32 protein-coding genes and 2 pseudogenes (2 of these 34 cut by a window edge) are annotated in these 57,671 nt (G+C 37.4%); 21 read left to right on the top strand and 13 right to left on the bottom strand.

The window, feature by feature from the left end:
• Nucleotides 1-789, bottom strand: partial view of a flavin monoamine oxidase family protein gene (locus NDN11_RS04810; protein WP_101237565.1) — the 5' portion only. 570 nt of this gene lie to the left of the window's left edge; the window shows 789 of its 1,359 coding nt (coding positions 1-789); the start codon lies at nucleotides 787-789; the stop codon falls past the left edge of the window.
• Between the two features lie 371 nt (nucleotides 790-1,160).
• Between NDN11_RS04810 and NDN11_RS04815 the strand changes: the two are divergent.
• Together NDN11_RS04815 and NDN11_RS04820 are read left to right on the top strand one after the other, a co-directional pair.
• Nucleotides 1,161-8,783 (top strand): annotated as a pseudogene (locus NDN11_RS04815) (YadA-like family protein); the annotation flags it as partial.
• Nucleotides 8,784-8,887: 104 nt separating this feature from the next.
• Nucleotides 8,888-9,721, top strand: a complete 834-nt coding sequence (locus tag NDN11_RS04820) for an OmpA family protein (protein WP_251110923.1) — start codon at nucleotides 8,888-8,890, stop codon at nucleotides 9,719-9,721.
• A 63-nt stretch (nucleotides 9,722-9,784) separates the two neighbouring features.
• On the opposite strand, the gene NDN11_RS04825 is transcribed toward NDN11_RS04820, so the two are convergent.
• Both NDN11_RS04825 and NDN11_RS04830 read right to left on the bottom strand, forming a co-directional pair.
• Nucleotides 9,785-10,426: a TetR/AcrR family transcriptional regulator gene (locus NDN11_RS04825; protein WP_101237426.1), complete on the bottom strand. Its 642-nt coding sequence runs from the start codon at nucleotides 10,424-10,426 to the stop codon at nucleotides 9,785-9,787.
• Nucleotides 10,427-10,648: 222 nt separating this feature from the next.
• Nucleotides 10,649-12,112, bottom strand: a complete 1,464-nt coding sequence (locus NDN11_RS04830; protein WP_251110924.1) for a coniferyl aldehyde dehydrogenase — start codon at nucleotides 12,110-12,112, stop codon at nucleotides 10,649-10,651.
• Between the two features lie 323 nt (nucleotides 12,113-12,435).
• On the opposite strand from NDN11_RS04830, the gene NDN11_RS04835 reads away from it, so the two are divergent.
• The 3 genes from NDN11_RS04835 to NDN11_RS04845 all read left to right on the top strand — a co-directional run bounded on the left by NDN11_RS04835 (nucleotide 12,436) and on the right by NDN11_RS04845 (nucleotide 14,713).
• Nucleotides 12,436-12,927, top strand: a complete 492-nt coding sequence (locus tag NDN11_RS04835) for a hypothetical protein (RefSeq protein ID WP_101237424.1) — start codon at nucleotides 12,436-12,438, stop codon at nucleotides 12,925-12,927.
• A 37-nt stretch (nucleotides 12,928-12,964) separates the two neighbouring features.
• Nucleotides 12,965-14,203 (top strand): OmpP1/FadL family transporter, encoded by a 1,239-nt coding sequence (locus tag NDN11_RS04840; RefSeq protein WP_101237423.1) that lies wholly within the window; start codon nucleotides 12,965-12,967, stop codon nucleotides 14,201-14,203.
• 81 nt (nucleotides 14,204-14,284) lie between these two features.
• Entirely contained in the window at nucleotides 14,285-14,713 is a 429-nt protein-coding gene (locus NDN11_RS04845; RefSeq protein WP_251110925.1) for a DUF2147 domain-containing protein, read from the top strand.
• A 95-nt stretch (nucleotides 14,714-14,808) separates the two neighbouring features.
• Here the strand turns inward: NDN11_RS04845 and NDN11_RS04850 are convergent, their stop codons facing one another.
• Nucleotides 14,809-15,471, bottom strand: a complete 663-nt coding sequence (locus tag NDN11_RS04850) for a TetR/AcrR family transcriptional regulator (protein ID WP_251110926.1) — start codon at nucleotides 15,469-15,471, stop codon at nucleotides 14,809-14,811.
• A gap of 496 nt (nucleotides 15,472-15,967) precedes the next feature.
• Between NDN11_RS04850 and NDN11_RS04855 the strand changes: the two are divergent.
• Nucleotides 15,968-16,390: pseudogene (locus NDN11_RS04855) on the top strand (recombination directionality factor); the annotation flags it as partial.
• 780 nt (nucleotides 16,391-17,170) lie between these two features.
• On the opposite strand, the gene NDN11_RS04860 reads toward NDN11_RS04855, so the two are convergent.
• Genes NDN11_RS04860 through NDN11_RS04870 form a run of 3 tightly spaced genes read right to left on the bottom strand, consistent with a single transcriptional unit; the run spans nucleotide 17,171 to nucleotide 19,543 of the window.
• On the bottom strand, nucleotides 17,171-18,106 hold the full coding sequence (locus NDN11_RS04860; protein WP_101237422.1) for an alpha/beta hydrolase: 936 nt from the start codon (nucleotides 18,104-18,106) through the stop codon (nucleotides 17,171-17,173).
• Nucleotides 18,107-18,161: 55 nt separating this feature from the next.
• The gene (locus NDN11_RS04865) at nucleotides 18,162-18,956 is read right to left on the bottom strand and encodes an SDR family NAD(P)-dependent oxidoreductase (RefSeq protein ID WP_101237421.1); all 795 of its coding nucleotides are present in this window, start codon (nucleotides 18,954-18,956) and stop codon (nucleotides 18,162-18,164) included.
• 20 nt (nucleotides 18,957-18,976) lie between these two features.
• Nucleotides 18,977-19,543 carry a hypothetical protein gene (locus tag NDN11_RS04870; protein ID WP_251110927.1) on the bottom strand — a complete coding sequence of 189 codons (567 nt, stop codon included), beginning with the start codon at nucleotides 19,541-19,543 and terminating at the stop codon, nucleotides 18,977-18,979.
• Nucleotides 19,544-19,689: 146 nt separating this feature from the next.
• Between NDN11_RS04870 and NDN11_RS04875 the strand changes: the two genes are divergently transcribed.
• Entirely contained in the window at nucleotides 19,690-20,223 is a 534-nt protein-coding gene (locus NDN11_RS04875; protein ID WP_101237419.1) for a TetR/AcrR family transcriptional regulator, read from the top strand.
• Nucleotides 20,224-20,902: 679 nt separating this feature from the next.
• Nucleotides 20,903-21,460, top strand: coding sequence for a lipocalin family protein (locus NDN11_RS04880; protein ID WP_101237418.1), 558 nt, complete (start codon nucleotides 20,903-20,905; stop codon nucleotides 21,458-21,460).
• Between the two features lie 78 nt (nucleotides 21,461-21,538).
• On the opposite strand, the gene NDN11_RS04885 is transcribed toward NDN11_RS04880, so the two are convergent.
• Together NDN11_RS04885 and NDN11_RS04890 are read right to left on the bottom strand one after the other, a co-directional pair.
• Nucleotides 21,539-22,912, bottom strand: coding sequence for an NAD(P)/FAD-dependent oxidoreductase (locus NDN11_RS04885; protein WP_251110928.1), 1,374 nt, complete (start codon nucleotides 22,910-22,912; stop codon nucleotides 21,539-21,541).
• Nucleotides 22,913-22,978: 66 nt separating this feature from the next.
• Complete coding sequence (locus NDN11_RS04890; RefSeq protein WP_101237416.1) at nucleotides 22,979-23,731, bottom strand: thioredoxin domain-containing protein; 753 nt, start codon at nucleotides 23,729-23,731, stop codon at nucleotides 22,979-22,981.
• Between the two features lie 81 nt (nucleotides 23,732-23,812).
• Between NDN11_RS04890 and NDN11_RS04895 the strand changes: the two genes are divergently transcribed.
• Together NDN11_RS04895 and NDN11_RS04900 are read left to right on the top strand one after the other, a co-directional pair.
• Nucleotides 23,813-24,409 carry a TetR/AcrR family transcriptional regulator gene (locus NDN11_RS04895; protein ID WP_101237415.1) on the top strand — a complete coding sequence of 199 codons (597 nt, stop codon included), beginning with the start codon at nucleotides 23,813-23,815 and terminating at the stop codon, nucleotides 24,407-24,409.
• A gap of 296 nt (nucleotides 24,410-24,705) precedes the next feature.
• Nucleotides 24,706-25,113, top strand: a complete 408-nt coding sequence (locus NDN11_RS04900) for a hypothetical protein (protein WP_101237414.1) — start codon at nucleotides 24,706-24,708, stop codon at nucleotides 25,111-25,113.
• A gap of 42 nt (nucleotides 25,114-25,155) precedes the next feature.
• On the opposite strand, the gene NDN11_RS04905 is transcribed toward NDN11_RS04900, so the two are convergent.
• Complete coding sequence (locus NDN11_RS04905) at nucleotides 25,156-27,165, bottom strand: esterase/lipase family protein (RefSeq protein ID WP_251110929.1); 2,010 nt, start codon at nucleotides 27,163-27,165, stop codon at nucleotides 25,156-25,158.
• A 614-nt stretch (nucleotides 27,166-27,779) separates the two neighbouring features.
• On the opposite strand from NDN11_RS04905, the gene NDN11_RS04910 reads away from it, so the two are divergent.
• Both NDN11_RS04910 and NDN11_RS04915 read left to right on the top strand, forming a co-directional pair.
• On the top strand, nucleotides 27,780-28,652 hold the full coding sequence (locus tag NDN11_RS04910; protein ID WP_101237413.1) for a phytanoyl-CoA dioxygenase family protein: 873 nt from the start codon (nucleotides 27,780-27,782) through the stop codon (nucleotides 28,650-28,652).
• Between the two features lie 211 nt (nucleotides 28,653-28,863).
• Complete coding sequence (locus NDN11_RS04915) at nucleotides 28,864-29,496, top strand: TetR/AcrR family transcriptional regulator (RefSeq protein ID WP_251110930.1); 633 nt, start codon at nucleotides 28,864-28,866, stop codon at nucleotides 29,494-29,496.
• A gap of 191 nt (nucleotides 29,497-29,687) precedes the next feature.
• On the opposite strand, the gene NDN11_RS04920 is transcribed toward NDN11_RS04915, so the two are convergent.
• Entirely contained in the window at nucleotides 29,688-30,599 is a 912-nt protein-coding gene (locus tag NDN11_RS04920; RefSeq protein WP_171304529.1) for an alpha/beta hydrolase, read from the bottom strand.
• Nucleotides 30,600-30,670: 71 nt separating this feature from the next.
• Nucleotides 30,671-32,206 carry a flavin-containing monooxygenase gene (locus NDN11_RS04925; RefSeq protein WP_171304528.1) on the bottom strand — a complete coding sequence of 512 codons (1,536 nt, stop codon included), beginning with the start codon at nucleotides 32,204-32,206 and terminating at the stop codon, nucleotides 30,671-30,673.
• Between the two features lie 417 nt (nucleotides 32,207-32,623).
• Between NDN11_RS04925 and NDN11_RS04930 the strand changes: the two genes are divergently transcribed.
• The 8 genes from NDN11_RS04930 (at nucleotide 32,624) to NDN11_RS04965 (ending at nucleotide 42,295) form a co-directional block, all read left to right on the top strand.
• Nucleotides 32,624-33,229, top strand: coding sequence for a TetR/AcrR family transcriptional regulator (locus NDN11_RS04930; RefSeq protein ID WP_065342633.1), 606 nt, complete (start codon nucleotides 32,624-32,626; stop codon nucleotides 33,227-33,229).
• A 251-nt stretch (nucleotides 33,230-33,480) separates the two neighbouring features.
• Nucleotides 33,481-34,833 (top strand): transporter, encoded by a 1,353-nt coding sequence (locus NDN11_RS04935; protein WP_101237410.1) that lies wholly within the window; start codon nucleotides 33,481-33,483, stop codon nucleotides 34,831-34,833.
• Nucleotides 34,834-35,500: 667 nt separating this feature from the next.
• Nucleotides 35,501-35,773 (top strand): hypothetical protein, encoded by a 273-nt coding sequence (locus NDN11_RS04940; RefSeq protein WP_251110931.1) that lies wholly within the window; start codon nucleotides 35,501-35,503, stop codon nucleotides 35,771-35,773.
• Between the two features lie 200 nt (nucleotides 35,774-35,973).
• Nucleotides 35,974-36,492 carry a fimbrial protein gene (locus NDN11_RS04945; protein WP_251110932.1) on the top strand — a complete coding sequence of 173 codons (519 nt, stop codon included), beginning with the start codon at nucleotides 35,974-35,976 and terminating at the stop codon, nucleotides 36,490-36,492.
• An 85-nt stretch (nucleotides 36,493-36,577) separates the two neighbouring features.
• Entirely contained in the window at nucleotides 36,578-37,336 is a 759-nt protein-coding gene (locus NDN11_RS04950) for a fimbrial biogenesis chaperone (protein ID WP_251110933.1), read from the top strand.
• 18 nt (nucleotides 37,337-37,354) lie between these two features.
• Nucleotides 37,355-39,976, top strand: a complete 2,622-nt coding sequence (locus NDN11_RS04955) for a fimbria/pilus outer membrane usher protein (protein WP_251110934.1) — start codon at nucleotides 37,355-37,357, stop codon at nucleotides 39,974-39,976.
• Nucleotides 39,977-40,058: 82 nt separating this feature from the next.
• The gene (locus NDN11_RS04960) at nucleotides 40,059-41,549 is read left to right on the top strand and encodes a fimbrial protein (RefSeq protein WP_251110935.1); all 1,491 of its coding nucleotides are present in this window, start codon (nucleotides 40,059-40,061) and stop codon (nucleotides 41,547-41,549) included.
• Entirely contained in the window at nucleotides 41,546-42,295 is a 750-nt protein-coding gene (locus NDN11_RS04965) for a fimbrial biogenesis chaperone (protein WP_251110936.1), read from the top strand. The genes NDN11_RS04960 and NDN11_RS04965 overlap by 4 nt, the downstream gene beginning before the upstream one ends.
• Nucleotides 42,296-42,301: 6 nt before the next feature.
• Here NDN11_RS04965 and NDN11_RS04970 read toward each other — a convergent pair whose 3' ends face one another.
• On the bottom strand, nucleotides 42,302-43,309 hold the full coding sequence (locus tag NDN11_RS04970; RefSeq protein ID WP_251110937.1) for an AraC family transcriptional regulator: 1,008 nt from the start codon (nucleotides 43,307-43,309) through the stop codon (nucleotides 42,302-42,304).
• 1,535 nt (nucleotides 43,310-44,844) lie between these two features.
• Between NDN11_RS04970 and NDN11_RS04975 the strand changes: the two genes are divergently transcribed.
• Nucleotides 44,845-57,671, top strand: the 5' portion of a protein-coding gene (locus NDN11_RS04975; RefSeq protein WP_251110938.1) for a DUF3990 domain-containing protein. It continues 3,103 nt past the right edge of the window; only the first 12,827 of its 15,930 coding nucleotides appear in the window; its start codon is at nucleotides 44,845-44,847; the stop codon falls past the right edge of the window.

Consider the following 57,671-nt stretch of genomic DNA (forward strand, 5'->3'; position numbering starts at 1 on the left):
AGCAATAATAATATGCTTTGCTGTGTATTGATTATTGTCGGTGGTAACTCTAACATAAGAGTGATCTTGAATAACACTTAATACAGGCTCATTTAATAGAATATTATTGCCTAGATTATCGGACATGATTTTGGCAATTCTCCATGCTCCTCCTCGAAATTTATCTTGTTGAGCACCTCCTTTGACCCCAATCATTTTAAAAAAACCATGAGCTTTTTTAAGGCAATCTAAAAAAAATAAATATGAAATTTCTGAACTTTCACAGCAAAAAAAAGCACGCGTAGCTGTTCTAATAAATTCACCAGCGGCATTGGTGTAAACATGTTTTTCTATCCAGTTTTCAACTGATAGAGAATCTAGTTGCTCTATATATTTTAGTGATTTTTTATTCTCCTTATTCAGATAGCGCATATCTAGATTCCATTTCAAATTTATTATTAATAGCTCTATTAATGTCAAGATAGGAAGCTTGGGAATATCTGATTTGTATGTGGTTAAACTTTTTTTATAACTAAGTAGACTTTTTCCTTTTGTGTATTGAGGATATGTTTCAATACCGAGTTTTTTAGCCTCCTCTAATAATAGTTTTTGCTGAGGTCCTACCCATTGACCACCTAAGTCAATCGCCTGACTGCAAATCTCTCCAGGCATGGAACGTCCTCCAACTCTGTCTCTTGCTTCTAATAGTAAAACCTTCTTACCATTTTTTTTCAGTTCAGTTGCAGCCTTTAAGCCAGCTAAGCCTGCCCCTACAACAAGAGCATCCCATACTTGCTGATTTTTCTCCATTTTTCAGATTCCTTAATTTAATAAACGTGTTTATTTTATTGTATGCTACACATTTTCATCAATCAATCAAGATATTTTTAAAAAATTTAGGCATATAAAAAATATTTTTACATTATGTTACATATGTATTTGTAAAAAATATTTAATAAAATTAACGCGGTTTTTAAAAACAATTTTTTTTAGTGAATGCGTTCATTAAAATAATATTGTTTTTAGTGAATGCGTTCATTAAAATAAAAAAAGGACTTAACATCACTTAAATTTTTGATTGCGTGATCTAAGTCTCATATTTTTTACAGGAAGAGACGATTATGAATCATATTTATAGGTTGTTATGGAATAGTTCATTAGGGACTTGGATTGCTGTTTCAGAGTTAGCAAAATCTTCAGGAAAAAGAACTTCAAAATTAAATTCATCAGTGTGTACATTGATAACAAGTGGACTTGTTGTTTTCTCAGCTAACGCAAATGCATATTCAGTCGCTGGTGCGGATGTGTGTGCCGATACAAATAATAAAATTGGTATTGGTCAATCTGCACAAGCTTGTCAAGCTAATGCAATAGCAATAGGAGCTAATGCGAATTCTCAAGTAAATAATGCAATCGCTATTGGTTCAGCCACTACAGCACGTGGTGTAAACAATATTAGTTTTGGAACTGGGGCACAGACAGGCAATATTGCTTCAGTTACACCTGATGGTATTCCACTAAATGGGGGCTCACAGATTGCAATTGGTACGAATGCAAAAACTGATACGGCTGGATCTATTGCTATTGGACATAATGCCGCAACTGGAGTTTCTCAAAATTTTGGAATAGCTATTGGTGGATATGCGCAGGCTGTAGGTAATAGTTCGATTTCTATTGGCAGAAGGTCTCAATCATCAGGTTTTAATAGTACTGCCATAGGAGCTAGGCAAACAGTTGCTAATGCAGGTGGTGCTACAGCTGTTGGAAGTCATGCGGTTGCAAGTGGATTTGAATCTTTGGCTGTTGGTGCAGGTAGAGGGAATGATGCTTCTACTACAAGTACAATTGCTTCTGGTTGGCATTCGGTTGCTTTAGGAGCAAGCTCAAAAGCAACCAATACATCAACAATTGCAGTTGGTACAGAATCGATCGCTTCGGGTGAGAATGGTATAGCTATAGGTTCTGGGGCCCAAGCTAATGCCAAAGATACAATTAGTATTGGTACAGGAAATATTGTAACTGGACAAGGTTCTGGCGCTATTGGTGATCCAACAACTATTACAGGAACTGGTACTTACAGTATAGGTAATAATAATGGAACGATTGATGCTCATGATAGCGGGGTATTTGGTAATAATAATATTATTAATGGAGAAATTGTTGGTGCTCGCGTTATTGGAAATACAAATACGGTTAGTAATGATAATGCAATTGTTGTTGGTAATGAAAATACGGCTACATCACTAAATGCTGCAGTATTAGGAAATTATAATATTGTGAGCGAGGAAGGTGGTGTTGCCATCGGTAGAAACAATACTACGTCTGGAACTCGTGCTGTTTCTATAGGTACTAACTCGGAAGCTACAGCTGAGCAATCGATCTCTATAGGCCATTTAACTAAAGCTACTGGTTTAGGCGCAACTGCATTAGGTTGGTCTGCGACAGCATCAAATCTACAAAGTACAGCATTAGGTGTAGGGGCTAACTCATCAGGTCAAAATGCTTCGGCATTGGGTACATTTTCTACAGCTTCTGGTACTAGTTCTATTGCTGCTGGTAATTCATCTTTAGCATCAGGTGGTTTTTCAACAGCTCTGGGTAGTTTATCTCGTGCCACTGGTACTTTATCTGTGGCTTTAGGTGCTGCTTTAGCAAATAAGGATAATTCTGTCGCATTGGGTGCACTTTCAGATACCAACACTGACGCTACTCAACAAGCGTCAGCAACGTTAAATGGACTTACATACGGTGATTTTGCGGGGCAAGTTTCAGATGTTGGTATGCAGGTATCAATTGGAGCAGTAGGTAGAGAGCGCCAAATTAAAAATGTAGGTTCTGGTGAGATTTCAGCTCTTAGTACAGATGCAATTAATGGTAGCCAATTACATGCAACAAATTCCGTTTTAGGTAATCTTGGTAATAGTTTTGAAACAGCACTTGGGGGCAATGCTACTCTAAATCCGAATGGTTCTATTGCTGTGACTAATATTGGGAATACCGGTCAAAATACTGTTCATGATGCAATTTTAGCCTCTCAAGAAGAAGTAGCGGCTGGTACGAATGTAGCGAATGTAACATCTACAACAGGTGCAAATGGTCAGGCGATTTATACAGTTAATGCAGATGGAGCAAGTGTAAGTGCAGGCTCAAGTGCATTGAATGTTGTTGCTGGTGCGAAAGATGCCAATAACATCACTGACTATGCAGTTGATCTAAGCCAAACGACCAAAGACAGTTTAGTGAAGGCAGATACGGCATTACAAAGTGTGGTGACACAGATTGATGGTGTAGATGTTAAGACTGTAGATCAGAATGACAATAAGGTTAACTTTGTTAGTGGTGATAATGTTGAATTATCTGCGAATGCAGATGGCAGTATCACAGTAGGTACAGCAGCAGATGTTAATTTCAATACAGTCAACACGACGAATTTAACAACGACGGGCACTACACAGTTGGGTAACAGCTTCACTGTAAATAACGGTGGAAGTTACTACACAGGTCCGATTACAGATGGTGATCACATCACCAATAAAACCTATGTTGATCAAACTGCAGCAGCATCTAGAACAGAAGTAGCGGCTGGTACGAATGTAGCGAATGTAACATCTACAACAGGTGCAAATGGTCAGGCGATTTATACAGTTAATGCAGATGGAGCAAGTGTAAGTGCAGGCTCAAGTGCATTGAATGTTGTTGCTGGTGCGAAAGATGCCAATAACATCACTGACTATGCAGTTGATCTAAGCCAAACGACCAAAGACAGTTTAGTGAAGGCAGATACGGCATTACAAAGTGTGGTGACACAGATTGATGGTGTAGATGTTAAGACTGTAGATCAGAATGACAATAAGGTTAACTTTGTTAGTGGTGATAATGTTGAATTATCTGCGAATGCAGATGGCAGTATCACAGTAGGTACAGCAGCAGATGTTAATTTCAATACAGTCAACACGACGAATTTAACAACGACGGGCACTACACAGTTGGGTAACAGCTTCACTGTAAATAACGGTGGAAGTTACTACACAGGTCCGATTACAGATGGTGATCACATCACCAATAAAACCTATGTTGATCAAACTGCAGCAGCATCTAGAACAGAAGTAGCGGCTGGTACGAATGTAGCGAATGTAACATCTACAACAGGTGCAAATGGTCAGGCGATTTATACAGTTAATGCAGATGGAGCAAGTGTAAGTGCAGGCTCAAGTGCATTGAATGTTGTTGCTGGTGCGAAAGATGCCAATAACATCACTGACTATGCAGTTGATCTAAGCCAAACGACCAAAGACAGTTTAGTGAAGGCAGATACGGCATTACAAAGTGTGGTGACACAGATTGATGGTGTAGATGTTAAGACTGTAGATCAGAATGACAATAAGGTTAACTTTGTTAGTGGTGATAATGTTGAATTATCTGCGAATGCAGATGGCAGTATCACAGTAGGTACAGCAGCAGATGTTAATTTCAATACAGTCAACACGACGAATTTAACAACGACGGGCACTACACAGTTGGGTAACAGCTTCACTGTAAATAACGGTGGAAGTTACTACACAGGTCCGATTACAGATGGTGATCACATCACCAATAAAACCTATGTTGATCAAACTGCAGCAGCATCTAGAACAGAAGTAGCGGCTGGTACGAATGTAGCGAATGTAACATCTACAACAGGTGCAAATGGTCAGGCGATTTATACAGTTAATGCAGATGGAGCAAGTGTAAGTGCAGGCTCAAGTGCATTGAATGTTGTTGCTGGTGCGAAAGATGCCAATAACATCACTGACTATGCAGTTGATCTAAGCCAAACGACCAAAGACAGTTTAGTGAAGGCAGATACGGCATTACAAAGTGTGGTGACACAGATTGATGGTGTAGATGTTAAGACTGTAGATCAGAATGACAATAAGGTTAACTTTGTTAGTGGTGATAATGTTGAATTATCTGCGAATGCAGATGGCAGTATCACAGTAGGTACAGCAGCAGATGTTAATTTCAATACAGTCAACACGACGAATTTAACAACGACGGGCACTACACAGTTGGGTAACAGCTTCACTGTAAATAACGGTGGAAGTTACTACACAGGTCCGATTACAGATGGTGATCACATCACCAATAAAACCTATGTTGATCAAACTGCAGCAGCATCTAGAACAGAAGTAGCGGCTGGTACGAATGTAGCGAATGTAACATCTACAACAGGTGCAAATGGTCAGGCGATTTATACAGTTAATGCAGATGGAGCAAGTGTAAGTGCAGGCTCAAGTGCATTGAATGTTGTTGCTGGTGCGAAAGATGCCAATAACATCACTGACTATGCAGTTGATCTAAGCCAAACGACCAAAGACAGTTTAGTGAAGGCAGATACGGCATTACAAAGTGTGGTGACACAGATTGATGGTGTAGATGTTAAGACTGTAGATCAGAATGACAATAAGGTTAACTTTGTTAGTGGTGATAATGTTGAATTATCTGCGAATGCAGATGGCAGTATCACAGTAGGTACAGCAGCAGATGTTAATTTCAATACAGTCAACACGACGAATTTAACAACGACGGGCACTACACAGTTGGGTAACAGCTTCACTGTAAATAACGGTGGAAGTTACTACACAGGTCCGATTACAGATGGTGATCACATCACCAATAAAACCTATGTTGATCAAACTGCAGCAGCATCTAGAACAGAAGTAGCGGCTGGTACGAATGTAGCGAATGTAACATCTACAACAGGTGCAAATGGTCAGGCGATTTATACAGTTAATGCAGATGGAGCAAGTGTAAGTGCAGGCTCAAGTGCATTGAATGTTGTTGCTGGTGCGAAAGATGCCAATAACATCACTGACTATGCAGTTGATCTAAGCCAAACGACCAAAGACAGTTTAGTGAAGGCAGATACGGCATTACAAAGTGTGGTGACACAGATTGATGGTGTAGATGTTAAGACTGTAGATCAGAATGACAATAAGGTTAACTTTGTTAGTGGTGATAATGTTGAATTATCTGCGAATGCAGATGGCAGTATCACAGTAGGTACAGCAGCAGATGTTAATTTCAATACAGTCAACACGACGAATTTAACAACGACGGGCACTACACAGTTGGGTAACAGCTTCACTGTAAATAACGGTGGAAGTTACTACACAGGTCCGATTACAGATGGTGATCACATCACCAATAAAACCTATGTTGATCAAACTGCAGCAGCATCTAGAACAGAAGTAGCGGCTGGTACGAATGTAGCGAATGTAACATCTACAACAGGTGCAAATGGTCAGGCGATTTATACAGTTAATGCAGATGGAGCAAGTGTAAGTGCAGGCTCAAGTGCATTGAATGTTGTTGCTGGTGCGAAAGATGCCAATAACATCACTGACTATGCAGTTGATCTAAGCCAAACGACCAAAGACAGTTTAGTGAAGGCAGATACGGCATTACAAAGTGTGGTGACACAGATTGATGGTGTAGATGTTAAGACTGTAGATCAGAATGACAATAAGGTTAACTTTGTTAGTGGTGATAATGTTGAATTATCTGCGAATGCAGATGGCAGTATCACAGTAGGTACAGCAGCAGATGTTAATTTCAATACAGTCAACACGACGAATTTAACAACGACGGGCACTACACAGTTGGGTAACAGCTTCACTGTAAATAACGGTGGAAGTTACTACACAGGTCCGATTACAGATGGTGATCACATCACCAATAAAACCTATGTTGATCAAACTGCAGCAGCATCTAGAACAGAAGTAGCGGCTGGTACGAATGTAGCGAATGTAACATCTACAACAGGTGCAAATGGTCAGGCGATTTATACAGTTAATGCAGATGGAGCAAGTGTAAGTGCAGGCTCAAGTGCATTGAATGTTGTTGCTGGTGCGAAAGATGCCAATAACATCACTGACTATGCAGTTGATCTAAGCCAAACGACCAAAGACAGTTTAGTGAAGGCAGATACGGCATTACAAAGTGTGGTGACACAGATTGATGGTGTAGATGTTAAGACTGTAGATCAGAATGACAATAAGGTTAACTTTGTTAGTGGTGATAATGTTGAATTATCTGCGAATGCAGATGGCAGTATCACAGTAGGTACAGCAGCAGATGTTAATTTCAATACAGTCAACACGACGAATTTAACAACGACGGGCACTACACAGTTGGGTAACAGCTTCACTGTAAATAACGGTGGAAGTTACTACACAGGTCCGATTACAGATGGTGATCACATCACCAATAAAACCTATGTTGATCAAACTGCAGCAGCATCTAGAACAGAAGTCGAAGAGGGTAAAAACATAAAAGTAACTTCAACTACAGGAGCTGATGGTCAAACAGTATATACGGTGGCTACAGCTGATGAAGTTGATTTTGATAAAGTTACAGTTGGCGATACGTCGATTTCTACGGATGGTATTGTTATCTCAAATGGTCCAAGCATAACTAAAGATGGAATAAGTGCTGGAGGTAAAAAAGTAACAGATGTTGCTGATGGCTTGATTACTGCAGATTCTAAAGATGCAATCAATGGTAGTCAGCTTCATGCAATCGGGGACAATGTAACCCAGCTATTTGGTGGTAATGCAACCTTTGTAAATAACCAAATTACTTGGAATAACATTGGTGGAACTGGGCAAAATACTGTTGATGATGCTATTAAGCATGTAAATAATCAGGTAATTAATGCTAATCAAGGTTGGAATGTAAGTACTGACTCAGGTTCAAATGCAACAAGTACAGTCAAACCAGGACAAACTGTAAATATTAATGGTAATTCTGATAATGGCGTATTAGTAACCAACTCAGGTAATGACATTAAGGTGAGTTTGTCTGATCAAATCAGAATTGGTTCAGGTGATAATGCCGTATCCATAGATGGTAATACAGGAACAATTCAGGCAGGAAACGTTTTGATTGATGGATCAAAAGGTAATATTTCCGCTGGAAAAGTTAATGTTAATGGCGAGGTAGGTACTGTTAATGGCTTAACCAATACTACTTGGAATCCAAATAGTATTGTATCTGGACAGGCTGCAACAGAAGATCAACTTCAACAAGTTGCTCAAAATGCAGCTGCAGCTGCATCAGCTGCTAAAACAACAGTAAATGCTGGTGAAAATATTACTGTATCAAGCAGTAAAAATTCTGATGGAAGTACAAACTATCAAGTAGCAACTAGTAAGGATGTGAAGTTTGATACAGTCACTTCTGGTTCAGTTACTACAGATAAGGTTTCTGTAGGCAGCGTTACGATAGACCAAGTTGGTATTAATGCTGGTGGTAGTAAAGTTACAAATGTAGCGAACGGTACGATTAGTTCAACGTCAAAAGATGCAATTAATGGATCTCAATTGCATACGAGTAATACCACTATTTATAACTATTTAGGCGGTGGAGCAAATTATGAAACTAATACAGGACCAACTTATAACGTAGCTGGCGGTTCTTATAATAATGTTGGAGATGCTCTCAACTCTTTAGATCAAAAAGTTACAAATGTGAGCAATCAGCTTGAGGAAGCATTTTATACAACCAATAAACGTATAGATGATGTGGAAAACCGAGCAAATGCAGGTAACGCTCAAGCTCTAGCTACAGCAGGGTTGCCTCAAGCATATATTCCCGGTAAGAGCATGATGGCGATTAGTGGTGGTACCTATCGAGGTGAAAGTGGTTATGCCATAGGTATGTCATCAATTTCAGATAATGGAAAATGGGTTTTTAAAGTAAGTGGAAGTGGTAACTCCCGTGGCGATTTTGGAGGAACAGTAGGCGCAGGTATCCAATGGTAAATTAGTAAAAAATTTCAGACACATTGATTTTTAATGTGTCTGATTACTTCGCTGAATGATCTTAAATCGAATTATTTATCCAAAATTTATGCGGGAATTGCGATATGAAAAATTTTCTTATGATGTGTTTATTTGCTGGTGTTGTTAGTGGATGCTCAACTGGTACGCTAATTACTAAAGAAGGTACCACAGACAATCCAAAATGGCACAAAGCTGATGATGTAGTGTTTAATAAGGACCTAGGGACTTTTCCAAATTTACAAAGTCTGAGTCAGGTTCGTCAAGGTATGACCAAAGATCAATTATACGAGCTAATTGGCCGACCACAATATGATGATGGGTGGAGACCAAGAGAATGGAATTACTTATTTCATTTCACTACTCCTGGGCAAGGAGAAAACGATATAACGACTTGCCAATTTAAGGTGTTATTTGATCAAAAAATGTTTGCAAGTAGTTTTTACTGGAATCCAATACATCCTAAAGATGTTGTATGTCCACCAACTAGTAAATCTATTAAAGGGGTCGAGGAAAAGGTATCAGTTAAACATTATACTTTAGGAACAGATGCTTTATTTGTATTCGATAAAAGAGATCTACAAGGCTTGAATCCGAAAGGCAAAAAAGATTTAGATAATTTATTGTTTGAATTGAAAAAATTTAAAGAAATTAATTCAATTCGAATTCTGGGGTACACAGACCTTCTAGGTTCGTATGAATATAATCAAAAACTATCTAAGGATAGAGCTGAACTTATAAAAAAGTACTTCAGTTATCATGGAGTTAATAATCAACTTATTACTGCAATAGGCAAAGGGCCGGAAAACCCTATAGTTCAGTGTAATAGCAAACTTGCAAGAACTGAGCTAATTGCTTGTTTAGCACCTAACCGTCGTGTTGTTATTGAAGTAGATGGTTACATTGAGGAACATATATAGAATTTGAATTCACTTTTTAAGTCAATAAACATAGTAGGTCTGATCTATGTTTATTGACTTTTTTTAAGTCTTAAGTCCGTTTAACGTAATCCGTATAGATTCAGTTTTGAGACGGCTAGGTTCACCCCAAGGATATTCAGAAATAGTAATAAGATTAAAAGTAATTCCTTGAACACAGCAAAGTAAAATATTTTGAATTTCTTCAGGATCACGTAATACAATTTGACCTAAAGTTTGGGCTTCTATTATTGCTTTAAGAAAAATATCAAATCGCTCAGTTATATTAAAATTAACTACGAAGTTATCCTCATTATGATTGGGGATACGATCATTAATTGTAAAAATCGCAACGTAATCTTCTGGATGCTCAAGCCAAAAATCAACAAAACCAATACAAAGGTCATTTAAACAGTTTTCTTGAGTACTTTTTTGGGAGATAGAATATAGATAATCAAAAAATTTTATGAAAATTGTGTCCCACAAATGATAAAGGATTGCTCTTTTATTAGGAAATATTGCATATAAAGTTGCTGGTAAACAATTTGCTTTAGCAGCAATTTTCCTCATTGTCACACCTTGATAACCTTCTGACAAAAAAAGGTCTTTAGCCGATGTAACAATTAATTGTCGACTTTTTTCAAATTGTTCTGGAGTACGAGAGGGACGACCTCTGCTGCGTACTTTTTTTGGGTTCTCGGTATTCATAAGGCGAATACTATTTGAGATAATTCATAAAATCAACTTTTTAGTCATGTTCATTTTATTGTTAATTTTTATTTGTTAAATGATTGTTAATTGTATGTATTTAATAAAAAATAAATAAAAACATAATCTTACATGATGAAATTTTTGGAATGAGTAAAATTTTAATATGAATGCATTTATATAATTAATAAATGCATTTAAAAAATCAATCAATTTAATAGATTACTTTAAATTTGGATCTGCTTTCTTTAAAAAAAATCTAATGATAATTTTTTGCAACCATGTACCATATGGTGGATAGAATAATTGAGTAGGGAACAATCGATGACGTTTAAAAATTGTTTTTGCGTGTGATAATTCATGAAAACCTTCTATTCCATGGTATGACCCAATGCCTGAATTACCAATTCCACCAAATGGTGCATCATGGTTTATTGCATGCCACCCCCAGTCATTAATAGTTACACCGCCAGAATGTGTGTGTTTTAAGATCAAGTCACACTCTTCTTGGTTATGAGAGAAGCAATATAGAGCTAAAGGTCGCTCATTAGATTTGATGAAATTAATAGCTTCACTTAATGTTTCATATTCAACTACAGGAAGTATTGGTCCAAAAAGTTCTTCCTTCATAATTTTCATTTCTGTTGTGCAGTTTAAAATAATATGAGTTGGCATACGACGAGGAAACTCTAAAGATTTGTATTCTGCACAAGGAATTATTGTTGCACCTTTTTCCTCTGCATCTTTTAGCATATCTTGAATTCTTTTTAGATGTTTGTCGTTAATAATTGAGGTGTAATCTGAGTTTTCACTTATATCTTGACCAAACATATTACAAAAACTGCTTTTGCAATTTAAGACGAATTGATCAATTTTATTTTTAGGAACTAATGCATAATCTGGTGCTATACATATTTGACCACTATTAGCTGTTTTTCCATGTAAAATTCTTTTTGCTGCATCGCTAATTGGATAGTTTTCAGTTACGAGTGCAGGGGATTTACCACCTAATTCGAGAGTTACAGGCGTTAAATTTTCTGATGCTGAGCGCATTACTATTCGACCAACTGCAGGAGAACCAGTAAAAATTATGTGATTAAAAGGTAAATTAGTAAACTTAGAGGGATCACTTATTTCTTCACCGAAAACAGCTACTTCATTTTCATTGAAAACCTCAGATATCATCTTTTTAATTACACTATTAGTAATTGGTGTAAATTCAGAAAGTTTTATCATTACTCGATTACCTGCAGTAATAGAAGCAATTAATGGACCTAAAGCTAAATAGACTGGAAAATTCCATGGTACGATTATTCCAACCACTCCCTTAGGCTGATATAAAATTTCTAAACTATTTGATTTAAATAATAATTCTGTTTTACGTTTACTAGATCGTGCCCAGTGACGAATATTTTTAATCGCGTGATCGATTTCAAAGATAGAACTAAGTAAATCCATTAATTTAGATTCATCTAAAGATCTTGAGCTAAAATCCTTACTAATAGATAAAGATATAACATCTTGATATCTAATAATTTGTTTTTTAAGTAGGATTAATTTATTACGCCTATTTCTAATTTCAGGATAAGGTTGTTCTATGGCTGCTTCAACTTGTCTAAAAAAAATATTTTCCATATTTTTGATAGCAGAATTTCTAGCAGGAAGATCTTTATCTGTTAATTTCATTTTGTTAAATTCCAATAAAAATATAAATTTCAATGTATTACAAATTTTTTGTATCTTGTTTTATACATACATCCAGCATTTAAAGTTGTGTCAATAAATAAATATTTGAATATAAAAAACATGATCACTAAATTTAGATTGATTTTAATTAACGTGTTTATTAAAATCAATCTATCGAATAGTGTTTTTGCAAATTTTCACTAAATCTTGCAGATCAATGCTGTTTAAAAAATAGACACACTTTGGGGGAGGAGGGCTTGCTTGAGTTCTGACCCATTAGTTGTTTTGAAAATAAGTAGTTTTAAAAAGTAGGACGGAATGAAATGGCTTCTAGTAAATTTATGAAAGGCATGAAATATGAAATTGCAAATCGTGCTTTTGCATTAAATGCTATTGAGCGAATATCAAATAGGGTCAAAGGGCGACCAGAGTATATATTTTGGAATTCATATGTTGAGTTAGAAAAATTTAATGCTCCACAATATTTGAAATTTGCAAAAAAGTTGGGCGTAGATCCAACACCTTCATTTTATACAAGAACAAGAGCTTGGAGCACTAATCTCATTCCAACTTTTCTTTTTGGCCCTACCCTTAAACTAGTTTACGTGCTAACAAAAGTTTATTTGAAGGATTTGAAAAAAATTAGAGATTTAGGGCCCTTAGAAGATATGAAGTTCTTAAATTATATGGTTGCTCAAGAAGAGTTTCAAATTGAATTAATGGAACTAGCAATTGAAAAAAAATATAGCGAAATAAAATCAAAGACATCTGATTTTATAAACCTATATACGAACGCAATCAAGCTTGATAATTAATTATCAAAACAATATTAAAGACAACAAGGATGATGTTATGAAATTTAAATATTTATTTGTTTGGGTTTTATTTGTAAGCCCAATAACAGAAATTAATGCAGCGATGGACCAATCTGGACAAAGCATTATGCCTTTTTTGGAAAGTGGCAACTATACAGAATTTGGAATTGTAGTTGTAGACCCCAGTGTTTCTGGAAAAGTAAGAAATCGACAAGATTTAGTAAATGATCCTAGTAACTTAAATTTAGGTGAAGTTGCAAACTCGTTCCAGTTTTATAACTTTGCGCTTAAACTTAAACTTAACGAGAATATAAATTTAGGACTTCTATTTGATCAGCCATTCGGCGCTAATGTAAGCTATCCATTACGAAGTAATAATAGCTTTTCTGATAATCAATTTAGTCAAAAAGGTACTTCTGTAAAGGTTGATACAAAAAATTTAAGTTTAATATTAGGATTATCCCCATTTAAGAATTTTCAAATATTTGGTGGGCCTGTTTATCAAGAAGTGAAAGGAGATATTTCACTTAGAGGAAATGCCCATACCGAAGCTTTTAATGGATATAATGCTAGTTTTAAGAGAGATGCAGAAATTGGTTGGCTAACAGGATTAAGTTATGAAATACCAGAAATAGCCTTAAAAGCAGCCATAACTTACAGATCTAAAATAAAATATGAAATGGTCGTAACTGAAGATAATTTTAATGTACCTTTAGATTATGTAAAGAATGAAAAAACAAAATTAGAGACTCCTCAATCAATAAATTTAGATTTTCAAACTGCGATAACTGAAAATGCTCTTATATATTCCAACTTGAGATGGGTAAACTGGAGAAATTTTGAAACTCGTCCAACACAGTTTGGGGCTCTGTCTGAAATACTTACCACTCAAGCAACTGCTGGGGATTACAAAAATGGATTTAGCTTAGATTCATATAAAAAAGATCAATACAGCGCAACTTTTGGATTGGGATATCAAATAGGGGATAGATGGGGCATATTTTCAGATGTAGGTGTGGACTTAGGTACAGGGAATCCTACCTCTTCATTAGGACCTATTAACAATTCAAGATCTATAGGAATAGGTTTTAAATATAATCCAAAGGCTAACTATTTTATAGCAGGAGGCTTTAAATATTTTTGGTTTGGAGATACGACAACTCAAGATGGAACATACTATTTACCTATAGATGGTATAAAGAATGTCGCTGAACAAGCCGATTTTAAAAACAATAACGCAATGGCGTATGCTTTAAAAATAGGTTATCAATTCTAATATAATTTTTAAAACTATTGTTTTTAAATTTTTTCTGTTAATTGATATTTTTTATTTTAGCTGATAGATTCGAGTGTATAAATGAGATTGCTATTATTTTTTATGTTTTTTCCAACATTTACTCATGCTGTAGACCCTTTGAATGGAACTAGTTGGAAGACTATAGATGATAAAATAAATAAACCAACAGCAATTATACAGTTTAAGGAGGAAAAAAATGGATCTTTAAGTGCAACAATACAAAAAATTTTAGTCTCAGGTGAAGAAGATAAATGTAAGAGTTGTGAGGGTGAATATCGTAATAAGTCTTTGATAGGCATGGTTTTTCTTACGAAATTAAAGAGAGTTAAAAATAATGAATATGATGGAGGAAAAATAATAGACCCTGACACAGGTAAATATTACAATTTTAGTGTGAAAATAGATAATACAGGGAGGAAATTAACAGGTAGGGCATATATAGGTGTATCACTTGTAGGAAGGAATCAGACTTGGTATAGATTTGATTAATTAAAAAAATATTAGAATTAATTAATCGGAATAGAGTTAGGTAAAATAATTCTGACTCTATTTTTATTTTGATAATATTTAAAGTAATCGTGTAATCATTGTTTTAACCCTGCGATTAAAGCACGTATTGAATTTTCTTTTATTTTTTCTGAAATTTTTAAGTGGTATTTAGGGATGTTAATCATGCTTAGAGCAATACCAAGGATGGTACAAAGTAATATACTTCTAATTTCTTCTGGACTTCCTGCTTTTAGTTTACCTCGTGATTGAGCCTCTCTAATAACGCGTGTATAAATTTCTAATTGAAAAATTGCGGATTTTTTAGAACAGTATTCTTCTTCAAAATCTAAATAAGTATCTTCAATTAGTAAAATAGCTTTGTAGTCACCTGGACGATTTACCCAAAAATTTAATTGAACTAAGCAAAGATTTTCTAATCGATCCGATTCACTACTTGTTTTATAACACTCCTCTAATTGAATTGTCAGGTCTATATAAACAACTTCTAGAATTTGATTTAATAACTCTCTTTTACTTGGAAATAATGCATAAAGCGTTGCAGGCAAGCAGTTTGCTTTGCCTGCAATTTTTCGCATGGATACACCGTTATATCCATGAATTGCAAATAACTCTCGAGCTGCCTGAATGATTGTGTTACGGCTAGCAGTTATTTGATCCGCTGAACGAGGAGGACGTCCGCGACGCATTGAATTGATTTGTTTGTTTGTCATACTTGTTAATTTATTAAACTTGTTCATTAAAATCAAATTTAATTTTAATAAAAATTGTTAATTTTAATAATATTTTGGAATTCTAATAAAATTAAATACTAAATATTGAAATTTTATCTATAGAATCATATGGTTTTTTATAACGTTAATATATTGAAATAGTAATTGGTTATAAATAAGTTTTTGAAAAATATATCTATTATCTGTTTGGCTGGTGGGAGCTATTTTTCTCTGTAATTTTTATTGTCAGTAAGCGAAGCATTGGTGTCTATAAATCAAAATTCTTATTGAATAAGAAATATACAAATTCATTGTCAATATAATTATTTAGCCCAATAGCCTATTTAATTTTTCGTTTTTCAAGATAGCCTACAGTGTAATAAGATTCTTCTACTGCAGTTGGAAATTTTTGAATATGAATATGTCTACAGAATTTACACTGCTAATCTATTTTATTTGCTGATCAATCACTGAAATTTGAACTAAACTCATGTTTTGTAAACAGTAATTTTTTAGGGGCAATAACCTGCAAGCAGAGAGCAGCTTATTTGATCATTAAACTGGGCGGTATATCTGTACAGGAAACTGTGAAACTTGACAAAGCCTTAGACAAAATAGGATTGCACAACATTCATTTCCATCACCTGATTTATGTCAACTGACTCAATGTGGGCTTTGTATGCTTTATGTCAATCTAGATAAATTGGATGAGCTCGGAACTTTTATTTTTAGAACCACTGGTTTTAACAGCATCCGAACTTTGACGGCACGACTTCGTTACTAGCATGTAGCTTCAGGTGACCTACTTTCATGTCTGCCTTTGTAACTGACCGTAAGTTGGAAAAGTACGACGCAAAGTTATCGAACACAGATTTACTATGTGGATTTAACTTTACGAGATTGGGTTAATTTACAAGAAGCTATTACTTCAGTCAAACAGATTGATGCGCATCACGGTAGAGGTGTTTGATCAGAAAGCTTAAGATCATGTATCACGACAGGGGGAATGTTCACTTTATGATAATTGATATTGTTGAGTACATAAATAGATGAGATAAGATCGTAATCGAGGCACCCTTGACTTAAGGATACTCAGAAAGCCAAAGGGTCAAGTTTGGGTAAATTTTAATTTTATAAAAATGAAATTAAAATAAAACAGTAGGTTATTAATTAAGTTCAACTGACGCCATATCCACCAAAATTAGCTATATAAATCAGCCGCTTATCTAAGGAAGCTTTTTTATTACCACATTTTCTCCACATTTAAATGTGGAGATAAAAAAAGAGACTTATTAAAGGTCTCATCAATAGAAATCAGTTTAATCAATTGTCAGCTTTGCAATTTCAGCCTTATTTTTATCGCCGTGCATCCACTTTGCATAGCGTTTCATCATCTATCAAACAATTCGATAAATAAGCCAAACAGTATGGTTTTATCAAGAAGCGTTGGATCATGTTGCACCTCAAAGCAATAGTAATAATTGTTTTGAGGAGGGAGCAGAAGAGGGGCTAGATATCATTGAAGAATTCTGTACAGATGAATCCAGATCAGAGCCGCAGAAAACGCATGAACTTAAACATGCACAGGATATCCAGAAAGGGTTACAGCAGTCAGTGCAAGTTTTCAATTAAATGATATTAATGTTTTATAAAAATAGCCCAAGAACATATTTGGGCTAGTATTTTTTAACATAAAAAATAAACTAATTAGTATTAGTCATGAGGTTTAGGATGTTTGCATAGTCTGTATCTGTTCTAAAAAGTTTAATTGATATTTAACTGTCTTTGGAAAATAGGGCTCGAAGTATGGATCAAAATGATCTGCATCCATTTCGATTACTTGAAGTAATGGATTACCAGCATTTTTTATTTTTTCAGGCACAAATGGAGCTACCGTGTCATGTGTTGCACCAATGATTAACATCGGAATTTTTATATCTTTTAATTTTTTCCACGGTCGATAAAAGCTTACTGTTAATAAAGAACGAGCGGTTACACGATTATCGTATTTCTTAGCATTATGAGCATGTAATGCCGTTTGAAGTGCTTCCCAAGCTCTATCTCTATCCATTGAGCCAAATTCTCCTACCTCTGATAAAGTTGGTATATGTACAGGTGAACCTGGTTTAACAAAGTCTACAAAGCCCAGACTGATAAATTTTGCTAATTTGGTAATTGGGACAGCCCGAACTGCTGCCAAGCCATCTAGCATAGGAACTTGGATAATGGCGCCTTTTAAATCAGGATGCTGCTCAGCAAGGTCAACAACATGCCCACCCCCAAATGAAGTGCCCCATAAGTAAATCGCATGTGCATCTACTTGCGTTTGATTTTTTAGGTGTGCCAAAGCAGCATTAGCGGTTTTTACACGTGTCCATGGATTAATATCCTGACGAGGCCAGCCACTGCTTAACCCCCAACCAGGATAGTCAAATTCCATTACAGCAAATCCTGCTTTAACAAAATGATTAATGTAAGGGAGCGTTAGTAATTGTTGAATGCTTCCCCATCCACCTAGCATGAGAATTGCGGGATATTGCTTTTTATCTGTTTCCAACGGGGTGTGGAGTGTCGCAGCACATGTTATACCATCCATCAAGAATGTAGATTTTTGGGCTAAGTTTTCTATTTTTGATATGTCTGGATAAATACGATTTGACATAGTTCTCTCACTTTTCTCTGCTATTAAAACGGTAACAAATTGAGCCAGTTCACTTTTATTGTTTAAATGGATTCATGTGATTACCAAGAAAATATTGAAGTGAAATTGGTAAAGGACGAACACTACTCGCAATCACTTTATTAACTAAACCTGGTACGCATACAGGCTTACCATTCATGACAGCATCCCAGCCTTCTTTGACGACTTGTTCTGGTTCCTGCCAAAGAACTGAGGGTAGGTTATTCGCTGCATCACGAGTACCCATCACGTCATGAAATTCACTATGTGTGAATCCAGGACAAAGTGCCGTGACATGAATACCCTGTGGTTTCAATTCCATATCCAGTGACTGAGAAATATCTAAGACGTAATGTTTGATTCCAGTGTAAAGAAGACTTGCACCTGGCGGCGAAAATGCTGCGAGTGAGGAAAGGTTAATAATACGTCCCCAACCATTTTCCTGCATTTTAGGTAGGACTCTATGGCAAAGTTCTGTCACACTCGTGATCATCAATTGGATTTCGGCTGCTAGTTTTGACCATGGCGTTTCAGCAAATGCAGTTTTGCCCGACAGACCTGCATTATTAATAAGAATATCTATGGTGATTCCTAAGCTATCAGCATAAGACATAATTGCAGCTGGTGCGGATGGGTCATTCAAATCAGCAGCAAAAATATTGCAGTTGATATTGTATTTTTCAACTAATTCAGCAGCTAATTCTTTCAATCGCTCTTCACGTCGTGCGACTAATAATAAAGAATACTTCTCTTTAGCTAAATGGTGTGCAAATGCTTTACCAATCCCAGCAGAAGCACCTGTAATAAGTGCAGTACGATTTTTCATAGTCATTTTATTTACCTATATGAAATTTAAAATAGTCTTGGAATTTCTCGTGGACTGATCTGAAAACCATCCCGTTTACGACCAATATCACCTCTATAAGGCGTATGTGGACCTTTTAATAAGAACGGATAAGGAATATGGCGTTGATGATGGGTAAAGCCATATGTACCAATGCCAAGATATAGGTTGGGTGAAACTCTTCTGATCTCATCGACCATATTGATACTTCCGCATGTCGAATGAAATTGACGGTAAACAAGTTGGTAGGCAGGTTGGTTGTCGAAGCGAGAGGGAGCGATCATGGTCATCATTGGATAACACTGCACAATGCGATGACCCTGCTGGAATGTGTTGTAGCCTTGACCAGTTGTTGAATTTAAAGGACGAAAGGCTTTACTCAGCCACTGACGAAAAAAATTATTTAAAGTGATATGACCGATTTTATCTGCTAGCCAATTCGGTTGAGATAACAGATATGCAGCGTATTCACCATTCATTTCTTCAATACTTGGTGAATTAAGTGTATGAAACAAATCAAGAAGATCCTGTACTGAAAGTAGTCGTAAATCTTCTTCTGTATAATTTTTCTGCATATTACGGCCTCATTATTTTCTTGAATACCATTCAAGATGGAGTTGAATTTAATCATTTCTTGAACGGTATTCAAGATAGTGTAAAATAAAACCGACAAATGGTTTTCTGAGCTATAAATGTTTATGCTGAGAAATAGGAGATATTGATGGCTCGTAATAAGCGTCTTCAAGACCGTGAAGAGAAACAAAAAGAGATTATAAGTGCTGCACGTACTTTATTCTTAAATGAAGGTTATGACGCAACTTCTATGAGCCGCATTGCGAATATTGCAGGAGTCGCGCCCAACACAATCTATTGGTATTTTAAAGATAAAGATGAATTATTAATCACTATCCTAAATGCCGAACTTACTGAGCGCTTTTCGGGTTATATAGAGCTTCAAGAAAAAAACATCGTTGAGCGTTTATTATGGGTAATTGATCAGTTTAAATTGGTAAAACAACTCGTGACTACAGTTCATGCACGATTGCATGTGTCTTCAGAAATTAATATTTGGCATGAACGCTTTCATATTCTTGTTGAAAACTTATTACGGCAAGAGTTGCAACAATTGGGAGTTGAAGAGCGAAGAATTGAAGCGAAAGTAAAAGTTGCGATTTTTACGGTGGAAGGGTTGTTGGCGCATGAACTAATGGATGAAGAAAAACACGCAATTTGTAGTGAACTATTCCAATTATAGAATTTTTGAACGACCTCATTGATCATGAAAAGCCGATCGAAAGGTGAGCAGACGTACTTAGTATTTCAGCTAGTATTCGTATTTTAAGTGACTATTATTTTGAATTTATTCGATGTTGAATATCTTTGTTTCTCCTAGCCCATGGCAATACCAGTTCTGAGGTAGAGGAAGAAGCGGGGATAGAATTGTTGATGAGTTTTACACGGATGAGCCAAAATCAGAGCAAACTTGGTGTATCCTAGACTTGACTCATTCTCAGGATATTCATAAAGGGTATAGGGTTAAGTTTGGGTAAATTTGATTTTTATGAAAATAAAATTTAAATAAAACAGTGTGTTATTTTTCTATTTCAACTGATGCCATCCTCTAATATTTTCCAAGATCATTCGATCTTATACAAAAATTCTTTAAGAGAAGCATTTGATCAAGTATCAAGATAAGGTTACATCAATTTTATGAGATACGGGAAAAAAGATTAGGTGTTTTTGTTGAGCAAGTGAGGTGAGAAAAGCATTTGCAAAAGCAGAATAAGTTATGTGAATTTTAATTTTTTCCATATATTCAAATGAGTAGGACGTATCTATATTTTATTCTTTTTGTATTGAAGATATTAATTTCACAGTTTATTCACATCAGCATCTATTAACTTTAAAAATTATAAAAGTTAAAGGTGATATGTATGCAACTTATTAAACGAACAATGATTTTCTCAGGTTTGATTGCTTCTTTAGGTTTTTTAGGCTCTTTTACAACGCATGCAGAAACCCAAATTCCTAAAGCAGTGGATAAGATTGAGGTCGATAAGTATGTCGGCAAGTGGTATGAGATAGCACATTTTCCGATGTATTTTCAGCGAAAATGTGTGAGTGATACTACAGCCAATTATTCGCTCAATGCTGATAAAACCATTGTTGTACTGAACAGTTGTCGTACAAAAACAGGGGAAACCATTAGTTCTGCAGGCGTCGGTTATCCCCAAAATGAAGGTAATAGTATGCTAAAAGTTAGCTTCTTGCCTTCTGGATTACGATGGATTCCGTTCACCAAAGGAGATTACTGGGTTCTAAGAGTTGATTCTAATTACCGTGTCGCATTGGTAGGAGGCCCATCTCATAAGTACCTGTGGATTTTATCAAGAGATCCAAATCTAGATGCAGCAACGTATCAATCGTATGTGCAAACTGCACGCGATTACGGATATGATATTTCTAAGCTGGTTCGCACTCCACAGAAATAATAAATGAAAAACTGTCACCGTTTTCATAAACATTTAAATAAGCCCTTGATCTTTCAAGGGCTTGTTTATTTAAAGCTTTTATATCTCCGAATCTGTACTCATAGAACGTGCTTTACGGTCAGTTAGACGATCATAAAAAGCAGCCGCTGAGAAAGCGGTTTTAAAAGCACACCACTGCAATGGTTCAGGGAGGGTCGAAGGCGTTTTATGATACAGGGCTTTTAAAATAGGATTCTCATCGCCTTTGATTTTCTCGGCAAGTAACTGCCCCATAAAGGACTGAGTAGCAAGCCCATGCCCAGTACAGCCAGCAACATAGATAATATTTTGATGCGTTCCTGTAGTACCTACCACAGGCAGAAAATCATATGCCACGCTAACGTAACCACTCCAGCAATGCTTAATACCAAGACCTTGCAAGGTAGGATGACGCTGACGCAAGGTCTGTGCCAGTGCAGCATAGGCATCTTGATCTGGCACATTCGGAGTCTTTGAACCATAAACATAATTTAACTTCTTCACCGTCAACACCATCGTATTGTGTGCTGTGAGACGATGACTCTCCATCATGAGATGCGGTGTAATAATTCCTTCTCGATTCTGCCAACCTAGCGATGCCAATTGCTTTGGAGACAACTGTTGGGTTTCAATTGCTGATACACGTATTGGCGCAACTTTATCACGTAGTAACCCCAACTGTGGTGTGAACGCATTTGTCGCCAATACTACGATTGGGGCAGTTGCACGACCCCGTGGAGTCTTGCAGGTTATCTCCGCGCCTTCACTATAAGACAGCAAGGGCGTTTTTTCATAGAGCTTAACGCCTGCCTGAATTGCCGTACGACGTAAACCGCCGACATATTTACCAGGATTGAGCGTGCCGCCACGTTGCTCACTACCAAATAGAAACGCTGGTGGAATACCGCGAGCGCGCATCTCGGCTTGATCTACAAAGCGAGTGATTGAACCCAGTTCACGACCAACTTCCATACTGCGACGTAGCCATTTTTCCTGAGAAGGATCAATCGCAGCACGTATGATGCCAGAAGGATTGTAATCACATTGAATTTCCAACTCGGCTAGACGCTTTTCGACGTAGCACACGGCCTCGTCATAAAAATTCACGAATTTTCGTGCGTGCTCAACACCGACGCGTTTTGCGAACATTTCAAACTCAATGCCCATACTGCCAAGCAGATAACCAGCATTACGGCCACTGGCACCAAAGCCACCGAACTCCTGTTCAAGCACAATCACTTTTGCACCACGGGCATTCAGCTCAAGGGCAGTGGAGAGCCCCGCAAATCCAGCCCCAACCACAATGACATCAGCGCTGTCGGAACCTTCCAGTTCAGGCTGAAGATCACTTGGTTCTTCTACCCAGCCACCAAGAGATCGAAATGGCAATGTGCTTGGATTGAAGTTCTCCATTTCTTCATTGAAATGATTCATTTGCTATCCTTTTATCTTCACTGTACTTGCGTACAGGGTTTGATTTTAAAAGTAATTATTTGTTGGTTAGTGGGCTGGAATCAGAGATTCTCTGGAAAGTGTCTGGGAACGTGCTAGTGCGTTATAGGCGTAATACAACTGGATGACCGCATAAGCCCAAGTGATGAATGCCCAGGTCATAAAAATCATATGCGTATCATCGCCAGGGATCGGAAAGAAGTCATAGACGATTGCGACGGCGAGGCTGACGATTAAAGTGAATGTTGTCGCCACGGCATGCAGAGTTTCCCCAGCACGTGCCAAGCAAAGAATGAAGTAGCAGAGATAGATCGCAAGAATCATCCACATGGCGACGTAAAAATACGGGCGTATACCGTCAAAGAAATCGGCCAAGAAGATAACAAATGTGCCCGCGAATGCAGCGGCGAACAGCAGCACTTCATTCAACGCTGTGGGTTTATAATTATGGGTCAATGCCATTAAGCCTAGTACGGCAATGACGGGCATACCAAAGCTGCGTGAGAATGAATCTAGAAACATTGTAATTGAATAATGAACATGCCCACCCGTTAGCATATACAAAACAAAGTTTGTCGCAGAAAAAGCAACAATCCACCATTCTAGTCCAAGCAGATAATTGTTTTTCTTGAGAAATTTTGCGCCGTAAATCCAGCCCGAAAGCGCCAATACAATACAGGCAACCAGCCCACAGATATTGATAATTTCCAGAATAGCGGCATGCAGCATTTCACTATCAGTTAAGATTTGTGCTGTTGTAGCGTCCATTTCGCTACCGACAGCAAGTCCCAGTATTTTCATGATATGACTTCCTTTAATTAATTGACTGTCATGTCAGTAAAATAATATGGTATGATTAATTAGTAAACATTTTTTTTATTTATGACGATGATGGAAAACAAGATAGGAAGACCGAGTAAAGCGCATGAACGATCATATGAAATTCTTCAAGCTGCTGTTTCAGTCGTTGCGAGGGAAGGACTAGAAGGAATTACTTTTGCCAAAGTAGCGGAAGCATCAGGCATGCAACGTACGCTAGTTCATCATTATTTTTCTTCACGTGCAGATTTAATCAATGCTTTCATAGAGTATTACATTAGCGAAATGGGGACTGAAATTATTCATCGTTTCAGTGGAAAACCATTGAGCGAAAGAATTGTCATGTTATTCACGCCCGAAGTTTATCGGAGTCAGGATGATTTGATTGTTTGGCTAGAACTGGTTGCGCAAAGTGCTAGAAATCCCTTGATCAAGCAGATGTTGCATGATCTTTGGACACAGCACTGGCTGCCTGATTTTGAAAGTCAGTTGGCGCAGGAGTATCCAAACGCAACTCAAGATGCGATTAGTTCGACTGCTTACGTACTGGCTTGTTTATTTGAAGCATATTGGGGATTCAGTGTGCAAGGTGTTACCGACACACAGAAACAAAAGCAAATGGAACAAACGGTATTAATGCTGTTGAATCGTTTAATGTGATTGCTTCAGCAGAATAAATTGAAAAAGATCTCTTGGGAAAAGATGCTCTGAATTAAACCAGCGCTCAAGATGTTTTATTTAACCTATCCGTGTATAGATGTAGTTTAGAGAGCAAATCATTCTTCATCTTATTAGGAGTGGGTTAGCTTAAATTGAGCTTCTTTGTCCTTGATTGAAAGGATCAAAGAGAGATTGATTTAACTGTTATAAAGAGGCTTGTTCTTGTGAAAGAGGGCTACTTCTTCAACAACAATCAGTAAAATTAAAGATGATAAAACTGATAATTCACGGTATCTATGAAGAAAAATTCTAAACTCGATCAAGATACATTATTTATTAAATTATTATTCAAATCCTCCTCTAAAGTGACAAAGGAGGAAATAGAGTACTATCGAAAATATCCTGATCAAATTGACCAGGTCACAGCGCCGATCAATATCCATAAAATCTTTTTATGGACAGGAGCATTATTAGGGATTCTGGTTGTAGCAATCGCCAAGTTTCTCAAATTTTCTGGCATGTTAGCATTCTTATCAGAAGGTGTGTTTGAGTTCGTTATCGATATCATTTATGAAAGTGGCATTGCTTTGATTGGTGCAGCAGTGACCGCTTATATGCTAGGCGTATTACTCAATAAACAACAAGAAAATGCACTGAAATGGCGAGAAGAAATTCGTAAAAGAATACAGGAAAGCGAGCAATAAAAAGAAAAAAAGCTAAAGTGCTGTCACTTTAGCTTTGGATGTTTAGTTTTTCACTTTGTATAAACCATGCTCGGTTAAATGTTGGCTCAAGATACGGCGAAGTTCCAATACCGTTTCAGGCTTTATTTGAATAGAATGCCCACCTTTAATGATTTTCTCTGAAATCGCACCTTCTAAATGAGCACTTTTATAAGGAACAATGCCATCGGTAATAGTATCAGTATCATTACTTTTGGTGATATTACCCATGATGGAATGAAAAACTAGACCTTCTTTAGGCTGTATATCCGAGGTGAGTTCCATAAATTCAGATTTATTACTCAGATCGCTAGGGCCATTTTGCAGCCTGTTATTGATGGTTCTGACAAAATCTTTCAGATCATCATCATAACTTGTCAGTGTATCGGTTAATGTTTTTAAAAATGCTGAGGGCAGTCCAATAATCTTTCGTGCAGTAACGGTAAACCAGCGGTCGGCGTAGCTAGTTCCACGATGAGGCGCAGCGAGGAAAATGACGCGATCAAAGTTTGGAATCGGTTCCATCTTTAAGCGTTCGCCTATGACGGGATGTTTTCTCATCCGTGCTTGCACGTGGTTACTCATCATCGGTAAGGCTTCTTTTGAAATATCCGCATGACTGACTAAAAGGCGGCTAATAATTCCTCCCATGCTATGACCAATCAGAACAGCATTTTGAGATGCAGGGTCTTGGGGATTGAGAGAGGCAAACGTTTGTTTCAGTAAAGCAGAAATCTGAAAGCGACTTTCCAGAATAGGCATATTGGTTGAGTAAAATACCTGCCACACCTGATAATGCTCACGTAGCGTCTTATCACCCATAATTTCATTGGTCACCGCAATCCACGCCTCTGGGCTACTAGCGAGTCCATGGATCAATACAATCACTTTTTTATTCGGATTATAAGGTTCAAGCATATATAGATGAGGCATGGTCAAACGTTGATTACGGTCAATCAAGGTTAGATATGCAGCAGAGCCCAAGTTATTCTCCGCTAACCATAAACCATAGGGTGCAGAGAAGTTCGCAGCAAGAGAATATTCTTTATCTTCAATTTTGATCTTTTCTACATTGTAAGGATCGTAGATTTTTATTTTGAAATCAGGCCGATTGAGTATCTCGCTGAGTGTGGCTTGCTCATCGACTGGCTGGGCAATCAGCGTCGACGCAAGATAATGGGCTTGGTGGATATTGGGATTAACGCCATTTGGGTAAGCATAGCTCAGTGGATCAAGAATATATGGATTTCCATTTTTGGGATCATTTTCTTTAGTGTGCAAAACCGCGACGAAATCTGCACCGAAACCATCACGACGGTTAATGGTTCGTAATCCAGAGAAGTTCATGTTGTAGCTTGAGGTAAATTTCTCAAGCTTTTTGCCTTGTAGCTTGGGATATGAATCAATATCAATCTTATAAGTACTTTCACCAATTTGAATACTGTCTGGAATCGTCGCTGATGAATTCTTAGCACTGTACACATTTACTAACTGGTTCAGTGCCTGATTATAGAAGTCCCGAATTTGCACCTGACGGTTATCGAAAATACGGTCTTGAGGCTGACGAGAGGTCTTAAACAGATAGGCATAGCTGTACCGAATACTTTTATCTAAAGCTTGCAGTTGTTGGTCTAAACATTCATTCACCTGTGGAGCGGGTTTAGCGCTGGTTTTAGGGTTTTTATTTATTTTGCAATCATTTGAGTCTGCAAGAGTCAGGGCTTTAGAGAGATATAACTCGCTAGCGGCTGATAATAATTGTTCTGTCTGTACCTGAGGAATTTTTTCCAGATCGACAATACATGCATCTGGATTTTTCATGCACAGTTTCATATCCATATCGGACATATAGAGCAGATTCAGGCTAGCGCCACTTAATTTATTTTGAGTGAGAATACTGTTACGTTCATTGGCAATGGTGGTATGCAGTGTCTGTTTTTTTAGGCTAACCACCTGACAGCCACTTGTTATCAGAACGCTAAATACAGCCAGAATACACAGTGGCTGATATAAAGGAAATATAAGTCTTTTCATAAATTGGCTTTTCGGCATTCTGTACAGATGAGGGGAGTTTTTGATACTGCTATTATTTTGAATGTTTGTGTAATGACGATTATTAAAGTGTGGAAACAGTGTGGAGATCAGAGAATAAATTAGACTGCGATAAGGGAATTGATTCATTCATATAAAATTCAAAATAAGAATGTTTATGACTTAATGGCTTGTCATTTTGAATTGTTCATTAATTTTTCTGATAAGAATTCTATTTTATCTAAAGTACCTAATGTCTACATGGGGACAGGTGGGTAACGCAATTCCTAAAAATAGCTTTTTGAAAGCATGAAAGTCTTATTCTATGACGACTCTAACTTACCAATACCATCGCTAGAGCTATTCTTTAGACCTTCTCATCAAGAGATACAACGATCTCACGTATGTTTCAAGTGTGCTGTTCGATCCTAAGTTCTTCATATCTTTATTTTTAATTTACTCGTTGAAAGCTCGAATATCGATTAAATTGAAAATATTAAACTATTGTTCATATAGTTATATTTACTTTTTAATGATTAATTAAATATATATTGCTCAATAAAACTATATGTTCTATAGTTTTATTGAGCAGGACTAAGACGAATAAGGAGAGTTACATGTCTATGCAATTAAGAAGAGTGGACAAAAATGTCGATTTACAAGAACTTTTTGGCATTCTCAAAGAAGATGGTGCAGTGATTTTAGAAGGATTTGCGAGTCTTGATCAGATTAAGCAAATGAATCTGGATTTTGATCAACCTGTGATTGATACTGGGCCAGGAACAAAAAAAGATGATATAGATGAATTGCTTAAACAATTCCATGGCTACCAGACAACTCGAGTGAATAATTTAGTCACGCATAGTAAAACGTTTAGAGAGCAGATCTTGAATCATGATCTGATTCATGCGCTTGGCGAACATTTTTTTAGAGAAGAAAGTGGTGATTGGTGGCTGCAAGCGACTCAATTAATTCAAATTGGTCCAGGTAATTCAGCGCAAGCGCTCCATCGAGACTTAGAAAACTATCCAGCTATTATTGGCTTGGGTAAAAGTGGGCCATGTGTCACAGCGAATTGTATGATCGCTTTAACAGATTTTACCGAAGATAATGGCGCAACTCGTGTTGTTCCGGGTAGTCATCTCTGGGATGATTTTAATATGTCGGTTGAAGATCGCTTTAAACACGAAGATACAATTCCTGCACTTATGAAAGCTGGCGATATGTTGATTTGGGAAGGTAAGGTGGTACATTCTGGGGGAGAAAACAAAACTCAAAATGAGTATAGACGCGGTATTACCATACCGTTGACGCCAGCTTATTTTACGCCAGAAGAAACTTATGCCTTCTCAATTGATCTGGAAATTGTGAAAACATTACCTGCGCGTGTGCAAAAAATGATTGGATTTAGATCCGTTTTTCCAATTACAGGTAATGGTTTATGGCAACATAATTATGAAAGATTAGAAGAGTATCTCGGTCTGGATTAATTTATTAAGTTGCTTCATAAGATAAAAGTTCAGAAATTAACAATGGTGGCCTAATCTATGTCAGGATTTAGGCTGCCATTTATTCATTAGATTGAATTTGAGGGGAATGGGATCAAATACTTGTAAGTTTTTTAGGAAAACTTATAGAATGAATCAGCAAGATAAAATCAAATTTTTGTACTAATAATCGCTTTAAAGTTGGTGGAGTATTGTGTCTAATAAGAGTGAAAAACGTAGCAGAGCTCCTCAGCAAAGGCAGATAGAAAGAACCAATCAAATTTTAGATTGCATGGAATCTCTGCTCAGGGAAAAAGATCCTGATGATATTGGTTTGGCAGAGATTTCTAAAATCACAGGTATCGGCTTACCCTCCATTTATTATCATTTTCCGAATAAAAATAGTATCTTAATTGCACTTGCAGAAAGAGTTCATGAGCTATGGAGAGAAAATATTCGTTCCTATCAAGTTTCTCATACTGACTCATGGCAAGCGTTAATTCTTCAGATTTTATGGATAGGTGCAAACTATCTAAATCATCACGCTTTTGTCCCTAAATTAATGTTGAGCAGTACTGCGCCAGCTGAAACAAAAGCAGTAGATACCAATCAAAGTGCAAATCTAGCTATCGCGATTATGGAAAAATTAGACACATATTACGAAGGTATAAACAGAGAGCGATATACTGAAAAGATGATTATTGCGATGTATATATTGGATGGGATCTGGAAGAATGCCTTTCTGCAATATAACGCTCTCCCTGATGAAATTGTGAAAGAGTCCCACAAAGCGCTTATTTCTTATTTAAGATGCTATTTTCCAGAAGATTTGGAACATAGAAATTAAGAAATGACATAGCTTTGAATGATCTGTGTCCAAGGTTTTATCTGATCACTGCCTATACCAGAATGTAATACACTACATAGTTGGTGGGTAAAGCCACTTCTTCGATTATTTTGATTTGAAAAAGAGAAGAAAAAATGCGGTTAAATATTAAAGGATATTCAACCGCTTATTTAATTTTGGCTGTTAAACTTTTAGGCTGGCATCCTTGAGAAGGTTTTCTTTAAGAAATTGATCTGATCAATCAGCACAGTTTCGCCCCATGATTCAGTATAGAAATCAAAATGATCAATTGGATATTCCAGCAATTCAGCTGGGCCTTGAATTAGACGTGCTGTTTTTCGGGCTGGGTTCGGTGGTGCAATCTGGTCATTGGCACCCACTTGGATCAAGGTCGGGCATTTCACATTTTTTGCAAAAGCCACAGGCCGGTTGTATGAAACTTCCAGAGCTGCACGAGCACAGACTTCATTCCGCCAAGTCGGACCTGCCATAGAGGTATAGCTTTCTTCGGCACCGGGTGTGCTGATCATTGCAGCTGTACCGGGTTGTCCAACAATTGGAATGAGATGGGGAGGGCGTTGAGTGATGGCATGCATTAAATCTTTTATGCCATGACCGATTGCTGTCGATATCTGCTTTATTCCACCATATTGGAATACTTGTTTTAGAGCTGCTAAACCATCAGTTGCCGGATTCATGGAGACGACAGCCGATATTTTTGGATCTTGTGCAGCAACGACTACAACATGACCACCCGAATAAGACGTGCCCCACAGTGCAATACGACTTCCATCTACATGGGGTAAATTCCGTGCAGCTTCGATCGCGGCATGATAATCCTCTCGTTGTTGAATATAAGATACATGCTGTCTTGGTAGTCCAGCAGACTCTCCAAATCCACGATAATCAAATGCGAAAGTATCAAAACCTGCCTGACTGAAAGGCTCGGCAAAATCGAGTAATCCCGTATCTTTGGTACCACCGAAACCGTTACCCAAAATAATACAAGGTCGTCCTTGAGAAGACTTGTATTCATCTGATTTTGCAGGGATGTACCATGCGGCACAGGTAATTCCTTTACTTGTAAATTTAATATTTTCCATCATATTTTCCTTGATCGATTTATGTCCCTGATTGCTACTGGCAATAAGAGATGTCAATGTAAATCGCTGTGTTAAGCCTGAATTTTGATCTGTTCTGGCATTGTTTCTGTGGTAACAACGCTTGGCTTTTTCTTTGGCTTAATCTGGGAAAAACTTAGTTCTTTATCGAAAACAGGACCTTTACGAAGTCGCTCAACATCGAATTTATAATCTTGTTTTACAATCCATGGGCCTTGTGTACCTGCCATTGGAAATTGTGCGATGCTTCGTTGAATGTAGCCTGAGTTCAGGTCTACAAATGGAATGCGTTTCATGCTCTTATTACTGATGACGGGTGTGAATGTGGCGTACTTATTTTCATCCATGTAATCCAGTAATCTACAGAAGTGTTTCCAGACCAGATCGACTTTTAAGGTCCATGCCAGATTGGTGTAGCCGAATGCGAAAGCAAAGTTAGGAATGTCGGATAACATCATTGATTTGAAAATCGTGGTCTCTGGATAAACTATTTTTTTCCCGTCCACAATCAATTGCGTCTTGCTAAATGCGACCGCATTAAGGCCTGTAGCGGTCACAATGATATCGGCTTCCAGCGTTTTTCCTGATTTAAGTAAAATGCCTTCTTTGCTAAAACGCTCAATATGATCGGTGACTACAGATGCTTTACCCGCAGAAATCGCTTTGAACATATCGCCATCGGGTACAACACATAAACGTTCATCCCACGGATTGTATTTCGGTGAAAAATGAGTGGCGACATCAAAGTCTTTTGGTAGATTTCGTTGGACATCCGAGATTAAAAAGCGACGCATCAGCTTTGGAAAGCGACGACTTAAATTGTAAACGCCCCGTGTCAAGGCAATATTTTTGCGGCGGATCAGATCGAAAGCACGTTGTGGTGAGAGAACCCCATTGAGAGTATTCGCGATTGCATCTGTACTTGGTGCAGCCATGACATAGCTTGGTGATCTCTGGAGCATGGTAATATGCCCGACCTTGTCAGCCATCGCAGGGATTAAGGTCACGGCTGTTGCACCACTACCAATCACCACAACCTTTTTGCCAGAATAATCGAGGTTTTCTGGCCAGTGTTGAGGATGAATAATGAGTCCTTGAAATTCCTCCGCTCCCTTAAACTCAGGTGTATAGCCATTATCATAGTCATAATAACCTGTACTCATCAGTAAGAAGCGGGAGCGGAAAGTAGTTAAAGCTTTCTGATCTTTACGCTTCACTTTTACTGTCCAAAGACCTTCAGAAGATGAGAATTCGGCACTAGTCATATAATGGCCAAAGCGAATATGAGATTCGATGTCATTCTCAGTGATCGTTTCTTTTAAATAATTACAGATCATTTGAGCACTGCCAAAAACCCTTTTATTGGTCCACGGTTTAAAGCCAAATGCAAAAGACTGCATATCTGAATCTGAACGAATGCCTGGGTAACGGAACAGACTCCATGTGCCTCCAATTTCGTCGCGGCCTTCGAGCAAAGTGAATGTGGTATTCGGTCTATATTTTTTTAGATGGTATGCTGCGCTAATACCTGAGATCCCTGCGCCGATAATTAAAACATCAGTAATAGCAATTTGGTCTGATGTACTCATATCTTTTTCCTCTTCACACAATTTTAATAAATTGAGCATCAGTTAGATTTCCTAAGATGATGATTTTTATAATCTTCATTTTCCCTGATGAACAAAGTCCTTGATCCAGTCCACTTTCACTTTGATTTAAATCAAGGTGAGGTTTAGGCATATCAATATTATTAATCCTATAATTACGCAATGTCAATGACACTGTGTAATTATAGGGTGAAATGAAGATTTAGCTTGAAAGTAAACGAATGAAAAGAATGTAATATTTAAATTAAGATTATGAATTTTATAAATTATATTGAATTTTAAAATGAGCAGTTTTTTCTTTAGTTTGAGTTATTGTGAGATGTGATGAGAGTTATAAAGACTTGTCGAAAAAATTATTAATACCTACAATGGCCTTATGCAAATGGGAAATAGGATCGTATGACAACCTCTCGCCGTAGACTTAAACATGATCCAAAAGAATCTGAGCGAGAAATATTAGAAGCTGCTGAACAGTTTTTAAATGAGCATCATTTTCGTGATCTGAATATTGATGAGGTCATGCGACGTACAGGTTTAAAACGCCCAGCTTTCTATGTCCATTTCCGCGATAAACATGATCTTACGCTACGTCTTGTTGAGAATATTGCTAGGGAATTATTCAATATCGCAGATAGGTGGCTGGCAGGAACTACCCCACAGGAAGATTTGCGGCGTGCTCTCGTAGATTCTGTACAAGTCTATGTACAACATGGACGTTTATTAAGAGCTTTCGTCGAAGCTGCAAGTGGGGATGAACGTGTTGAGAATGTCTACAGAACTTTAATACAGGACTTTATTACTGCTGCCGCTCAACATATTAGGGCGGATCAAGCAGCAGGGCAGATAAAAAAAGATATTGATGTTGAGGAAACGGCAAAAGCACTCATATGGCTGGAAGAACGATATCTTTCCGAGGCTTTTGGTCGTTCATCTCATGTAGAACCTGAGGTTGTTATTCGTGTACTTCAAAATATCTGGATTTCAACACTTTATGATCATAAATAGAAATTTAAGTGCATCAATTTAATAAACCACTGATTTAAAATACTTTGTTTATCAGATGTTTGATGTGAAAAATATAAGCAATTAGAACAACTCTGCTCAATAAATTACACAGCGTCATTGACACTGTGTAATTTATTGAGCAGTATGTTATTTGTCCATTTTATATTTTCTTAATGATAGTGAATGGACTTGGAAATTTTTAATCGCTGTTGTGATTAAGCAAAAATTATAATTTCAGGATGAATTTAATAATGGAAAAGTCTATAGGAAAGGAAAGTGTGGGCTTATGTTGGTTATTATCGAAAACCAGAGAAGTGAATCGACATAAGGGCTTGAATAGCTCATTTTCTAAGATCCATCGGTTCCGCTTAGCTCCTATTATGTTCGGCATAATCGGAGTGTCGATCAGTAGTTATACCCAAGCCTCTGCACTTGATCAGTCTGGTCAGTCGATACTGCCATTTTTAGAAAATGGTCATTATTTTGAAGTCAATGCCTTTGCTGTTGACGCTTCAGTTTCTGGTGTCGTGCATGATCGTCCAAATCTTGTGCGTGAAAATCAAAGCCGTGATACAGGAGATATTGGGCAAAATGTGCAATTTTATACAGCTGCATTGAAGCTACAATTAACAGATCAGTTTAGTTTCGGCCTGCTTTACGACCAACCATTTGCCGCAAAAACCGCATATCCACTTCGCCCCAACAATAGCTATTCAGATAATGATTTTAGTCAAGAAGGTACATCCGTAAATGTGGAAAGTCAGGATTTAAGTTTTATATTTGGATATTCACCTTTTAAGAACTTCCAGATTTATGGCGGGCCTGTTTATCAAGAGGTTAAAGGAAAAGCTTCTTTTCGAGGCATGGCGTATACCGAGGCTTTTAATGGTTACGAGGCGAATTTTAAAGAAAAAGGAGAGTTGGGCTGGCTTGCTGGGGCGAGCTATCAAATTCCAGAGATTGCATTGAAAGCGGCTATTACTTATCGCTCTAAAATCAAATATAAATTTCAGGTCGAGGAAAGTATATTTGGTGAACCTTTGCACTATGTCAAAGCAGCAAAAACGACAATCGAAACCCCTCAATCCGTGAATATCGATTTTCAAACCGGGGTTGCCGAAAACACAATTGCTTATATGAATTTAAGATGGGTGAATTGGAAAGATTTTAATATCCGCCCAACGCAATATAATGCGCTTACAGCAAGTTATCTGGATGAACTTACGGGAGGCACATATACGGAAGGTGTTGATTTAGATTCTTATCAAAAGGATCAATATAATGCAACGATAGGAATTGGCCATCAATTTACAGAAAAATGGAGTTTTGCCACCGATGTTGGTTGGGATTCAGGAACGGGTAATCCTGCTTCTACGCTGGGGCCAATGAAGGGATCATGGTCCATTGGACTCGGTGCGCAATTCAATCCTGCTCAGAATTATTTTATCGCCGCTGGTGTTAAATACTACTGGTTAGGAGATGCCAAGTCTGAAGATGGTGCTTACTATTTACCTATCGAAGGGATTAAAGAAATGGCAGAACAGGCTGAGTTCAAGAATAATCATGCTATCGCTTATGGTTTAAAAATTGGTTACCGATTCTAGATTTAAGAGAAGGAGTGGTTGGGTTCAGCCACTTCTTAAAAATACAAAAACGCATAGGGTCAAAATTGGGTAAGTTTGAATTGTATGAAAATAAAATTTAAACAAAACAAATAGTTATTTATTTGATTCAACTGACGCCATCCCATCAAAACTCTCTATGAAAACAAACACTCTATGTAGTGCTTGTTTTCTTTGTCTTGAGTTAACAGCCGTATATTTTCCTTAGTCTCAAGTAGTTGCTTTCTTGCCTATTACTCTAAGGAGTAAAAGGATCGCTCAAAGTGGCTGAACCTCAATCAACTATATAAACTTAAATTTACGCCACAGGATTAATTGCAAGGAAGTGATTAGTTCAGTCAATGATATTTTCTAAGATCATTGGATCTAAATGATATAAAAAGCCTTTAAGTTCAATGTTTAAAAGCTTTTTATTTGCCTGTTTTATACCATCTACTTATGACTTGTCCATTTTTTTCGGATAGAGTTGGACGGAATTAAAAATTATAAAAATTTTTACTCGTGGATCCATTTTATTTTTTAAAAATATAGTGTGATTTTTCTCCTGTGAATGCCAAATAGTGTTAATTAATTATCATAAAATGCCAAGATTTTTTTAATTAAAAAAGTAAAAGATATCTATTAAATTTGAGTCTTGGGTTCTATGGATATGAAAAAGTGGATTTGCGCCGAATGCGGTTTATATAAAAAAAGTAATTCAAATAGCATAACAATAGGGCAGAAAGTTCTTTTTCAGAAGAAAGAAATTTATAAAAGAGAGCTATTTTATAAAACCCAGATTGGGGTTGTACTAAAAATCGAGAAAGATTTTTTTAATATACTGCATGAGGGAAGAGTTTTTCAATTAGAAAAAAGCAAAGTATATCATCGAGATGCACCTGCTCATTTTATTTATAATATGTTTGGGGAATGTAAGTGTTAGTTCTAAAAAATAATTAATTATTCCATAAATAAAAAAGTGTCAATTTTTATTTGGTTTTCATCAATGTGTATGTTTGTAAGTTTTGTTAGGCTTTGTAATGAATATGAAGTGTGACACAGAATTTACATAAAAAGCAGATCCTGTCTCGCAATATATTCTTTTAATTGAATTATTTAAAACTTGTCTGAAAGGAATAGGCTATGAAAATTAAATTTTTAACTGTTGCTTTAGTTACATTAGGGGTAGCGAATGTATCTATGGCTGCAGAAACAATCACTTTTATTGGCACGATTGAATCTAATACTTGTGCCGTCAATGTTGGTGGTACTGCAAGCCCAACAGTCACTTTGCCTACTGTTGGAACTGGAGATTTAACTGTATCTGGCGACACAGCAGGTGCAACACCATTTACTGTGAATTTAACAGGATGCAGTGCGACTGCAGATGATGTTTCTGTACGCTTTGCTGCACACAATCCTAATGGCACTAATTTGGGTGTTAATGCTGCAAGCACTGCAGGAAATGTTGCTGTTCAATTATTGAATGGTAGTGCAGGAGGGAACCCTATTGTCTTTACAGGGGGGATTGGTATCTCAGCTCAAACGACCACATCAGGTGGTGCTGCATCAGTTCCTTTAACTGCTCAATATTACGCAACAGGAGCAACGACTGCTGGTAGCGTAACAGCTGTTGCCGATTATGAAGTGATTTACCCATAAATTTCTAGAATTTCCTGACATGTGCGTAAGGAGAGCTAGTCATGTGTCAGGTCCTTTTTGAGTGGATTAATAAAGGAGTGGTGTAATGTCTGGATATTTGTTTAATTTAGTTCAGTATGCTTTTTTTTGGTGTTTTTTTGGTTTTTTAATCTTTAATCCTGCTTTTGCAAATGTGGTCATGACAGGAACACGTGTTGTTTTCCCTGCTGATGCTAAAGAAAAAACATTGCAGTTCAGTAATAAAAGCGAAATACCTTATTTAATGCAAGTATGGCTTGATAAGGGAAATGATCAATCAACACCAGAAAATGCAGACGCTCCTTTTTTACCGAATCCACAGGTATTTCGTATTAATCCCCATCAGGGGCAAATGGTCCGTTTAGTCAATTTACCTACTGAAAGTTTACCAGAGGATCGTGAATCAATTTTCTATCTAAATTTCAAGCAAACACCTGCATTGAAGAAAAGTTTAGAAGATGAGAATAAGTTAGTCCTCGTTGTAAAAAGTCGTTTAAAAGTTTTTTATCGACCTAAAACACTCCCAGATAAAGTTGATGATATTCCTTTAAAACTAAAATTTAAATTATTAAATGATGATAAGGGAAGTTGGTTGCAAATAGAGAATTCATCTAGTTATTACGTCAATTTGATACAAGCTGAGGTAAAAACAGATGCTCATGTTGTAAAAACTAAATCTACTCTTATGCTTGAACCAAAATCAAATAGTAAATGGATTTTGGATAATAAAATTAAATCTAATCAAAAGGCAGTAGTCACAGTAAAAATGGTTAATGACTATGGTGCGATTAGTAAATATGACATCACTTCTCAAATATTTCATTAATGCTAAGAGGTATTTTTCATGGAAAGATATATGCCTTTGACACAGCATAATTATTTTCCAATTTTTTTATGTTGCGTTTTTATTGGGACTATTTCATCCGTAAAAGCTGCTGAAATTAACAAGACTACTGATTCTGGTGAATATCAATTCTCATCTGGATTATTTAAAGGTAACGTCTTAAGCCAATCTATGTTACAGCGTTTTAATGAAATAGATAAAGTTGAAGCAGGGATATATAAAGTAGATGTATATGTAAATAATCGCTTTATTGAGAGACGTACAATTGAGTTCAAACCTAATGAAACAAGTTCACAAGGGATAACTCCATGTCTAACGACTGATTTTTTGGATAATGCAGGCGTGCTGGGCGATGTTGCATATAGACAACAACAAGAGAAAACACGTGAAAGCATGTTAAGCAAAAAGCAGGAACAGAATCCTAGTTGTTTAATCCTTGATGAAATAGCACCATCTAGTACAGCTTATTTTGATTTCTCTTTACTCAGATTAAATTTAACCATCCCTCAGAGCCTGATGCGAAATATACCCAGAGGTTATGTAAAGCCGACTGAACTTAGTTCAGGCGAAAGTATTGGTTTTATTAACTATACTGGAAATTACTATTATTCAGATATAAAAAACTCCCAATATAGCAATACGAGGCAGGATTCTAGTTTTCTAAACTTAAATGGTGGGGTGAATTGGGGTAAATGGCAATATCGTCAACAATCAAGTTTAAGTATTGATAATGAAAAGAAAACTGAATGGAACCATTTGCGAAGTTATGTTCAGCGTCCTATCGATCAATTACAGTCACAATTGATTGTAGGACAACTGTATACTTCTGGACGTTTTTTTTCAGGTTTGCCGTTTAAAGGACTGAGCTTAGCAACTGATGAAAGAATGAGACCAAACTCATTACGGGGATATGCACCTGTCATTCGAGGCACTGCTAAAAGTAACGCCAAAGTTTCTATTCGACAAGATGGTAAAGAAATATATCAAATCACCGTGGCACCTGGTCCGTTTGAAATTACCGATCTTTACCCTACAAGTTATAGTGGCAATCTCTTTGTTGAGGTGACAGAGGCTGATGGAAGTACACACAGCACAGAAGTTCCTTATGCAGCAGTTCCATTGTCCTTAAGAGAAGGCCTTTCAAATTATAATTTTGTTATGGGACGAACTGATTTAGATGATGCTAAAGATGTAAATTTTGCTGATTTTACCTATGAATATGGCGTAAATAACTCAATCACTTTAAATGGTGGATTACGCGTCGCTGATCGCTATCAGGCAGGCGCTATTGGAGGAGTATATGGTAGTTCTTATGGAGCATTTGGTTCAAATATAACATATTCACGTGGAAAGCTGCCAAGTGCTGAAGGGGCTGATTATGTCGATGGTTGGATGGCGAACTTAACATATAGTAAAACGTTTCAGCCAACTGACACTGTGATTTCAATCGCTGGTTATCGTTATTCTACCGCTGGCTTCAGAGACTTGAATGACGTACTTGGGCTCCGCCATGCTTGGGAGCAAAAAGATGTTTGGAGCTCTTATAATTATCTACAACGATCACGCTTTCAGGTCAATTTAAGTCAATCCTTAGGCGAATATGGTTCGGTTTATCTTTCTGGTTCAACTCAGGATTATCGAGATGGACGTGACAGAGATACCTTGTATCAAGCTGGTTATATGAAAACTTTTGGTATTGTGAGTTTGAATGTTAATTATACAAGACAGCGGACCCATTCTTTAACAGGAACAACTTTCAAAGAAGATCGTTTTGATAATTTTGGGGGGATTAGTATAAGCGTACCATTGGGTCGTGAACGCTCTCCGCTTACCCCGAATCTAAACGTTAATTATAGTCATAGTAATACAAGTGATATTCATCAGTTAGGTATTACTGGAGCTTTAGATAAAGACTATAGCCTAAGCTACAGCTTAGGAGCCACTTTATCAGATTGGGGTGAACAAACCACTTATACAGCAGGCTTATATAAACGACTCCCTATAATGCAAGTGGGACTGAATACTGCGTTCAGTGAGCAATACAAGCAGGCTTCATTAAACTTGAGTGGGGCATTGGCATTACATTCAGGCGGAATAACCTTTGGACCTTATTTGGGTGATACTTTTGCTTTAATTGAAGCTAAAGGAGCCAAAGGTGCCAAAGTAATTAGTTCTCCTTATAGCAAAATTGACCGATTTGGTTATGCCTTAATTCCAAGTATTAATCCATATCACTACAACACGATTGCACTTGATCCTCAGGGGATGGCTGAAAACGTTGAATTACAAGGTGGTGAGCAACGTATTGCGCCGTACGCAGGCGCAGCAGTCAAAGTAAATTTTAAAACGCGATTTGGTCATAGTGTCTTAATTCAAACTGAAACAAAGACAGGTGAAAGTGTACCAATGGGGGCAGATGTCCTTGATGAAGAGTCGAATATTATTGGTATGGTTGGTCAAGCTGGCCAAGTTTATTTTAGGGCTGAAAAACAGCAGGGAGCTTTAACTCTTAAATGGGGTAATCAAGATGACCAAAGCTGTAAATTAACTTATCGAATTGATGATGAACAATTAAATCAGCCCTTGATTAAACAAAATGCCCAATGTGAAAAGGTAAACTAAGATGAAAAAACAAATTATAAAATTTACATTATTAATTTTTAGTGCAGGAGTAAGCGGTTTTAGTTGGGCAGCTTGTCAGCAAGTGGATTGGCAAACTGGTGTTTATTATACGGGTTATTCAAATAGTAGGCCAATAACACAAACTGAAGACGGACATGCAGCTAAAATCCGTATAGGTAATATTCATTTAATGGATATTGCAATTCAGCCAATAGGAAGTGTCTTAGCGCAGGCTTCTGTTCCACCGACGGAATATAAAATTAGAAATGCAAATGCAGAAAGCTTAATGTGGGCTTGTTCGCCTGGCACGGATATGAGCAAGATTAGATTTCTAACTTCAGTTAATGGCGATGACAGAGTAGGTGGATTTTTTAAAGTTAATCCTGTCGATGCTGGAGGACAAGATAATGTATTTTACACATGGTTCAAGGGTGTGGGCATACGTCAGGTGATGAATGGGACAACACTTGCCCCCCAATGGACTGAACTCCCAATACAATATGAAACAGCAGCATTAACTACACCTGCTGGAGCGAGCAAGGATAAATGTCAAGCTGGTTGGCATTGTATTCGGTTAAAACATTTACCAGTTCTACAATTTGAACTGATCCGAGTAAATGGCCAGCCACCCTATAGTAGTTCAGCTAACACATTTTGTAATGGTTTTACAGTTCCAGCGAATGCCACAGGTAATGATAGAGGTATGGGGCAGTCTGGTAACTATAACTGTCCGCAACCTGCTTCTTATATAAGTTTAGGACATACTGGTTCACTACATCCGGGTGGAAGTGATAATGGAGATCAGTATGTAAGTTTTCCTCATGATACAGTGGGAGTAACCCATGGTACAGATGGTTCGACCTATCGGTTTTGGGGAGCAGACAATGGCTTTGGCTATACCTTATATGATGCAGTTTACTTGGTTAATGACAGTGTCGCGTGCAAAGTGAATAATGTTACACCGAATGTAAACTTTGGAACCACCACAGTAGACTATTTAAATAGCGGCAATAGTGTTAGTCAGAATTTTGAAGTCTTAGTGGATTGCCATAATAATGTAGCGACTACATCGAAATCAGGTACAAATACAGGAAAAGTTGCAATTGCGATCCAAGCATCTCAAGGAGCTTTTAATGCCGCAAAAGCATTTTCGCCAACATTAACCACTGCAAACAATGGAGTTTTAGCACTACTTTCAGATGATTATCTGGCAAATAGTAATCGTGCAAAAAATGCAGGAATTTATATTAAATATCAAGGGGGAGGAAGTTATCTAAATTTACTGGGTCAACCAGGTGCTACAGGGACACTTCCTGACTCAAATCGTGATGGTTATAATCAAACCTGTGGACCAAATAATAACCAAATTTGTTATCCATCGATTACATATCCTCAAGGTAATACAGCAGGTTGGTATCCTGTGTTGGACAATGCAAGTCCAATTGGGACTGTCGGAAACTATACTACTTATAGAATCCCATTTTCAGCTGACTTAAAGCGTATAAATGGCGCTCCGCCTGTGACTAGTGGAACAATTTATTCTACTGCGTATGTGGTGGTGAAAATACAATGAGAAATCCAAATTTTGTTTTAGGTCTTTTCATCTTTTTCTTTGGCATGAATTTATATGCAGGTTTGGTCACGTCCTCAAGCCGAGTCATTTATCATGAAGGTGAGCGTGAAAAGTCCTTCGTTATAGCCAATATAAATGAGTATCCAATTGTTGTACAAACTTGGTTTGATGATGGGAGCGGGGATCCAGAACAAGCGAATGCTCCCTTTATAATTTTGCCTGCTATATTTCGGATGCAACCAGAGGGTATCCAACCTTTACGTATTTTTTATACAGGAAGTGCACTGCCTGATGATAGGGAGTCTGTATTCTGGCTGAATTTATACGAAGTACCAGGTATAAAAAAAGATACTATAAAAGAAAATCAGGCTAAACTTGATTTTGCTATGAATACACAACTAAAAATTTTCTATAGACCTAAACGTCTTAGGAAAATAGAAGCTCATGAAATCATTAAAAAATTAAAATTTGAACTAAAAAGTGAGAATAATCAGGTGTTTTTAGTATGTGAAAATAGCTCTCCCTATCATATTTCTTTTTCAGGCTTGAAAGTATTTGCCCAAGGACAGGAAATAAATGCTAAACAAGAAATGGATATGATGACTAATCCTTTAAGTAAAAGGAACTATATCCTTGAGAGGAATGTAAATAGTTTTGATAAAATAGAGTTTTATATTATTGGAGATGACGGTAATACTTATACAGGTGAATTTGGTGGGCAAGGAGTTATCAAGAGTGTAATCTAATTTTCATTATTTATTATTCTCTCTCCATTTTAATGGTGTTAGTCCGCTCCAAGATTTAAAAGAACGTTGGAATACACTTTGTTCAGAATATCCTAATAGAAAAGCAATTTCACTAATATTTAATTTTTCATTTAATAAATATTTTTTTGCAAGATTGAAGCGAACATCAGATAACATGCTATTAAAAGAATAACCATAGCTTAATAAAATCTCTCTTAGTTTTTTTTGCGGCATACCCATTTGTTCAGCGATAATGTCTATATTTATTTTCTTGTTGTTTATGTTGGTGATGATGCATAGTCTTATTTTATACTCAAATTCATTATAGTTTTCTAATTTTTCAATCAGTAGATCAGCATGATTTTTCAAAATTCGATATAAGTAAGGGTCCGGTTGAGCGAGAGGGATGTTTTTTAGACTGTCTAATGAAATAACAATAGATGTAGTTGGGGAGTTGAAAAAGACAGGGCAACCAAAATAATTTTTGTAAAATTCAATATTATTAGGTGGATCATATAAAAAATTAATACATTTGGGTGGGATGTAATAAGGAGATATAGAATGCTTAACAATATTTAAGAAAAGGGCAATAGCACATTCATCAACTGCCAGCCCCGGTTGGCCCATGTGATCATCCCAAGAAAATTCAATCTCTGAATCTTTTACTTGGAAGTACATATAATTTAGATCATAGGCTAAACGTATATATTTTATAAAATCTGGAATCGCTTCTAATAAGGTTGGCTTGGAAAATGAAATATATGAAACTATACCGGCATATGCAGGTTTCACAAAATCTGCAATTTTTAAGCCTAACGCATTGGTTTTAAATTGTTCATCAATTTTATTTATAATCATGCACCATACATTAAATGGTATTCTATCATCTAAGTCATAAAGACTGCATTCAGCAGGTATTGTTAAATTGTGAAATTTACAAAAATCTCTAATCATATGGGATAAGGATGCACAAACGGAACCTCTATTCAGAAAATCTTTATTATTTCTATTCATAATAATTCATCCCTGTGTTTTTTAATATATTAATATTAATTATTTAAATATTCAATACCTTAATTCAATAGTCATTGTTTTTTTGTAAAAAAAAGCATTAGCCTTGCGTTTGGATGGGCTAATGCTAAGTCATTAGATTGCGACTAATGAATGGGGAATTGTTATATTTGTTATAGTGAGTTTATTTGTTATTTAAAATTAATGCATTGATATTTTTTTATTTTTTTTTAGCATTTATTTAAAATACAGACGATTCTTTATAATTGATTTTTTAAAGGATGATGTGTGTATGTATAAATTCTGATTTTATTGAATTTAAAGGATGAGTTTTATTGTTTGTGATTTGGTTTTGTGTTATTTGGTTTTGATTGTTAAGAGTGTTTTGTATATTTAAAGTGTTGGGGTTTTAAAGGGGTTGGGTTTTTATTATTGTTTTTATTATTGTTTTTATTATCTACGAAAGTGAGTATTTATAAAGAGGATATGTTTGAGTTAGATTTAAAAATCATTAACCCTTTTGCTAATGTGGTTGACTGGTTATCCTTATTATTCAAATAACTAGATTTTTTGCTTCTTGAACAAGTTGCTTATTGTCATGTTGAGAGGGATGAAAGTCCTTTAGAGGTATGAAAGATACTGTGATAGTGCTTTTCTAGAAACTCCAACCGTTCCCCAAAGTGTATTGAGTGCCTTGATCAATTTAAGGAGGTTTAACTTTTTTAAAAAATCTGCATTTATTCGAATGACTTGGGTGAAATTATATACTGACGGCAAGATTTATTGGCTCGATAAGATTTTCAATGTCTCAGCAAATTTTACATGCATATGCTGAACTAGCATTGGAGCGTTCAACAAGTCAGTCGAATGATGGGGTATCACGTCTCACGTCAAAGAGCGGCAACAAACAACTGCACATACATTTGCTTGATTAGTGTCGTCAATGACATATCAGAAAGCATTCCACTGGTAGGTGGTGCAGGGAAGATGAAATCTTGTTCTTAAAATAAAGGGATCATTACGCTTCTTCTCTCTTGAACGTCATTGAGCAAAAATTTTAACCCATCAAAAAATGTACAAAAAGCTAATGGGTCAAAATTGGGTAAATTTGAGTTATATAAAAATAAAATTTAAATAAAACAGTTGGTTATTTATTAAATTCAACTGACGCCATCTCCACCAAAATTCGAAAAAGCTCTGAAATGAAAGTTTCAGGGCTTTTTTATTTGCTTTCTTGTAAAAATCTATACGTTTATTGCAGTGCATATTTTTGAGTATTAATTTTAGTGTAACGAAAAATTATATGATCGAAATCATATCTAAACTCAATTGAAAATATTTTGGATAGAAAGCCTATTTTTTATCAAATTATTTTTCTTTCACATTTAAAAAGTAAATAAAAAATATTAGACTTCAACACTTGTATGGGGTCGGTAGAGCATTGAGATTTCTGTCTTAAATTTAGGTTTTTTACACTAATTTGAAATGTGAATTTTAAGCGAGCCAATTTACGTAAAAAATAAAAAAGAGGTTGTGTCATGGTTGGTATTGTATCTGGAAATGGCTTGGGTTTATTCAATAGCTCATTTAATAACCTAGGCAAAAAAGGACTACAGGGCAACGCCAACTTTGGGCAGGCTCAACTTCAAAATTACGTTAATATTGCCGATGGTAATCTAATCATTCGCCAATTAGATCAGAATCTTTCTGCACTTGGTAAAGATATTCAATCCATTCAAACCTATAACTCTAAGGGGGTTCTCAGTGGAGATACTCAATGGGGAGGTGAATGGAGTCGACGTATTACTTTAGTCGGTGATCTTATTACTGCAGGCAGTAAAATCCTGATTACTGCAGAAGATGGTCATCAAATTACTTTTAACTATAGTTCGGCTAATGCTTATATTTCTACAGAAGGTGATGGTGCGTACGATAAATTGTTGGTAAATGGCAATACGTTAACAGTCATTGATGGAAAAACTAGAGTAAATGAAATTTATGAATATAACCCAAGCTTAAAAACAGGCCGTTTAGTTGCAGTTAAAGATAGTAATGGGACTAATCTGGCTTATAGTTATGATGCGCTTGACCGTTTAATCTCCATTAAAGATTTAAATAGTACCAGTTTAAATGAACTGATTTATAACTATGATGGGACTACTAATCGTATTAAACGGATTGATACTAAAGCCAATGGTATTACCAACCAAAATGTTTATTATGAATATGACAGTTTAAATCGCTTATCTAAAGTCATTACTGATCTTACCCCGAATGATAATAGTATTGCCGACCAGAAAGTCTATAGCACTAGTTATAGCTATGAGTTAAATTCGAGTCGAATTGCTTCAATCACACAAAGTGATGGTACATCAGTTCAATTTAGTTATGAGCTTGATAGTGTAACCAATAGCTATCGGGTAAAAGCTGTCAGAGATAGTCAGGGCTTAACCACTTTTACTTACGCTGCCAATAAAACTACAGTTGAAAATAGCTTAAAAGAAATCTGGGAATACAGCTATGATGAGAATCAGCAACTGACTAGCATTAAAAATGCCAATGCTGAGGTGTCCTCTTTTAGTTATGACGGTCAAGGTAATGTGACCAGCATAGTCGATAACGAAGGTAATAAGCTGACTTATCGTTATGATAGTAATGGCAATTTAACAGAAGAATATAACCACCTCGGTAAAGCGATTAAATATACTTATGCTGGGATATCAAGGCTTGAGAGTGTTGTTGAGTTTGAAACCTTAGCCGCCAAAGATACAAATGGTAATTGGATATTACCAACAGGTAATTCTAAGACTACAAATTATATTTATGATGGTTCTCAGCGGTTACGTTTTATTATTAATAATGGGAGGTTATCGGAATATATTTACAATGATCAAGGTCAGTTAATTACAAAAGTTGGAAGTTATGATACTAAATATCTTTCTACTAATTTAATGTTACTTACAATTGAAGCGTGGTCTAAAAAGAACGCAAGAAATCAGCTTAGCAGTTATGAATATGATGTTTTAGGTAATCTAAAAAGAGAAATCAACTATAGCTCGATTAATAAAACAGCTGATGCAGCAGGCTTGGTCAATAACCAAGGTGTCTTTGAAGATGCAACGCAACTGATCGACTATGTCTATGATCCGAAAGGGTTGTTGTTGCAGAAGATCATTCGTCATGGTGCAGACCGACAAACTGCAGCAGCGACAGCAGCACAAGCGATTCAATCCTTCACTTATGATGGCCTAGGTCGAATTTTAACTGAGGTGAGTGCAGCGGGGACAACCTCTTATAGTTATGCTGCGGGTAAAATTACAGTCATTAATGCAGCGAATCTAGTCACGACCCAAAGCTTTGATAGCTATGGGCGTTTATTGAATATAGTACAGTCTGCCACGAATCAGCCGAGCAGAACCACAAGCTATACTTATGATGAAGCAGGTCGTTTGGTTTATAGTAAACAGCCGACTGGCAATGAACAATTCAACTTCTATGATAAAAAAGGTCGGTTGGTTGGGGTTGCAGATAGCTCAGGGCTATTGATTGAATATGTCTATAATAAAAATGATTTACAGACCAAAGAAATTCGTTATGCCAATGCAGTGAATTCTACTGGCTGGTTGGTGAATAATAGTGTCGCCAAGAAACGGATTGAAGAGATTCGTCCAGCGGTAAATAGCTTTGATCGAGTGATTGAGAAGAGTTATGACAGCAGTAGCCAACTGAAGAGCATTAAGCAAGCCAATGGGACCTTGACGGAATATAGTTATGACAACTTTGGTAATGTTATTCAAACAAAAACAGGCGATCGGATTAGCCGCTATTTTTATAATAAAGACAATCAGCAGGTTGGTGTATTAGATGCCGAAGGGTATCTGGTTGAAACGATTTATAATACGGTAGGGCAAAAAGTTCAAGTCAATCGCTACAGTAAACTTACCACCGAAAGTCTGCGGGCAACAGGGACTTTGGCACAATTGAAGCCAACTGGGGCTGATAATATTACTCGTAGTACGCTGTTTTTCTACAATGCCCAAAATAAGCTGGTTGGTTCGATTGATGAAAAGAACTTTATTACAGCCTATATTTACGATGAAAAAAATAACACGGTTACAACACGTCAATATACAGAGGCGACAACGGTATCCATCACCAATTTTATGGTCTGGACTGATTTTATTGCAGCGATTCCAGCGACGAATAGCTATCAAGAGTCGATTAAGTACTATGATAATCAAGGACGTTTAACTAAGTTAAGTGATACACGTCAGGGCATTACTACATATGGTTATGATAACGCTGGTCGAGTAATTACGGAAATCTTGGCAACAGGCAGTAATGAAAGACGTATTTTTACCCGTTACAATGCCTTTGATGATGTGACCCATGTGTTGGCGGGTGAAGTTGCACTTGATATCAAGTCGGGTATGACTGCTGCACAAGTTGATCAAGTCTATGAACAATATGCGATTAAGTCATATTATGATGCTGCTGGGCGCAAGACTCAGGTATTGAATGCTGCAGGTCAACTCACCACCTTTTACTATGATAAATCAGGTCGGTTGACACATCGCATTAATGCAGAAGGTAATGTGGTTGAGACCAGCTACACGCTGTTTGGTGAGGTAAAAACTACTACACAATATGTGAATAGCCTGTCAAAAACCGATGAGAAAGTCACCGACTTAGCTGGGGCTGCGATTCCAGCGGCATTTAGCAATGCAGTTGGCGTGGGTAAACGCTTAAAAGGTGGTGAACTTACTACCACGCTAAGCAATTTGGTTGCGGCGATTAAAAATGCAAGCAAAGATAATGTTGCGAAATTTGAATACGATAAACTGGGGAATATCAGTAAAAAAACAGATGCTGAATCAAATAGCGTTGATTTCCTTTATAACCAATACGGTGAACTAGACACTGAAACACGCCAAGTCACCCTCAATGGGGTTAAAAAGCCCGTACAGACGGCTTACACCTATAGTAAACGAGGTGAGCTAAAGAGTGTCATTACGGATAAAGGTGGTCTAAACCAGAGCACGAGTAAAGAATACGATGCCTTCGGTCGAGTCACCAAAGAAACTGATGCTAAAGGCAACATCACCAGTTATGACTATTTTGCAGATCAAGGACGAAGCATTCAGGTTACATCTGCAAATAACAGCCTCACTAAAACCACTTATGATGCCTGGAACCGTGTGCTCACGGTGAATAGCAATAACAATATCAGCAGCTATAGCTATGATGATAAAGCCAGAACGTTAACGGTGAAGAGCCCAGAAGGGCTACAAACCATTACACGTTATAATGAATTCGGTGATGTGATTGAGATTACCGCGGCGAATAATGGTAAAACCACCTATTTATATAATAAAGATGGTAAGAAGACCAAAGAAACCAATGCTGCGAGTGCATCGACCAGCTATGTTTATGATAAAAATACTGGATTATTAAAAGAAAGCACCAATGCGCTAGGACTAAAAACCGAATACATTTATGACGATGCCAATCGGGTTCAATCGCAGATTGTAACCATCTCAGCGACAGAGAAGGTTGAAACCCAATATCGTTATGATGGTCAAGGACAACGCTTAGAAGTGATCGAGGCGTATGGCACAGTAAACCAACGCTCGACTCAATACAACTACGATAAAGCAGGGCGTTTGACCTCAGTTGTACAAGATGCCACGGGGATTAAAGCAACCACCACCTATGCCTACGATGAGACAGGGCGTGAGATTCGTGTGGTGGATAAAGGCGTTACTACGGTTTATAGCTATGATGCTTTGGGCCGTCGCCTTTCTGAAATCAAGGATCCAACAGGGGAAGCCTTAAAAACTGAATATCGTTATGACCTGAATGGCAATCTTACCCGTAAGATTGATCAGGCAGGCAATAGTAGCTGGTATATCTACGACAATATGAACCGTTTGAGTTATACGGTGAATAGTTTAGGTGAGACAGTCGGTTCAGTTTACGATGTGAATGATCGGGTGATTGCACAATACCGTTATACGGTCTTGCAAAATGTCAGTACATGGTTAGTCAAAGATATAGCTATCACAACTGATATTACAGTAAGTAGCGTGGATGCAAGAACATCAACCCGCTTTGTTTATAACAAAGATGGATTGGAAATCTTTAGTGTCGATGCTGAGGGCAGTGTTGTTGAGAAACAATACAATGAGTTGGGTAAAGTCACGCAGATCATCTCGTATGATAAAGCGATCAATTTGACAGGTGAAAGCCTCACACAAGAGGCCGTTAGAGCAGCATTACAGACTGCAAGTGCAGGCTCTAGAACAGAATCGTATTATTATGATGCGTTGGGTCGGGTGGTTTTTACTATTGATGCTGCGGGTTATGTAAAGCGTCATGATTATAATGCATTGGGCGATATTACTGCGATTCGTAGTTTTAGAGAGCCGACAACACTGAGTAGATCTAGTACATTTTTAGAGTTGCGTGCAATCTATGCGAATAGTAGCAGTATTCCAAGTTCGACGATCCAATATATGTACTATGATAAGTTGGGTCGTAAAGTTTATGATTTAGATAAGAATTCGATTCTTACTCGTTATTATTATGATGAGCTAAATAACTTGGTAGGCAAGAAAGAAACCACGATTTCTTATGTCACGTTACTCGATTTACTTAGAACCAAAGATGAGAATGGTGCGTTTAACTCACCTAGACCCGTGTCTAATCCAGATAATTTTGATGCAGGACTGAAGCTCTTAACCGATATTCAATTTAGAGAAACCAATTACTATTACGATAAACTTGGTCGTGTTACCTATACCATTGATGCCTTAGGATATGTCACTCGTTATACCTATAACGCCTTTAATGTAGTTTCTGGGACAGTCAAATTCTATGATGCGACTAGTTTAAGCCGTAGTAGTACAAATGCTGAATTAGATGCGGTCTACCGTACGGCTGCAAATCAACTTCCACCTTTTACACTAAAAGGTGCTATCTTTAATGTGATGGGGCGTAAGGTATTAGACTATAACGAGCTTAGTTTTGTAACTTACTATAGCTATGATGCTTTAGGTAATTTGGTTAGTAAAAAAGAAACAAAACTCTTACTTGGTACTTTATTAGACCTTTTAAGAACCAAAGATGCTAATGGTGTTCTAACACCACGTCCAGCTTCTAATGCTAACAATGTTAATAAGGCAATTTTATTAGTTACTCCAGATCAATATAACGAAACTAAGTACTATTACGACAAGGTTGGGCGTTTAGCTTATGACATTAATGCTTTGGGCTACGTCAATAATTATCGTTATGATGCCCTTGGTCAGTTGATTTCAAGTAAACAATCAAATCTCACGGCAGATAGTATTTTAGATTTACTCAGAACTAAAGATGCCAGTGGCAATTTCACTACACCCCGTCCTGAGCTCAATGCGGATAATTTAGAAAAAGCCTTTAAGGTGGTTCCAGTTGCAAATTATAAAGAAAGCAACTCCTATTACGATCAGGATGGTCGTCTCAATTACAGTATTGATGCAATGGGCTATGTGACCCGTTATAGCAATGATGCCTATGATAATGTGATCAATATCATCCGTTTTAAAGCCGCAACGACCTTAAGTCGCAGCAGTACTTTAGCGCAGCTGGATGTTGCTTTTAAAACCGCCACGACGTTGCCTGCTCATACCATGATTCAATATGGTTATGATGCCTTAAACCGCAAGATCAAAGAGACCGATGCCGAAGGCTTCTCGGTTGAAACAGGCTATGATGCGTTTGGGAATACTATTTGGGTCAAAGACAAGCTCGGGAACAAGGGCTATTTCTATTATGACGCGCTCAACCGTAATACTTTTAAAATAGATGCTGAAGGCTATATTACCTTCTACTATTATGATGTGTTTGGTAACCAGACTGCTGAGCGAAAATATTATCAGCGTGTGAATGGGCTTGATAAGATTATCGCTGACAATGGTTTGATAAATAATGTACGGGTGTTAGCAACAGCTACAGAGGTTGCACCAACCAATCAGCCATATCTTGATTACAATGTGTATTATGATCAAACCAGTTATCAGTACGATAAACTGAACCGTAAAACCAAGATCTCGGATATCTTGGGTAACTATGAAGAATATACCTATAACAATGGTTTAACCCAACCTGCCACATATCGTAATAAATTGGGTGGGGTATATAGTTATGTCTACGATAAAGTTGGTCGACTGATTCAGGAAACCTTGCCTGAATTGGCAGGTGGCCAGGCGGTCATCAACAGCTATGAATATGATGCCTATGGAAATAGAACCAAACTGATTGAGGCGAAGGGTTTAGTAGAACAACGTGTTTCGGTCTATCAATATGATGCGTTAAATCGTTTAACCGCCAAAGTAGGAGAAGCGGTCAGTACGACGCAGTTTAAAGTCACGGATGCCAGTAAGCCGAATGTCAAAAACAAGATTGTGACGCTTACTGCACCGAAAGAGAGTTATCAATATGATAGCTATGGCAACCAGATTGCAAAAACAGATGCTAATGGTGCAACGACATATAGCTATTATGATCAAAACGGTCGCAAACTCTCGGAAATTAGTCCAGTTGGGCAACTCACACAGTGGGCCTACAATGCCGATGGTCAAGTTATTCAATTAAAGTCTTACGAGACCGCTATTGCTTTACCGACACAAGCAGGTGGAGCTTTACCTGTTGCACCAGCAGGTAACGTCCGTGTTGTTGATTATAGCTATGATAAGGTGGGTCGCCAAACAGCAGTGACCACACCTAATATTTCAGCGTATGAATATTACCAAGAAAAAAACAATCTTAAGGGGGCGCTAACGCCAACCAGTTCGACAGTTAGAACCTATTACGATGCTAATGGTAATGTCATTCGTGTTGAGGATGGCAAAGGCAATAATAGCTATAGCTATTATGATGCGATTGGTCGTAAGTTATTGAGTGTGGATGCAGGTGGTTATGCGACACAGTGGAGCTATGACTATAATTCAACGACTAAGCTCAACAGTATTACTGAAACCAAGTATGCCACCCAGCTGAAACAGACTGTCAACGCTACAGATCAACTTACACAGGTCTTGGGCTATGTTACTGCAGATGCAAATAATGACCGCATCACTATTAGTACATTAGACCGTAAAGGGCGAGTCAGTAAAACTGAATTACTCAATGTCAAATACACCGATGGCACGACCACTAAAGTGGGGAATAGTGGCACCAGTTTTACTTATAATGGTTTAGATCAGGTTCTAACCAAGACAGACATTACTGGTACGGTGAGAACCGACTATGACAAGTTGGGTCGAGAAACCTTACGTACCTTTGGGGAATATAAAGACAGTAATAATGTTGCGGTGAAACAACGTATTGCCAGTGTTTATAATGGTTTGGGCCTACTCTCGAGTAGCTCTGTACTGGGCACCAATGATGCCGTTAGTACCGATGACCGTGTGACCCAATATGGCTATGACAAGCTAGGACGTTTGATCAAGGAACTGGATGTTAACCTGAATCATAGCGTGGACTATGCTTATGATTTAGTGGGGAATCAGACCTGGATTGGGAATGAACGCAAAACCAGTACGGCTGTCGTAAAAAGTGATGAGACGCTGATTGAATACAATGCTTCAGGCAAAGAAATTACGCGTCGGGTAAGAGAAGGCTCACGGCCAACTCAAACGAGTACAGCAATTACTTGGGTGACCTTGGAAGAACGTGAAACCCGTTACAACGTATTTGGTGAAGTGACAGGTAAACGTTTAATTCAGGCTGACAGTGCGACTAAAGCGACAGATCCATGGCAGGAAGTCACGGAATACAATAATCAGGGCAAGGTCTGGAAGAGTAATGCCAATAATGGGGTGACACGCTATTACCTATATGACCGCAATGGCAATGCGACTTTACAGTTGGATACGACTGGCAGCACGACAATTATAGCAAAGACACCCGATCAGCTAAAAGATCTCACGGGTGTAACCTATACTGAAACGGTTTATGACCAACGTAATCAGGTCGCTGAGGTTCGTCAGCCGAAGTATAGTCAGGAAAGTTTAGATACCACTTTAAATATATTTGGTCAGACCATTTCACGCACCACGGAAAAATCTACGGTTGCGTTAACAGATACCACAAACAAGCTGAAGTTTGATGCTAATACACAAAAGTTAAGTATTCAGGCACATGCTCAGGCGACCCGAGTCATTATTAAGTATTGGCCGAAAGGCAGTGCGGCGACCCCTGAAAATACGCTCACAGTGGATATGCAGGCAGGCGCTACCGCAGGTGCCTTTGTACTGGATATTTCAGCGATCAAGGCCAATGCTGATTTTAACTTTAGTTATAGCAGTAGCAATGCAGCCGGTCAGGTACTGGAAAGCAGTACAGGTACCATCAAACGTTCGGTGAATATCATTGATGTATTCTCGGGCGGCAGTGTGACTGCGAATCCGAATGCGACGACCAATTCGGTTGCCAACACCATGGGTACGGTAGCGGTTGATATCTTTAATGATTATAAGCTGCCGATTACTTTAGTTGGGCAGAAAATTCAGAAAATTATAAGTCGTGAACAACAGGTAATTAGAGGGGCAGGTGATAAACTTACTTTTAATTATGAAGAGGGTATGGTGGTACAGAAGATTCAATTCGCGTTACCATCACAATTACAAAGCTTCGGAAGTGGAAATTTCGAAGTCGAGCTGAGTATTAATGGTCAAACCTACAAAAGAAGTGTGAGTTCAACAACAACTTTTATTGAATTTCCTTTAGATTTAAATGAAGATAAATTTTTAGGGGGTAAAAGTTATAATGTAAAAATTTATAAGAGAGTCTCACCTGCGGTAACAGAGTTGGTAATGAATTCTACCAATTATGTCCCTAATAAACTCTCATTAATTTATGTGACTTATACTGATAGTAGTTATCGTCCACCAATGTTTTATTCTAATGCGGGAGATATTCTTGATTTAGGTGTACAAGTTGTCGATCACCAGGGGGGAGTAGCACCATACAATCATTTGATAGTAAATAATGTGCCTGCTGGAACAAGTCGTGTTGAAGTAAAATATAAGCTTCAAGGTGCTAGTCAATGGAGTACGTTAACAAATAGTGCAGAATTATATAAGAATATGCCTGGTTGGTATCAGGTGAATTTAAGCACACTGGTTAAGAATCAAAATTATGATTATCAATATATTACTTATAATGATAAAGGGGATATATTAGGGGGTGGTCAAGGTGTAATTAACACAGCTAATAATCAAGCAGCTATTAATCAGAAAGTATTGTCTGTAGATGATATACCTAATCTTTATAAAGATAAAAAGGATATTGTCAATGGTAGGCAAGATATTAATAATGCAATTTATAAAGATATCGGTGTGTTTAATTCAACTTACTTCCAAACAAAAGGATATTTGAAGGATGATGATACGGCATTCTTTGGTATAGAGTATACTTTTAATAATAATGTTTTGAGAAAGTATAGTAAGCAAGAGTTTGCTCTAGTTGTTAAAAATAGAAATACTGGTGAATTAGTAAAAACAACAGGTGTTTTCTATCTATCAGCAGGTGACGTTACTAAAGTTAATGTGGATATCATTTCTGCCGAATTTAAAAGAACAGTTTTCTTGAATAATACTGCTAATTATCAAGTAACTCTAGTATATAAGGATGGGCAAAACTTTATTCCAATAGCTAGTTGTGATAATGATGTAAGAAGGGAGAAGAATGGTCATAATTATGATTATGATCTTGTGTATAATTATTCATATAATCAAGGAACTGGAAGTCTGAATAGAGACTTATTGTTGCGATTAAATAATCAATCTACAAATACCACCCATATCTTTACTTATTATAGAGAATTAGGCAGTAAAGCAGCTTATTCATTTATAGAGGCTACTCCTTTAAAAGATGTTTATGGGACTACGATTCCAGGTGCATTTGATATCGATTATGCCTCTAGATTGGATCCTAGTAAGAAATATGAAATCCAGTATGTGAGTTATGCAGGACAAAATATCATTAACCGTCAACAGGGCACCATAGCGTTTACTGCGGAAGGTATGCAAGTAAATACGTCTCCTCTAAATTATGGCGGAGATGGGTTTATGCTTTTCTATGGGAATAGCATTGCCTTCTTTGATCAGTTCCAGCCTGTTTCTACAACATCGACAGTAGCTCAGTTAAAACTCCGTAAGGTCGGAAGTAGTGTATGGGAAAATATCCCCTTAACAGGGATTTCAGGTTGGTTTAACTGGGACTTTGGCAGTAGAAATGGTGAGTATGAATTTAAACTGGATTCGTATAATAGACCAGGAGACACCAGTCCATTAGGGCGTATCATCGGTAAGTTACGTCTAGGAGCTGAACCTCAGGTATTAAACTACATTCCTGCATCCTTTGTACAAAACCAGATTACTTTCTCTGGGCAACCAACTGGTAGTAAAACCGTTAGAGTAAAATATGGCACGGTTGCTGGCCAACTCAATCAAACCGTAGATCTGGTTGTTGGTGCGGATGGGAAAGCTATTTTTGATGCAACTGCGATTGCAGAGCTGAACCTGTTTGGTAGTACCACAGTTTACTATAGCTATGAAACTAAAGATGCTGATAGTAAAGTCTTAAACCGCGCCAGTGGTTATATCAATGTGGGCTTAGGGGCAGGATCAGGTCAGCATACCAACTTGCTTAATGATAGCTGGATTGATCTACAGCCTGCACAAAGTAATGGCACCAAGATGGAGGTGTATTACCGTAAACGTCAGGTTGATGCCAATGGTAACTTTGTTTCTGATCTGATTAATGCTGATATCAATAGTGATGCCTACTGGGGAGATAAAGCACAGTTCACAACAGTAGCTCTTAATCCGCAAAATGGTATCTATCGTTGGAATATTAATGATCTCATTCCAAAAGATGGCTATGAGAACTATGAATACTTCTATCAGCTCTATGACGCCACTGGCAAAGTGATTGCTTTTGTCCCAGGTAAAGTCACAATTGACAGTAAAGGAAATGGAAGTACCCAGCAAACCAAATGGGCGATTACGGGTTCAGGTAGTGAACAAAACCAAATCATTCGCCGACAAGAACACAATGCCTTTGGTGAGATCACCAGTGAAACTGATGGTAATGGCTATACCACTACACTGAGCTATAACACCTTAGGTAAGTTGGTTGAGAAGAAATTGCCAACGGTGGATATCCGTAAGGCAGATGGCAGTGTAGTACAAGGCACACCAACCCTTGAATATGGTTATGACCTTGCTGGACGACTCTTGGTTACTAAAGATGCTAATGGCAATATCAATAAGCAGACTTATGTAAATGGTCACAATCTGGAGACAGGGGATTGGCTGGTGGCCAATGAAACCCATGCTGATGCTGGGCAAGTCGTCAATGGTTATGACGTGTTTGGTAATCTCTTGGCACGAACCAATGAGATTGGAATTAAAACAGGTTATGAATATGACCTGAATGGCAATCTGGTTAAAATAAACCGAGCTCCACGTACAGCAGGTAGTATCGGTGCAGATGCCATTAGTAATGCGGGCGTACAACAGACTTTAACCGATACCTTTAGCTATGATGAACTAGGTAATCGTATTACTGCAACCAATGCCCTAGGCAATATCACGACCACCGATTACGATGCTTTAGGCCGAGTAATTCAGAGCAAATCAGCTGAAGGGGCTGTGACTAAAATTGATTATGCTTATGATGCCAATATTCTGAACGTCAATGGTACTAAAGGTGGGCTTAAACGAACTGAGACCGATGCCTTAGGTAAAAAGCTGATCGATGAACAAGACTATTATGGTCGTACAGTCAAACATACCGATAAAGGCGGTCGAGTCTTTAACTATTACTACAATACAGGTGGCTGGCTCACCCGACAAACTAGCACCCAAGGTCAAAATATTGACTATAGCTACTACAACAATGGTTCAATTAAAGAAATCCGTGATGTTGCTTTAAACCTGCTCACGGCCTATCGCTATGATGACAATGGTAACCGAATTGAAGAACGCTATCAGGAGTTGAATGCCAAAGAAGGTGAACCACGCGTCTTCCAGAATGCCCAGATCAATTACGATGCATTGAATCGTAAGATTAGTGTACAAGATCAATCCTTTAATATTGCCTATGACTATGATGCCAATGGCAACATTATGCATATGTTGGCGAACTACCGTGATGCGGTGAATGCTGCACCGAAGATCCAAGACTTTTGGTATCGCTATGACAGTATGAATCGTTTTACGATCAGCATGGGAAGACTGAATAACACCACCAAGACAGTCGAAAAAGGTGATACAGGGGTTGAAATTACCTATGACAAGTTGGGCCAACGAACCTC

It is taken from the genome of Acinetobacter sp. C26M (assembly GCF_023702675.1).
In the GTDB taxonomy this organism is placed as follows: Bacteria; Pseudomonadota; Gammaproteobacteria; order Pseudomonadales; family Moraxellaceae; genus Acinetobacter.

Excerpts from the sequence above, each read along its gene's own strand:
- NDN11_RS04840 (WP_101237423.1), top strand. The coding sequence starts at position 12,965 with ATGAAATTTAAATATTTATTTGTTTGGGTTTTATTTGTAAGCCCAATA.
- NDN11_RS04845 (WP_251110925.1), top strand. The coding sequence starts at position 14,285 with ATGAGATTGCTATTATTTTTTATGTTTTTTCCAACATTTACTCATGCT.
- NDN11_RS04860 (WP_101237422.1), bottom strand. The coding sequence starts at position 18,106 with ATGTCAAATCGTATTTATCCAGACATATCAAAAATAGAAAACTTAGCC.
- NDN11_RS04930 (WP_065342633.1), top strand. The coding sequence starts at position 32,624 with ATGACAACCTCTCGCCGTAGACTTAAACATGATCCAAAAGAATCTGAG.
- NDN11_RS04880 (WP_101237418.1), top strand. The coding sequence starts at position 20,903 with ATGCAACTTATTAAACGAACAATGATTTTCTCAGGTTTGATTGCTTCT.
- NDN11_RS04820 (WP_251110923.1), top strand. The coding sequence starts at position 8,888 with ATGAAAAATTTTCTTATGATGTGTTTATTTGCTGGTGTTGTTAGTGGA.
- NDN11_RS04905 (WP_251110929.1), bottom strand. The coding sequence starts at position 27,165 with ATGAAAAGACTTATATTTCCTTTATATCAGCCACTGTGTATTCTGGCT.
- NDN11_RS04945 (WP_251110932.1), top strand. The coding sequence starts at position 35,974 with ATGAAAATTAAATTTTTAACTGTTGCTTTAGTTACATTAGGGGTAGCG.
- NDN11_RS04850 (WP_251110926.1), bottom strand. The coding sequence starts at position 15,471 with ATGAACAAGTTTAATAAATTAACAAGTATGACAAACAAACAAATCAAT.
- NDN11_RS04955 (WP_251110934.1), top strand. The coding sequence starts at position 37,355 with ATGGAAAGATATATGCCTTTGACACAGCATAATTATTTTCCAATTTTT.
- NDN11_RS04965 (WP_251110936.1), top strand. The coding sequence starts at position 41,546 with ATGAGAAATCCAAATTTTGTTTTAGGTCTTTTCATCTTTTTCTTTGGC.
- NDN11_RS04870 (WP_251110927.1), bottom strand. The coding sequence starts at position 19,543 with ATGCAGAAAAATTATACAGAAGAAGATTTACGACTACTTTCAGTACAG.
- NDN11_RS04875 (WP_101237419.1), top strand. The coding sequence starts at position 19,690 with ATGGCTCGTAATAAGCGTCTTCAAGACCGTGAAGAGAAACAAAAAGAG.
- NDN11_RS04940 (WP_251110931.1), top strand. The coding sequence starts at position 35,501 with ATGAAAAAGTGGATTTGCGCCGAATGCGGTTTATATAAAAAAAGTAAT.
- NDN11_RS04895 (WP_101237415.1), top strand. The coding sequence starts at position 23,813 with ATGACGATGATGGAAAACAAGATAGGAAGACCGAGTAAAGCGCATGAA.
- NDN11_RS04935 (WP_101237410.1), top strand. The coding sequence starts at position 33,481 with ATGGAAAAGTCTATAGGAAAGGAAAGTGTGGGCTTATGTTGGTTATTA.
- NDN11_RS04910 (WP_101237413.1), top strand. The coding sequence starts at position 27,780 with ATGTCTATGCAATTAAGAAGAGTGGACAAAAATGTCGATTTACAAGAA.
- NDN11_RS04890 (WP_101237416.1), bottom strand. The coding sequence starts at position 23,731 with ATGAAAATACTGGGACTTGCTGTCGGTAGCGAAATGGACGCTACAACA.
- NDN11_RS04835 (WP_101237424.1), top strand. The coding sequence starts at position 12,436 with ATGGCTTCTAGTAAATTTATGAAAGGCATGAAATATGAAATTGCAAAT.
- NDN11_RS04925 (WP_171304528.1), bottom strand. The coding sequence starts at position 32,206 with ATGAGTACATCAGACCAAATTGCTATTACTGATGTTTTAATTATCGGC.
- NDN11_RS04830 (WP_251110924.1), bottom strand. The coding sequence starts at position 12,112 with ATGAAATTAACAGATAAAGATCTTCCTGCTAGAAATTCTGCTATCAAA.
- NDN11_RS04885 (WP_251110928.1), bottom strand. The coding sequence starts at position 22,912 with ATGAATCATTTCAATGAAGAAATGGAGAACTTCAATCCAAGCACATTG.
- NDN11_RS04900 (WP_101237414.1), top strand. The coding sequence starts at position 24,706 with ATGAAGAAAAATTCTAAACTCGATCAAGATACATTATTTATTAAATTA.
- NDN11_RS04825 (WP_101237426.1), bottom strand. The coding sequence starts at position 10,426 with ATGAATACCGAGAACCCAAAAAAAGTACGCAGCAGAGGTCGTCCCTCT.
- NDN11_RS04950 (WP_251110933.1), top strand. The coding sequence starts at position 36,578 with ATGTCTGGATATTTGTTTAATTTAGTTCAGTATGCTTTTTTTTGGTGT.
- NDN11_RS04865 (WP_101237421.1), bottom strand. The coding sequence starts at position 18,956 with ATGACTATGAAAAATCGTACTGCACTTATTACAGGTGCTTCTGCTGGG.
- NDN11_RS04970 (WP_251110937.1), bottom strand. The coding sequence starts at position 43,309 with ATGAATAGAAATAATAAAGATTTTCTGAATAGAGGTTCCGTTTGTGCA.
- NDN11_RS04920 (WP_171304529.1), bottom strand. The coding sequence starts at position 30,599 with ATGGAAAATATTAAATTTACAAGTAAAGGAATTACCTGTGCCGCATGG.